The sequence below is a fragment of the Micromonospora sp. NPDC050686 genome, assembly GCF_040654475.1.
GTDB lineage: Bacteria > Actinomycetota > Actinomycetes > Mycobacteriales > Micromonosporaceae > Micromonospora.
Genome location: NZ_JBFAID010000058.1, coordinates 1 through 41850 on the forward strand (window position 1 = coordinate 1; position 41850 = coordinate 41850).

Consider the following 41850-nt stretch of genomic DNA (forward strand, 5'->3'; position numbering starts at 1 on the left):
CTCGCGAAGGACCGCGACAAGTAGGACGAAACTACCCCCGGGGGGGTCAATCCCAATCCGTCGCTAGGGGGTCAGTTCCAGTCCGCCGTTGACACACGGCGGCGTGTGGACGGAGACCTCTGTACGCCAGCCAGCTGGGATCGCCGCGACGACATCCACGAAGCCTTCCTCGGCCTCGCCACCTGCATCATCACGTACCGACACGTCCTACGACTTTGTTAGGAACTCTAAGGCACTGCTCGGGCCCAGCGGCCCTCCCAGCGCGGGCCTTCACCCCCGGCCTGAAGGCCGAAGCACTAGCCCGCATTCCGGTAGCTCCCGTCCAGGTTGAGGACCAACCAGCGCCGGTCGTGGCGCAGCCCCCGTGGCTCCACCGTCGCCCGGTCGGCGTCGACGCCGGCGAGGGACTTCACGGGATAGAGGTGCACGGCGGCCAGGCGCATGGCGTCGACCATGGGACACCGGCGCGTATCGGACAGCCCCGCCGAGCGTGCCGGGCTGTCGGTGCGGCGTGGCATAGTTCTGCCTGTCAGCGGGGGGCGGGCGCGGCGGCGACGCGGGATCGCCGCACGTGCCCGGCAGGAGGGAGCGACAGGTGGACGACGCCGGAACCGCACCGATCTCCGAAGCCCACCACACCACCAGCGGGCGGTTGCTGCTGCGCGCGCCCACGGCCGTGGACCTGGCGGACGTGTTCCGGATCCACGGCGATCCCCGGACCAACCAGTTCAACCCGGACGGCCCACACGCCGACGTCGAGGCCAGCAGGGAGCTGCTTGACGAATGGCTCGACCACTGGCGCACGTACGGGTTCGGTTACTGGGCGGTGCAGTCGACGACGAGCGGTGAGGTGGTCGGCTTCGCCGGTGTCCGTCGCGGCCAATGGCTCGGTCGTCCCATGCTGAATCTGTACTACCGCTTCGCCCCGCCACACTGGGGACACGGTTACGCCACCGAGGCGGCACGACACGCCGTCGAATGGGCCGCCGCGCACACGCCGGACCTGCCCGTGCTGGCCCGCACCACCGCCGACAACCTTCCGTCCATCCGGACGGCGCAGGCGGCGGGTCTGGTACGGCGGCCCGACCTCGACGCGGCCGACGACGGGGTGTGGATGGTGGTGCTGACCTCGCGCTGACGGTCACCTCCCGTTCGACGCTCGGTCCTCTGGTCGGCCTGGTGACACGGGCCGCAGCGCCGCTCAGCGGAGCACCCGGTCGACTCGACAGATCCGGATGCCGACGCAAGCCCGCTGCAACTACGGTGCGTTACGCGCCCCTACGGCGGCTGGCCGCCCGCCGAACCCGGCGTGCTCATCACTGAGCACCGGGCTCTCCACAAGCCGCGATGGGTCAGGTCGTCACTCAGCTTGCTGGGGTCCACGGCGTGGGGATCTTCGTGCCCCGGTAGCGGTAGCGGGTGGTCCGCACCTTGCCGGGATCGAAGAGCGTCATCTTGCCGTCAGCGGGCCACCATCCGCCGGCGCAGTAGCGTCGGCGGACCGGCGTGTCTTCCAGCGCCCGCAGGACCGGCTGGACACCGTGTTCGGCCTTCTGGGAGTCGACGAAGTCGAAGCGTGGAACGGCGGTGACGACGAGACCGCGATCTGCACGGCACGTTCGCCTTGGCGTACCCGCTACGCCACGATCACCATGTCGGGGTACCGGGGCGACGGCTGGTCCAGCAGGGTGCCACCGGCGCCGCGCAGGTGCCGGTCGAGGAAAGCGGTCACGTACGCCCGGACGGTCGCCACGCTGCGGCCCGCGTCGATGGGGCCGAGCGCGTACCGGACTTCCGCGGCGGTGAGCCCGAAGACACCGGCCAGGAACGGGATGGTGACCTGCAGGTCGCTGAGCCCGAGATGGGTGGAGCCGTCCAGGCGCAGCTCACGGTGCCAGCCGCGGGCGTTGGCCTGCATCGCCGCCCACGACGGGTCGGTGGTGCTGTCGTGGCCGGGGGTGCCGATCTGCAGGAACGGCCGGTCCAGCCCGTACCGCGCCACCCGGCCGAGTACCACCGGGTCGTCGTCGGCGAGCAGCTTGCCGTCGAGGTTGCAGCCGGCACGCACCCGTCGGTCGACGAGCATTGTCTCGGCGGTGGCGTATCCGCCAGCGGAGCAGCCGACCATCCCGATCCAGTCCAGGTCGAGGGCGCCCCGCAGCCCATGGGCGTACCGTCCGCCGTGGATCCGGGCGAGCGTGTCCAGCACGAACCTGGTGTCGTCGACGCGCACGAGGGCACTCGCCTCGCGGGTGGTGTCGGCCGGACGGCGGTCCACCGCCAGCCGGCCGTCGGGGAACTCCACCTCTGCCGAGTCGTACGTGTGGTCGACGGTGACCACGATGTACCCGTGGCTGGCCAACTGCTCCACTAGGACGGTGCCGGTCGTGCGGGCATTGCCGCCGCCGGGGCTGTAGAGCACGACGGGGTGGCCGCCGCGGCGCGGGAGCACCGGCGCCCCGACACCGGCGTGGGTGGGGGTGGCGGCGAAGTCGACGACGCCGGTCCTGTATCGCGGCAGTTGCAGGGCCAGTCCCTGGTCGTAGTGGGCACCCGCGGCCGGCTGCATGTACGGCGCGCGAGCGCGGCGGTTCGGCACCGCGGGGTACCAGACGCTGACCATGAGCTCCCGGACCGGGATCGACGGTACCCACGGGTCGCAGCGTGACGGATCCACCAGGTGCAGCGCGATGACGCCGATGCCGTGCGGCCCGGTAGGCGGCGGGAGCGGCACGTACCGGCGCGGGCAGGCCGGGTCGGCGGCGGCAGGTACGGCGGGCAGGGCCGCGACGAGGGTTCCGGCGGCGGCGCAGAACAAGCTGCGGCGGCTGAGTGAGATCATGAGTAACAGCCAACCGCCCGCCCCCGTCCGGAACCATCCGGCTAGCACGAACATCGATGGTAGTGCTGTCCCCCCGCGCCAGCCCGCAACAGACAGGGCCACCGGGCGGGCACGACATCAGCGGTGTGCCCGTTACCCCCCAGATGAACGGTGTTAGCGACCATCCTGAGCCGGGGACGGAACCGCACTGATCTGCCGCCGATCGCGCGCCTCCGACTTGAGGCCGCGCTACGAGACCAAGTCGCCGAGTTCGGCGACGAGACGTCGCATGTCCTCGCCAGCGTCAAGGGTCACCATGACGGATGCCTCCCACGCATTCGGGTCGTAGCCCCGAGGGCCCCGGATGACGAAACGGAGATCGACGTGACCTCGTCGATCATGCGTCGCGTCGATGCGGAGGTCGTGTTCCAGTGACTCCCAGGCCCGCACGCCGTCCCATCCCTCATACGACTCGGCGAGGTCGGCTGCCCACGATACGATCCCGTCGCCATTGAACGTCCGGACCCAGGTCACCGCACTGACGCCGTCATCGGCCAGCTCGCACCGCAGGTCGAGTACCTCGTCGTTCCACGGCCGCTCGGCGCAATGAAGACGGACGGACCCAAGCCCCGCCTCGGCGGTGATCTCGACGCCGTCGTCCAACTGCCTCAACATCGGGGAAGAGCATGCCACTGGTGCTTGCCGGTGTCGCGATGTTTGACGCCCACTCCCCGCGTCGCGGCGGCTCACTCTTCTGCCGCTGATCGCGCGTCTTGACCGGCGTCGAGGATTCGGCATGCCCAGCGATAGGCGGCACGCCAGTTACGCACCGTGACAGCCGAGCCCGGAGAGAGCCGGCCAACTGTCACCCGTCAAGTGAAGTCGATGTGTAATGGATCAAGTGGAGCCCGACATCGCCGGCAGCCGATTGTCCTGCGCCGGTTGATGGTTGACACTGCGGCCTCGGTTGATGCTTGACGCCGTGACCTGACGATGTATCGCCGGCTCGGCTGTATTGGCGGGGTAATTCCGATGGCGGCCTCTGGCCGGGGCAGCAAGGATGGCTCATGAGGGGGTGTGACCACGGATGGCGCTTATGGATGGAACGGATCAACAGCATCGACCCGTCGCCCTGGTGACCGGTGCCGGTCGCAGCGCCGGCATCGCTGCATCAGTGGTGCTGGCGCTGGCTCAGACCGGCTGGGATGTCGGCTTCACCTACTGGACCCCCTATGACGAGCGGATGCCCTGGGGTGCCGATCCTGAGGCCGTGACGCAGCTCAGCGACCAAGCTGTCAAGCACGGGGCGAAAACCGCCGCGGTCGAGGTGGACCTCAGTGATCCTCACGCGATGGCTGCGATCTTCGAGACCGTGGAGCGAGAGTTGGGCGCAGTCAGCGCGCTCGTCCTCGCCCACTGCGAGAGCGTCAACTCGGGCCTGCTCGACACCAGCATCGATAGCTTCGACCGTCACTTCGCGGTCAACACGCGGGCGAGTTGGCTCTTGATTCGCGAGTACGCCCAACGGTTCCAAGGGGCACACGGCACGGGACGCATCGTCAGCCTGACTAGTGACGCTACCGTCGGCAACCTTCCCTACGGAGCCAGTAAAGGCGCTCTCGATCGGATCACCCTGGCCGCTGCTCAAGAGCTGGCCCGCCTCGGCGTGACCGCCAACGCCATCGATCCGGGTCCAACCGACACCGGCTGGATGACCGCGGAGATCAAGGCTGCCGTCCTACGGTCCACGCCGCTCGGTCGTCTCGGGCGCCCACAGGACTGCGCAAACCTCGTCGCGTTCCTGTGCTCACCTGACGGGGGCTGGATCAACGGCCAACTCTTGCACAGCGACGGCGGCATCTCCTGACCAAGACGCTGCGCCTTGAAGACGCCAGGGCGTCAAGAGTCCTCCGAGGCCGTTTCGTCAAGCACCATGTGAGACCAGACATCACCGGCAGCCGGCTGTCCGGCCGGCTCTGCAAGCGTGTTGCCTGCTCAGGCGGCGTAGACGGCGGTGGCGTCGTCGCTGCGCTTGTCGCGTGCCCACTTCATGCAGGACGGGTCAGCGGCCTCGATGGCGCGTACCCGGCTGATCAGCTCGGTGGGGCCGTTCTGCTCTGGGGCGTGTGTCGAAGTCGGGGCCAGGGCTTGAGCTGACTTGAGGATCTTCGCGTGTCGGAGATCGCAAATGAGCGAGGCTTCCGGTAGATGGTTCAGCGACCAAGCGGAACCTGAAAACCGGAGACCTCGTGGACACCCTAGCGGTGACGAGGCGGTTCGACCTGACCGACGTGCAGTGGGCGAAGCTAGTCTTGTTTTTAGCCTTTGAAGTCCTGGCCTGCTTATTTGCGGTGTCGTGAGTGGACATGGAGACGGCCTTCGGTGATCATGTCCGTCTCGCCAAAGAAGAACATGACTCACCACCGAAGGCCGTGATGGACAGTGTGCCCGACCTTGATGATCGCGTCGAGTCGCTGGGGCGGCTCGCCAGGTTCCGGGAGGAGTTCTATGCGTGTCTGACCCGGCGGGCGGACGCGTTGTTCGAGCTGACCGAGGCGGTGTTGTGCGTCGACGGGCCGGTCGGCAGCCTGGTCGGGTTGAGCACGGCCGCCGAACATCGCCGAGGTCATGGGGCGCTCTACGACGCGGTCAATCACGGGCGGATCGAGCTCGGCCGGTTGCAGCGGGCGCTGAGCGGGCTCCCGATCCCGTCGGCCGCTGGCGGGCGGATCGTTCTGGCGGTGGACGTGTCCCCGTGGCTACGGCGCGAGGCCCACACCAGCCCACAACGGCTCTACTGCCACGTGACCGGGCAGACCCGAGCCCAGGACCAGCGGATACCCGGCTGGCCCTACTCGATCGTGGCCGCGCTGGAGACCGGTGCCACCTCCTGGACGGCGATCCTGGACGCGGTCCGGATCGGCCCGGCCGACGACGAGACCACGGTGACCTGCCGGCAGCTACGGCAGGTCGTCGACCGGCTGATCATCGCCGGTCACTGGCGCGAGGGTGACCCGTCGATCCTGATCGTGACCGACTCCGGCTACGACACCGCCCGCCTGACCTACGAGTTGCGTGATCTGCCGGTCGAGATCCTCGGCCGCCTACGCACCAGCAGGGTGATGCGCCTGCCCGCCCCGGCACGCACCCCGACCACGGTCGGCCGGCCCCGCCACCACGGCCCGGAACTACGGCTGTCCGACGAGACCACCTGGCCACAGCCGGCCCACCACACCCACACCGCCACCGCCCGCTACGGCACCGCCCAGGCCCTCGTCTTCAACCGGGTGCATCCCCGGCTGACCCGCCGCGCCGCCTGGATCAGCCACACCGGGCCCCTACCGATCCTGGAAGGCACCCTGCTACGGCTGACCGTCGACCGAGTCCCGTCCGGTCATCACCCGAAACCAATCTGGCTGTGGTGCTCCACACCCAACCTGAGCGCCGCCCAGGCCGATCTGCTCTGGCAGGCCTACCTGCGCCGCTTCGACCTCGAGCACACGTTCCGGCTACTCAAACAGACCCTCGGCTGGACCCGACCCCGCCTACGCGACCCGAACGCGGCAGACACCTGGACCTGGCTGATCCTCGCCGCGCACACTCAACTGCGGCTGGCCCGCGGCCTCACCGACGACCTACGCCGCCCCTGGGAACGACCCGCCGACCCCACCCGACCCGAACGCCTGAGCCCCGCCCGGGTCCGCCGCGGATTTCGCAACCTCCGGCCGAAGACCAGGAGGCTGTCGCACAGCTTTCGATCTTCAACTGTCAAGAGTTCTTGCTGTTAATCGCCCACAGTGGACGATCATGTCGTGCCGTGGGATACAACTTCATCTCCTGCAGCCCGGAGGACTCGGCGCCGATCAGGTATGACGTGCGTGGGTGGCTGCCGCCGCAGCATCTGTGCTGGCAGGTCCTGAAGGTCGTCGGTGAGCTCGACCTGTCCGGGTTCCTGCGGGGCTACCGTGCTGATGGCCAGGGCGCGGCGGCGTATCCGCCGCAGGTGCTACTGAGCTTGGTGCTGTACTGCTACTGCAAGGGCGTGCGCTCGACGCGCAAGATCGAGGCGGCCTGCCTCGACGATGTGGGCTGCCGGATCATCACAGGCAATCAGCAGGTTGACCATGCCACCGTCGCGCGGTTCCTGCGCCGTCACCGCGAGGGTCTGAAGGCGCTGTTCGTGCAGGTCCTGGCGCTATGCGTCGGGCGAGGGCTGGTGGACCTGTCCGCAGTGGCGGTGGACGGCTCACCGATGCACGCGGCCGCCGCACGCTCAGCCAACCGCAGCCTGGACGCCTTGGACACCGTCATCGCCGACGGCGAGGCGCAACTCGACCAGTTAGCGGAGGGCACGGACGAAGCGGCTGCCGACGGGCGCCGTCGGCGGCTCACGGCCGCAGGTAGCTGCCTGCGGCGGCTGTCGCAGCTCAGCGATCGCGTGACACGGGCCCGGGTCGCCCGGGACAAGGTGTTCGAGCGTTCGCTGCCCTCGGCGGGCGAGATCCGGATCAAGATGGATGCCGCGCAGCGGATGGTGGCCCGAGCCGAGGCACGCCTGGCCGAGGTCACGGCCGGCCAGCAGCAGCGGCTGGCCGACTACGCCCGCCGGACCCTGCAGGATCAGGCCGCGGGACGGCGGCGCGCTGTCGGGCGTCCGCCGGTCAGTATCGAGGCCAAGACCAAGGTCGTCCGGCAGCAGGCCCGCCTCGCCCGGGCGCAGGCCGCGTTGCACCGTGCCCGCTACCCGCGACCGATCCCGTCCACCGCGGCCAGGGCCTCGCTCACCGATCCGGCGTCGCGGCTCATGCTCGGCAAGCACGGCGGATACGTGCAGGGCTACAACGTGCAGATCGGCTGCGCACGCAACCAAGTCCCTCCTCGCGATCGAACTGCAGGACAACCCTTCCGACACCACCGCCCTCGTCCCGGTCATCAGACGTGTTCAGCAAAACTGCGTGGCCGCTGGGCTAACCGGCGACGTCGCGGCGTGGCTGGCCGACAGCGGCTATGCCAGCACCGCGAACTTCGCAGAGCTGGCCGACCTCCCGCTGCTCGTGTCGATCACCAAGGAGTACGAGCAGACCCGCGTGACCACGCCACCCGGGCACAACGTCCCCGGCGGCCACCGCGAGATGGCCGCCCGGCTGGCATCCGCCGAAGGCAGAAAGCTCTACGCCCGCCGCGGCGCCCTCGTCGAACCAGGCTTCGCCCAGATGTTCCAACGGTTCGGACGCCGCGTGCACCACCGCGGCACCGCCGCCGTCGACACCGAGATCAAACTCCTCGGCGCGGTGCACAACCTGAACAAGATCTTCCGCCACGATGCCAGGACGAGGACCTCTTGACAGTTGAAGATCGAAAGCTGTGCGACAGCCTCCCGCCTGCCCGGCCGGTGCACCCAAACCCTCGCGGAAAGGACCAGGACGAGCGCCCGGCCGCCGCAACAACCACCCCACCCCACGCTACGACGTCCACACCGCGACCACCACGAACGCCAAGACAGCAGCCGCAAAGAAGACGAAGTCCGTCAATCCCCGCCCGCGCCGCACAGGTTAAAGATCAAGCTAAGGCGGGGACTTGAACCCTGAACCCCTCCCGGGTGCTCCTGATCAACTTTAATCGGGCGGATCGGCCGCCTGACCTCGGCGAGCTCTTTCGCTGCCTTACAGCGGCTGACAGCCCTTGTTGGCGTCACTTGTGCCCGCGTTGCGCCCGTATTGCGCCCGTGTTTGTTGCGCCCGTGTTGCGCCCGTGTTGCGCCCGTGTTGCGCCCGATGATCTTGCAATCATCGCTGGCTCTTGCCGCAGCCAGATGCCGGCCTACCTTCAGGAATGTTGACGATCACCCGGGTGGCTTCCGTCTGGGTGTACCGCGTCCAACCCTCAATGAACCGGGGTTGGGTCAGGCGAGTATGAGCGATATGGGGCATCGGGAAGGCGGTGGGCCGGGTCAGGACCTGCTGCAACGTCGCGAGGACGTGCGGCAGGCCAACTTCCTGGAACTGTTCGTCGACCTGGTGCTGGTGTTCGCCCTGGCCGGAGTGGTCACCCGGGTCGCCCGGGACATCATCAGCGACGACATCGTCGTCCGCTGGCGCTCGATGACCTACCTGCTCGTGCTGGCGCTGCCACTGATCTGGTTGTGGATCACCACCGCGCACATCACCAGCTGGTTCAACCCCCGCCGCCGCAAGATCCAGTACATCGTGCTGGCCAGCGCCTTCGGGTTGCTCGTCATGTCGTCGTCGCTGCCGTCCGCGTTCATCGGTCGCGGGCTGGTCTTCGTACTGCCGTACGTCATCCTGCAGCTGGGCCGGCCCCTCATCCTGATGCCCGCGCTACGCGGACACCCCCTGCAACAGATCTACCGCCGGGCGCTGCCCTGGAACGTGGTCTCGGCGGGGATCTGGTTCGCCGGCGCCGCCGTCAGTGGCAGTGCCCGGGCCGCCCTGTGGGGAGCCGCTGTGACCGTGGACATCGTCTCCGCGCAGCTGCGCTGGCCGCTGCCGGGGACGGCCGAACCGCCGGTCAGCGCGTGGGCCACCGACAGCAAACACCACCTACCCGAGCGCTACCAGCAGTTCCTGATGATCGCCCTCGGGGAAACCGTGCTCGCCGTCGGCACCACCTTCACCAGCCAACGGATCACCCCAGCCACCTCCGCACTGCTGGTGGTGGCGTTCCTGTCGACGGTCCTGCTCTGGCGCATCTACTTCTACCGCTCCGGACAGATCCTCGCCGAAGCCCTCGCCACCGCGGCGGACCGCGACGCCGCCGGCCGCGCCACCGGCACCGCCCACGTCCTCATGGTGCTCGGCATCGTCGCCACCGCCGTCGGCTTCGAGGCCCTGCTGAGACACCCAGGCGGCCTACCCCAGCCCGCCTGGCTCGTGGCGACCCTCGGCGGCCCCGCACTCTTCCTCTACGGCCGCATCCGCCTGGAACGCATCGTGTTCAACCGGCTCTCACTCCGGCGGATCGCCGCCATCGTCGCCCTGGCGGTCGCCGCCGTCCCGCTGAACTTCGCTCCGCCGCTGGCCTCATCGGTCGTCGCCGGACTCATCCTGCTCGCCGTCGCCCTCGCCGATGCCCACCACGCCGCCGGCCGTCCCCCCGAGGCCCCCTCCCCGGCGCACTAGGTGTTGCCTGACCCCGCCTTGTACCCGTCATCAGTTCACCAACTACAGGTAAGGCGGCTTCGGGCCGGCCTGGTCATCGGGCCGACCACGCCTTGTCACCTGGGCAGACGTCGTCACCAATGGTCGTCGTTGTCGGCTCCGCCTGCTGACGCTCGACCACGCCAAGGCGCTTCTGACCGCTGCCGAGAGCAGCCCATTGCACGCCTACATCGTGGTCTCACTGCTGACCGGGGCTCACACCGAGGAACTGCGAGCCCTCACCTGGGCACACGTCGACCTCACCGGCAAACCGGACAATGAACTTCCGGTGCCGCCGTCCATCCAGGTATGGCGCTCGGTCCGAGTCGACGGGGACACCAAGACCAAGAAGTCGCGCCGCACCCTGGCCCTGCCGGCCCGGTACGTCACCGCGCTCACCACCCACCACGAGCGCCACGGTCAGCCTGCCGCCGACCGCCTCGTCTTCCCCTCCACCGCCGGCACCGCCCTCGACCGGCACAACCTGCTATGGGCCTTCCGCCCGGTCGTCGCCAAATCGGGCTTTGACCCGCGCGACTGGACCCCTCGCGAGCTGCGGCACAGCTTCGTGTCCCTGCTGCCCGACAGCGGCATGAGCATCGAACAGATTGCCGGCCTCTGCGGCCACGCCGGCACGACCGTCACCGAGAGCGTCTACCGGCACCAACTCCGGCCGGTGCTCCTGAGCGGTGCGGTCGCCATGGGCCGGATCTTCGGCGCTGAGGCGTAGTCACTCAGTTAGACACCCAGATACGACAAGAGGGCACGTCCATCAATTGGATGTGCCCTCTGAACAGTGTCGGGACGGCCGGATTCGAACCGACGACCCCTTGATGACCCCCAGGACGACTCGCCACACGTCCACGCACGTCAACGCCCGCTATCCCCAAGATCAGGCCGTGTAGTCGACGGCATGCCGGCCACTATCGCGCACACCGTGTGGTCCCCGACTGGTCCCCGGGCGCTGACGCGCTCGGGGCGACCGCAGCACGCGGTTTAGGAAGTGTGGGCATGGGCGGAAGTCGTTCGGCGGTGACGTGTCTTGACCTGCATCGCCGTGCCGGCAGCCACGCCAGCTCCGCTGGGCAGGCTCAGCCGCCATGACACGGGTTGTTGCCGCGGACGTCTTCCGCAACGGCTTGAGCCACAACTGCGGGGACGGCGAGCCGTTCGGTCACAGCGGTGACGGGTCGTCGCGCAGCCGGCTGTAGAGCCACCCGTCGCGCCAGGCGCCGGCCCGGAACTCGCAGGCCCGCACGACCCCCTCCAGCTGGAAACCGGCCTTTTCCAGCGACCGCTGCTCGGCGGCGTTCTCGGCGTGGGTGCTGGCCTGGATGCGCTGCGCCGGGGTGTGGCTGAACAGGTAGTCGCAGAGCAGCGCCTGGGCCCGCCAGCCGATGCCCTGGCCGCGCCACTCGGGCAGCAGCACGATGCCGATCTCCCAGTAAGGCGCCCGCCCACCGTACTGGCCCTGGAGATAGCTGAGGAAGCCCGCCCGGGCCTCCGCCGCCGGCTCGACCTGCACGATCAGGCCGCCGGTCCGTTCGCCGAGATAGCCGTCCTCGGCCAAGCGGCGGGCCGGCGCGGCGGCATCCCGGAAGCCGGCCCAGTCGAGCCCGATCAGCCCGGGTTCGACCGCGAACCGGCGCAACATCGCCAGGTCGTCCTCGGCCACTGGGCGCAGCCGTACGGTCGAGCCGGGCGCCTGGTGCACGATGCCGGCCACCGGCGGGTGGGAGCTGTCCATCCTCCGTACCGTAGTGACGGGCCGGGCCGCCCGCTGCCCCGCGCCGACGGCCGTCAGGCATGGCACAGCGTTCCCTGCAGGGTTGCCAGGCCGGGCCCGGTGAGGTCGTTGCAGTACGCGGCGCGGCCATCGCCATGGTCAGCGCCAGCGTGCTGCCGCTGACCAGCGGGCCGGTCCCGGCGGCGATGGCCCCGTCGGCCGCCGCCACCCGCAGCCCTCGGTGGCGCGGTGAGCACCCAACCCATATGGCCTGCCCAGCGGTCAAGATCGGCCGGACAGCCCTAGAAGCTGACCGCTGTTGACCCGCGGCATCCGCACCATCAGGGGGCACGCAACGGGCACGGGCGACCGAGGGATTGTGAGATCAAGTTGCGAACCAAGGGATTACCTGCATGCGCCCGCGTCTAGCTGCGGAAACGGCTCTCGACATCTCACACCGCACCCTGGCGCCGAAGAGCGACCGTGTCCCGTCGGAGCAAACCCCCGGCGACCACGATTCCGGTGCCGGTTCCGAAAAAGGCAAGTACGGCGATCACCGAGAACGGACGTGCCCGGTTCCGGACAACGTCACTCGGATCGCTGGTCGAGTACTCAACCTCCATCCGGTCACCTTCGTCAGGGCATGAGGTGCCACAGTAGATCCACCCCTGATGACGGTCCCCGGCGGCGAAATACTCGACCTCGGCTTCACCGGTTCGCCCTGGAATCACCTTCAAAACGCGGGCGTCAACGACCCCGCCGTCCTTGAACGTCCCGTCGCGAAACCAGAACGTGCCCAGGACTGACGATCCCGCCACCAGGAAGAGCATCCCCAATATGGCAATCGCAGCGACGAGCACTCTTGCCCGACGGTCACTGACGTCACCCGCCACTCTTGACTCCTCGTTCACCGCCCGAGCGGGCCGCCGGCTGTCACGTCCAGCGACGCCCTGACCACCGCCACGCTACTACTGGCTTAACAGGTGCAATAGACGTGGGCCCGCTTCAACCTGCGGGCACCGAAGTGCGCTGGCTGGGATCAAGGATCTCCTCGTCGGCATCTATTAGGAGGGTCGGGTTCGGGGGCGAAGCGCCGAGGTCTTCAAGATCTTGTGGCTCCTGAGCGTGACCGCCGGCCCGGCCGATGCCGGCCGGAGGTCGCCAGCAGGCCCGGGCCGGGCCGGCGCCTTGATACAGCAAGAGAAGAATTCGGCAATCAATTGCACTGGCCGCTTGCACTGGCCGCTGAAGCTTGACCAGCGGTCAAGGAGCGCTACCGGACGGCGCACTTGACCCGACGTGGTCCCCAGAAAGCCGAAAAGGCCGGCCCGACGTCTCGGACCAGCCCTCTGACCTGCTATTTCACGTTGTCGGGACGGCCGGATTCGAACCGACGACCCCTTGACCCCCAGTCAAGTGCGCTACCAAGCTGCGCCACGTCCCGATGCTCCCGCACGATCTCCCCTGCGGGGGCCGGTACAGCTTAGCGCAGCACTTCCCCAGGCGCGCACACCCCCTACCCGCGCCGCAGCAACCCCAGCAGTCACAACCGCTAGAGGGTCCTAGGAGGGCGGGTGGGACGGACGCCGGGCGGGGAAGGGCCGCCCGGCGTACCGAAAAGGAGAGCTCAGCCGTGGGCCTTGCCGCGACCGCCCGGGCCGACCTTCTTGCGGGGCCGGACCGAGATGTCGATCGGGCTGCCCTCGAAGCCGAACTCCTCGCGCAGCTTGCGCTCGACGAAGCGCTGGTAGCCGGCGTCGATCGGGCCGGTGGTGAAGAGCACGAACCGCGGCGGCGCGACCCCGGCCTGGGTGGCGAAGAGGATCTTCGGCGCCCGGCCGCCGCGCACCGGGTGCGGGGTGGCCTGCACCAGGGCGGTCAGCCACTGGTTGAGCTGCGCGGTGGGGACCCGCGTCTCCCAGCTGGCCAGGGCCCGGCGCAGCGCGGGGGCGAGCTTGTCCACCGCCCGGCCGGTCATGGCGGAGAGGTTGAGCCGGATCGCCCAGGGGATGCGGCGCAGCTCCCGCTCGATCTCCTTGTCCAGGTAGTACCGGCGGTCGCCGTCGACCAGGTCCCACTTGTTGAAGGCGATCACCAGCGCCCGGCCGGCCTCCACGACCATGGACAGGATCCGCTGGTCCTGCTCGCTGATCACCTCGCTGGAGTCCAGCAGCACCACGGCCACCTCGGCCGCCTCGATCGCCGAGGCGGTCCGCAGGCTGGCGTAGTACTCGGTGCCGCTGGCCTTGCCGACCCGCTTGCGCAGGCCGGCGGTGTCCACCAGCTGCCAGGTCTCCCCGCCGATCTCCACCAGGCTGTCCACCGGGTCGACGGTGGTGCCGGCGACCGAGTCGACCACCGCCCGCTCCTCACCGGAAAAGCGGTTCAGCAGGCTGGACTTGCCCACGTTGGGGCGGCCGACCAGGGCGACGCGGCGCGGGCCCCGGGGCCGGTTCTCCACGATCTTCGGCGCCTCGGGCAGCGCGTCCAGGATGGCGTCCAGCAGCTCGCCTGAGCCCCGGCCGTGCAGCGCTGACACCACTTGCGGCTCACCGAGACCCAGCGACCACAGCGAGGTCGCCTCCATCTCGATGGCGGTGTTGTCGGCCTTGTTCGCCACCAGGATCACCGGCTTGGCGCTGCGGCGCAGCATCTTCACCGCGGCCTCGTCCACGTCGGTCGACCCGACCATCGCGTCGACCACGAACAGCACCACGTCGGCGGTGACCACCGCGATCTCCGCCTGCGCGGCGATCGCCGCCGCCCGGTCCTTCGCGTCCGGTTCCCACCCGCCGGTGTCCACGACGGTGAACGCCCGGCCGTTCCACTGCGCGTCGTACGGCACCCGGTCCCGGGTCACCCCGGGAACGTCCTCGACGACCGCCTGCCGGCGGCCGATGATCCGGTTGACCAGCGTGGACTTTCCGACGTTGGGGCGGCCGACCACGGCCACCACCGGCTGCGGCCCGGACGGCTCCTCGACCTCAAGGTCCGGCTCGCGCAGCTCCACCCAGCCGCCGAAATCCTCGCTCACGCCGAGCCACCCTTCGTTCTCACCTGCGGGGCTCGCAAAACCAGCCCACTCCTCGCGCTCACAACGAGCCACCCTTCGTTCGCACCTGCGGGGCTCGCAAAACCAGCTCACTCCTCGCGCTCACGCGACACCCCGCTCGGTGAGCAGGGCGCGCAGCCGGGCGACGACCTCGTCGATGCCCAGCTCGGTGGTGTCCAGCACGACCGCGTCCGGGGCCTGCTGCAGCGGGTTGGTCGTGCGGGTCGAATCCAGCTTGTCCCGGCGGGCCAGGTCGGCGGCGGTGGCCGCCACGTCCGCCGCGTCCTCGGCGCTGCGCCGCTGCGCGCGGGCCGTCGCGGAGGCGGTCAGATAGACCTTCAGGTCGGCCTCGGGCGCCACCACCGAACCGATGTCGCGCCCTTCGACCACGATCCGGCCCGCGTTGTCGATCATCTGCTGCTGCCGCCGCACGAGCAGGGCGCGCACGGCCGGCACCGCGGAGACGGCGGAGACCGCCCCGGTCACCTCCGGGCCGCGGATCTCCCGGTCCACGACGGTGCCGTCGACGGTCACGCCGTACCCCTGGGGGTCGGTGCCGATGCGCAGCTCGACCTCGCCGGCGACCTTGGCCACCGACTCGGCGTCGGCGGGGTCGACCCCGGAGCGCAGCACCGCCCAGGTGATCGCCCGGTACATCGCGCCGGTGTCCAGGTAGCGGGCGTCCAGGCCGACGGCCAGCCGCCGGGAGACGGTGGACTTGCCCGAACCGGATGGCCCGTCGACGGCGACCACACACCGCCCGGTTCGTATGTTCTGTCCCACCGTGTTCCTCCTCGGCCCGTGTCTCGCGGGCACCGGCTGTGCCGTTGAGCGGAAGTGTTCCTCATCCATGATGCCCGCGGCCCCGTCCGGGCCCGCACGCGACGCCGCCGGGGGCGACCCACGCCACCGCGGCCCGCCCGGCCGGCTCCGGCCCGGCACGGCCGTCGGCCGCGACGAAGCCTACCGGCAGCGGTACCCGTAACGACGGCGGTCAGTCACCGACGGTCTTGAACAGGGCGGCGACCTCCGCGTTGGTCAACCGCCGGATCCGCCCGGTACGCAGGTCGCCGAGCTTGATCGGCCCGATCGAGGTACGCACCAGGCGGGACACCGGGTGCCCGACCTCGGCCAGCAGGCGCCGGACGATGTGCTTGCGCCCCTCGTGCAGGCTCAGCTCCACCTGGGCGGTCTTGCCCAGGGTGTCCACCACCTTGAACGAGTCGACCTTCACCGGCCCGTCCTCCAGCTCGACGCCGGCCATCAGCCGCTTGCCCAGGTTGCGCGGGATCGGCCCGGCCACCTCGGCCAGGTAGGTCTTGAGCACCTCGTACGACGGATGCATGAGCTTGTGGGTGAGGGCCCCGTCATTGGTGAGCAGCAGCAGGCCCTCGCTGTCCGCGTCGAGCCGCCCGACGTGGTAGACCCGCTGCTCGACCCGGTTGCCGATGAACTCGGCGAGCTCGTTGCGTCCCTTCTCGTCCGCCATGGTGGTAACCACCCCGCGCGGCTTGTTCATCGCCACGTAGACCAGGCGGATGTCGGCCTGCAACCGCTCCCCGTCGACGACGATGACGTCGCGGGTCGGGTCGGCCTTGTCGCCGAGCTGCGCCACCCGCCCGTTGACGGTCACCCGGCGCCGGAAGATCAGGTCCTCACAGGCACGCCGGGAGCCGACGCCGGCGGCGGCGAGCACCTTCTGCAGGCGCTCGGCGCCTTCGTACACGGGGGCGTCGGGCTTCGGGGCACGGTCGTCACGTCGCATCGGCAAGCTCTTCCACGTCGTCAGGCAGGAACGGGGCCAGGGGCGGCAGATCGGCCACCGAGTCCAGTCCCAGCTTCTCCAGGAACATCGTGGTGGTCCGGTACAGGAACGCCCCGCTGTCCGCCTCGGTGCCGCACTCCTCGACCAGGCCGCGGGAGACCAGGGTACGGATAACCCCGTCGCAGTTCACACCCCGGATGGCCGAGATCCGCGACCGGGTCACCGGCTGCTTGTAGGCGATCACCGCGAGCGTCTCCAGCGCGGCCTGGGTCAACCGTACCGACTGCCCGTCCAGCACGAACCGCTCGACGTAGCTGGCGTATTCCGGCCGGGTGTACAACCGCCAGCCGCCGGCCGCCCGGCGCAGCTCGAAGCCGTGGCCGGCGGCGGTGTAGCCGGCGGCGATGTCGTCGAGCACCGGGCCGATCCGCTCCGGGGCCTGCTCCAGCACCTGGGCCAGGGTCAGCTCGCTGACCGGCTCGTCCACCACCAGCAGGATGGCCTCCAGGGCGCCGCGCAGTTCCGCGTCGTCCAGCACCGGCGCCGGTTCCGGCGGCGGCGCCGCGCGCCGCCGCCCCGCCGGCTGCCTCTTCGGTACGCCCGCAGCCCCGTCGTCCCCCGCCGCCCGGTTCGGCGGGGCGCTGTCGGCGCCCGTCCCGTCGTCCCCCGCCGCCCCCTGCGGCGGGGGCGCGTCGCGCCCCTGCGGGTCTTGGACGTCTTCTGTTCCTGACGAACGGGAACTGTCCAAGATCGCGGGTTGGTCGGCGGTGGGGGGTGCGGGGCGTTCCCATGGGGGGACCCAGGCGGCGGCCTGTTCGGCCAGGGAGTCCCGGCGCTGCTCCTCGCTCATTCCGCTCGCTCCTCCGTCGTCCCGTCCCCGTCACCGTCCGCCGCCGACAGCCCGACCGGGCCCGGCCCCACCCCGTCCGACGGGGGTGCCTCGCCGGCCGATGGTTCGGTGGGGGTGCCGGCGTACTCGTCGACGTGCAGTTCGGTGTCGCCGTCGGCCGGGCCGGTCCACCGCACGGTCAGCTCCTCCAGGGCCTGGTCCTGCACGAAGGCGACCAGTCCCTGCCGGTACAGCTCCAGCAGCGCCAGGAACCGGGCCACCACCTCCAGGGTGATGTCGCAGTCCGCGCAGAGCGCCGAGAAGGTGGCCGTGCCGGCCCGGCGCAGCCGGCCGGAGATGATCTCCGCGTGCTCCCGGACGCTGACCCGGACCAGGTGCACGTGCGCGATGGAGACCTCGGGCACCGGTTTCGGCGTCATCGCCCGCAGCGCCAGCTTCAGCAGCCGCTGCGGCCCGATGCCGAGCACCAGGTCGGGCAGCGCCTCGGCGTACCGGGGTTCCAGGGTGACCGCCCGCGGGTAGCGCCGGCCACCGACCGCCTCCAGCTCGGCGATGTGCGCCGCCGCCTCCTTGTACGCCTTGTACTGCAACAGCCGGGCGAAGAGCAGGTCCCGGGCCTCCAGCAGGGCCAGGTCCTCCTCGTCCTCCACCTCTGCGGCGGGCAGCAGCCGGGCCGCCTTCAGGTCCAGCAGGGTGGCCGCGATGAGCAAAAACTCGCTGGTCTCGTCGAGGTCCCACTGGTCGCCCATGGCCCGGATGTAGGCGATGAACTCGTCGGTGACCCGGTGCAGCGCCACCTCGGTCACGTCGAGCTTGTGCTTGCTGATCAGTTGCAGCAGCAGGTCGAACGGGCCGGTGAAGTTCGCCAGCCGGACCGTGAAGCCGCTGTTCTCCCCCGCCGCCGGCACGCCGGCCGCGTCGGTGGGCACCGCCGCGGCGGCCTCGGCCGCCGCCACGGGCGGCTGGTCCGGGCCCGCCGGTGGGTCGAGCAGGGGCGCGGTCACCGGAAAACCGTAGTCCACGTCAGCACGGACCGGACCTGCGGCTACCGCTCCGCCTGGGCGGCGATCACCTCACGGGCGAGCTGGCGGTAGTTGCGGGCGCCGGAGGACGCCGGGTCGAGGGAGGTGATCGGGGCACCGGCCACCGTGGACTCGGGGAACTTCACCGTCTTGGTGATCACCGTCTGGTAGACCTTGTCGCCGAACGCCTCCACCACCCGCTGGAGCACCTGCCGGCAGTGGGTGGTGCGGCTGTCGTACATGGTGGCGAGGATGCCTTCCAGCTCCAGGTCGAAGTTGAGCCGCTCGCGGACCTTGTCGATGGTGTCCAGCAGCAGCGCCACGCCCCGCAGGCTGAAGAACTCGCACTCCAGTGGAATGAGCACACCGTGCGCCACGGTCAGCGCGTTGATCGCCAGCAGGCCCAGCGAGGGCTGGCAGTCGATCAGGATGAAGTCGTACTCCTTGCGGACGGTCCGCAGCACCCGGGCCAGGGCCATCTCCCGGGCGACCTCGTTGACCAGCTGGATCTCGGCGGCGGAGAGGTCGATGTTGGCGGGCAGCAGGTGCAGGCCGGCCACGTCGGTCTTGATCAGGACGTCCTCGGCGATGACGTCGTCCTGCATGAGCAGGTTGTAGACCGACAGGTCGAGGTTGTGCGGGTTGACCCCGAGGCCCACCGAGAGCGCGCCCTGCGGGTCGAAGTCGACCAGCAGCACCTTGCGGCCGTACTCGGCCAGCGCGGCGCCCAGGTTGATGGTGGTGGTGGTCTTGCCCACGCCACCCTTCTGGTTGGCCATCGCGATGATCCGCGCCGGGCCGTGCCGGTCGGTGGGCATCGGCTCCGGGATCGGCTTGCGCATCGTGTACGCGGCCGGGTCGGCCGGCCCGAGGTCCGCGCCGAGCGACGCCTGCTGCTCGCGGAGCTCCGACGTCCAGGCGTCGGCACGATCCTCGTTGCCAGCCATGTCCTCGTTGCCCCCTCCCGACGACCACCCGGCGTCGGAGCCGTCCGACGTCCCTCGCGGCGCCGCTGCGTACCCCGGTCGCTGTCGCCCAGGAGGTCCGCGCCGATGCCGACTGTACGCCACCGGCGAGCAGGGCGTTCGGTACCGGTACGGCGTGTCGGCCACCGGACCGGCGACCGCGGCCCGGCCCGACTCAGCCCCGGGCGCGGGGATGGGCGGTGGCGTACACCTCGCGCAGCCGTTCCACGGTGACCAACGTGTACACCTGGGTGGTGGTGACCGAGGCGTGGCCGAGCAGTTCCTGCACCACCCGCACGTCCGCGCCGCCGTCGAGCAGGTGGGTGGCGAAGGAGTGGCGCAGGGTGTGCGGGGAGACCGCGTCCGGCCCGTCCACCGGCAGGCCGGCGCGGTCGGCGGCGCGGCGCAGGATGGTCCAGGCGCCCTGGCGGGACAGCCGGCCACCCCGGGCGTTGACGAACAGCGCCGGGGTGCCCCGGCCGGCGGCGACCAGCCCGGGGCGCGCGCGCACCAGCCAGGCGCGCACCGCCTCGACGGCGTACCCGCCGATCGGGACCAGGCGACTGCGGCCACCCTTGCCGCGCAGCAGCACCGAGCCGGCCTCGGCGTCCAGGTCGTCCACGGCCAGGCCGACCGCCTCGGAGATCCGCGCCCCGGTGCCGTACAGGAACTCCAGCAGCGCCCGGTCGCGCAGCGCGAGGGCCGCCCCGTCGCCGGTGGCGGTGGTCGGGCCGGCGGTCTCCAACAGCCGGACCACGTCGGCGACCGGCAGAGCCCGGGGCAGCCGGCGGGGCGGGGTGGGCGGGTGGACGTCGCGGCTCGGGTCGGCGGCGGTCAGCCCTTCGCGCAGCGCGAACCGGTGCAGGCCGCGCACCGCGCTGGCCGCCCGGGCCGCCGACGAGACGGCGAGCGGCGGGTGGTCGTCGTCGCCGGCCCGCAGCCGAGCCAGGTGCGCCTCGACGGTGCCGGCGCCGACCGACGCGAGGTCGGCCACCCCGGCCGCGGCGAGGGTGTCCAGGTAGCGGTCCAGGTCCCGGCGGTACGACGCGAGCGTGTTCGCGGACAGGCCCCGCTCGACGGTGAGGTGGTCGAGGTAGCCCCGGACCGCGCGGCGCAGGGCCGGCGCGGCCTCCGCGCCGGCCCGCGCCACCGCGGGTTCGGTCAGCTCAACACCTCGGCCAGCGGCAGCGCGTCCAGGCCGTGCGCCTCGGCCACCGGGCCGTAGACGACCCGGCCGGCGTGGGTGTTCAGGCCCAGCGCCAGCGCCGGGTCGTTGCGCAGCGCCTGCCGCCAGCCCTGGTTGGCCAGCTCCAGGGCGTACGGAAGGGTGACGTTGGTCAGCGCGTGGGTGCTGGTGTTCGGCACCGCGCCCGGCATGTTCGCCACGCAGTAGAAGATCGACTCGTGCACCTTGTAGACCGGGTCGGCGTGCGTGGTGGGCCGCGAGTCCTCAAAGCAGCCACCCTGGTCGATGGCGATGTCGACGAGCACGCTGCCCGGCTTCATCCGCGACACCAGCTCGTTGGAGATCAGCTTCGGGGCCTTCGCCCCGGGCACCAGCACCGCCCCGATGACCAGATCGGCGTCCACCACCGCCCGCTCGATCTCGTACGCGTTGGAGGCGACCGTCTGCAGGTGGCCCCGGTAGATGGCGTCGGCCTGGCGCAGCCGGGCGACGTTCTTGTCCAGCAGCAGCACCTCGGACTGCAGGCCCAGCGCGATGGCGGCGGCGTTCATGCCGGACACGCCCGCGCCGATGACCACGGTCTTGGCCGCGTACACGCCGGAGACGCCGCCGGGCAGCACGCCCCGGCCGCCCCCGGTACGCATCATGTAGAAGGCGCCCACCTGCGGGGCGAGCCGGCCAGCCACCTCGGACATCGGGGCGAGCAGCGGCAGCGAACGGTCGGGCAGCTCGACGGTCTCGTACGCGATGCCGGTGACCTTCCGGTCGACCAGCGCGTCGGTGCAGTCCTTCGAGGCGGCCAGGTGCAGGTAGGTGAAGAGCACCTGCCCCTCGCGCATCCGGTGGTACTCCTCGGCGATCGGCTCCTTGACCTTGAGCACCAGCTCGGCGGATTCCCAGACCTCGTCGGCGGTGGCCAGGATCTTCGCGCCGGAGGCGGCGAACTCGTCGTCGGTGATGCTGGAACCGACGCCGGCGCCGGACTCGACGAAGACCTCATGGCCGTGGCGGGTGAACTCGTTGACGCCCGCGGGCGTGATCGCCACGCGGTACTCGTGGTTCTTGACCTCGCGGGGGATTCCGACCTTCACGATGCAGACACCTTCCTTCGGGGCTGCTCATCCCCGACAGCGCGGCGCCGCGGCGGCCCCATTGCCGACGCGGTCCACCGGTCCTGCCGGCGGCAGTCTAGGGCCGCACCCAGCCCTGGGAAGCCAGCACACTGACACCCGGTGACGGGTTCGCCTGACGATGTGTCAGGAATGGCCCTCCCTGCCGCCCGTGGACCCACCCCCATCGTCGCACCGCGTGACCGTCCCCGCCGCCCGCCGGGGCGGCCTGAGGGCACCTGAGCGTGAAACCCCGGAGTTTGGCACGTCCCTCCGGGTATCAGCTCACCACACGTCACCGGCGGCGTACCCGATCAGCGGGGCAGCGGGGCGTCGGCGCGGCGCAGCACCGACCAGCCGGCGTCCCGGGCACGCGCCGCGGCGAGCAGCCCGGCCACGCACGGAGCGTTGGTGATCTCACCGGCCAGCACCATCCCGACGGCCTCGTCCAGGTCGAGCCGGACCACCTGGAGGTCGGCCTCCTCGTCGGTGCGCCGGTGCCGGCGCTCGGCCGGCACCTCGCCCAGGTCGCGGGCGAGGAAGACCCGAACCAGCTCGTTGGAGAAGCCCGGCGAGGTGTGCAGGTCGACCAGCAGGTCGACCCGGCCGGCGGTGAGGTCGGCCTCCTCGGCCAGTTCCCGGGCCGCCGCGGCCGGCAGCTGCTCACCCTCGACGTCCATCAGCCCGGCCGGCAGCTCCCACAGGTGCCGGCCGACGGCGTGCCGGTACTGCCGCAGCAGCACCACCTGGCCGGCGTCGTCCAGCGCCACCACGGCCACCGCGCCGACGTGCCGGACGTGGTCCCGGGTCGCCGTGCCGCCGCCCGGCATGGTGACCTGGTCGCTGAACACGGTGAAGACCGGGCCGGCGTAGCGCTCCCGCCGGCCGGTCACCTCGTAGCGGTGCTCGACCGCGCTCATGAACGCGCGGCCGCCTCGGCCACCGGCGTACCGCCGTTGCGGCCGGCCTTCTTCGCCGCCGGACCGTCCAGGTCCACCGGGAGCCGGTCGGCCTCCGAGTACGCGATGGCGGCCTCGACGAAACCGGCGAACAGCGGGTGCGGGCGGGTCGGGCGGCTCTTCAGCTCGGGGTGCGCCTGGGTGGCCACGAAGAACGGGTGCAGCGCGCGGTCCAGCTCGACGAACTCGACCAGCCGGCCGTCCGGCGAGGTGCCGGAGATGTGCAGCCCGGCCTTGGTGAGCTGGTCCCGGTAGGCGTTGTTCACCTCGTAGCGGTGCCGGTGCCGCTCGCTGACCTCGGTGCTGCCGTACGCCTCGGCGACCAGCGAGCCGTCGGTCAGCTTCGCCGGGTACGCGCCGAGCCGCATGGTGCCGCCCAGGTCACCCTTGCCGGCGACGATGTCCTCCTGGTCGGCCATGGTGGCGATGACCGGGTGCTTCGCCTGCTCGTCGAACTCCAGCGAGTTCGCCCCGTCCAGGCCGGCCAGGTGGCGGGCCACCTCGATGGTCATGCACTGCAGGCCGAGGCAGAGGCCGAGCAGCGGGATGCCGTTCTCCCGGGCGTACCGGGCGGTGCCGATCTTGCCCTCGATGCCGCGTACGCCGAAGCCGCCGGGGATGACGATGCCGTCCACCCCGGCCAACGCGGCGGCGGCCCCGGCCGGGGTGACGCAGTCGTCGCTGGGCACCCACCGCAGCTGCACCCGGGCCCGGTGGCCGAAGCCGGCGGCCCGGATGGCCTCGCTGACCGACAGGTACGCGTCGGGCAGGTCGACGTACTTGCCGACCAGCGCGACGGTGACCGTGTGGTGCGGCTGGTGCACCCGGTCCAGCAGGTCGTCCCAGCTGGCCCAGTCCACGTCGCGGAAGGACAGGCCGAGCCGGCGCACCACGTACGCGTCGAGGCCCTCGCGGTGCAGCACCTTCGGGATGTCGTAGATGCTGGGCGCGTCCGGGGCGGCGGTGACGGCCTCCCGGTCCACGTCGCAGTAGAGCGACAGCTTCTGCTTGACCTTGTCCGGGATCTCCCGGTCGCAGCGCAGCACCAACGCGTCCGGCTGGATGCCGATGCTGCGCAGCTGCGCCACCGAGTGCTGGGTGGGCTTGGTCTTCAGCTCGCCGGACGGCGCCAGGTACGGCACCAGCGACACGTGCAGGTAGAAGCAGTTGTCCCGGCCCAGGTCGTGGCGGACCTGGCGGATCGCCTCCAGGAACGGCAGCGACTCGATGTCGCCGACGGTGCCGCCCACCTCGGTGATCACCACGTCGGGCACCTGGCCGTCGGCGTCCGGGGCGGCCATGCCGAGGATCCGCGACTTGATCTCGTTGGTGATGTGCGGGATGACCTGGACGGTGTCGCCCAGGTACTCGCCGCGCCGCTCCTTGGCGATCACGTCCGAGTAGATCTGGCCGGTGGTGACGTTCGCCTTGCCGGACAGCGCCCGGTCGAGGAACCGCTCGTAGTGGCCGACGTCCAGGTCGGTCTCGGCGCCGTCCTCGGTGACGAAGACCTCGCCGTGCTGGAACGGGTTCATCGTCCCGGGATCGACGTTGAGGTACGGGTCGAGCTTCTGCATCACCACGCGCAGCCCGCGGGCGGTGAGCAGGTTGCCGAGGCTGGAGGCGGTGAGGCCCTTACCGAGCGAGGAGGCGACGCCCCCGGTGACGAAGATGTGCCGGGTCGTCTGTGCTGAAGGGGCCAAGGCCTGCTCCCGTGTCGTCCGTAGCGGTCGTGCGAACCGCCGTGCCGATCACCTGGGTGATCACGCGATCCACGGGATTCCACGGTAACACCTCCCCGCCCGGGGGCCGGGGTCGCACCCGTCGGTACGCCCGATCCGGGCCGGACCTCCTCAGCCGGCCGTGACCTCGGTCGATGCCCGCCGGGCCTGGTGCGGCACCGGTCCGTCGGCAGGGTCGGCGCCCTCGCCGGGGCCGGCCGGCGCGCCACCCGACACGCCGGGACCGCCGCCGTCCGCGGCCGGCCCAGCGGTGCCGCACTCGTCCGGAACCGGCCCGCCGCCGGGCCGCTGTCCCCCGGGCCGGCCGTCGGGGCCACCCGGCGCGCCGTCCGGGCCACCACCGGGCACGTCGTTCCAGGGCCGGCCGGTGCCAGGCAGGGTGCGGTCGGTGGAGTGGTCGAGCACCCGCAGCGCCGCCAGCGCCGCCATCGGCACCACCAGCGCGGCGGCCGCGCCGGCCACGTCCAACGCCACCCCGCCCAGCACGCCGCCGATGCCGGCGGCCACGCCGGTGCCGGCCATCGCCGCCCGGATCGCCGGGTAGATGCCGAACAGCCGCAGCAGGCCGCCCCACGGCTGGAGCAGGGCCAGCCAGACCAGCGCCGCGCCGGCCAGCGCGATCACGGTCAGCGGGCTGTTCACCAGGGTCTCGAAGTTGGCGCTGCTGGACCGGTTCACCGTCATCCCGCCGGTGCCGTCGCCCAGGGCGGCCAGGAAACGACCCAGGCTGCCCCGCTCGTACTCCGGCCGGCGCAGGTCCACCGTGGCGAAGCCGATGGTCACCGCCAGCCCGGCCATGGTGGCCCAGACGAACCGGCTCACCGTCAGCCAGCCGCCGGCGCTGATCGCGGCGGCGACGCTCACCCCGGCGGTGAGCGCGATCGCCCCGATCGAGTCGGAGCCCAGGTACGGGCTGCCCACGACCACCACCGCCAGGCCACCCACCAGCACCATCACCGCCGGCCGCCAGCCACGCCGGAACCGCTGCGCCAGCCAGCCGGCGCACAGCAGCGCGCCGGCGAGGAACACGCCCAGTCCCACCGTGCCCAGCCCGGCGTACCGGCCGCCCTGCAACGCCGAGTAGCCCACCACCCCGTTGAGCTGCAACCGGGCGCCGGTGAGCACGTCCGCGCCGATCGCCAGGGTGGCCAGGCCGGCCACCGCGCCGAGCGGCCCCAGCGTCCCGGCGTACCCCGGCGCGATCCGCACCAGAGCGGTCCCGCCGCCGATCAGCAGCACCGTCACCAGCGCGAAGTACCCGCCCGCGTGCGCGCCCCGCCACCACGGCACCGCGTCGGCCAGCAGGGCCGCCGGCACGGCCAGCGCGGCGGCGATCAGCAGCAGCTCCACCGCGCCCACCACCCGCCGCGACACCGGCTCCGGGCCGTACGGGCCGGCGTGCCGGCGGGCGCGGCGCAGCAGCGGCAGCACCGTGATCGCGAGCCCGACCTGCGCCACCGCGAGCAGCGCGAAGAACCACCCGGCCACCCGGCGCTGGGCGCCCGCCTCCCGGTCGGCGTCCGCCGTCCGCTCGATGTCGGCGGCCAGGTCACCCGGGCGCTCACCCACCGACTGGGCGGGACGGCCCAGGAAGATCCGCTGCGGCAACGGGCGGCCCAGCGCCGTGAGCGCGGTGGGCGCCAGGTCGGCCAGTTGCAGGTAGCCCTCCCGGCCGGTGCTCGCCGAGGTCAGCCAGCCGTGTTCCCAGCCCGGCCCGTCGGCGACCGCCACGTGCAACCGGGACGTCTGGTCGGTGTCGGAGATCCCGGCGAGCAGCACCAGCGAGCGGGGCGGACGCGCGGCCAGCACCCGGGCCAGCTCCTGATCCGCCCGGCGCGCCGCCTCGGCCCGCCCGGCCGGGTCCGTGCCGCTGACCGTGCCGAGGTCCACGATGCTGAGCACGCACGAGCCGAGCAGCTTGGCGGGGTCCTTCGGCAGCGCCGACGCGTATCGGTCGACCCGACCGAACGGCCGGGCCGCGGCCACCGCCGCGCCGGGACCGACCGCCACCGAGCAGCGCACCGACTCCGCCAGCGAGCCCGGCACCGCGCCCCAGGGCCGCCGATCCTGGTTGTAGGTGACCACGCCCTCCTGCTGGGGCAGGTTCGCGCCGATGCCGTCCGGCTGCTCCACGGTGACCGAACTGGCCGGGCAGCCGCCGGCCGTGCGGGACCCGTTCCAGGCGGCGAAGTTCCCGGCGCCCAGGGTCAGCCAGCCGTCCACCGGGCAGGTGGGCCGGTGCGCGGAACGCACCGACAGCGACCCGATGGAGCCCTGCTCGGCCATCCGCCACAGCGTCGGGGTGGTCTGCGGGTCGACGTCCTCCCAACGCAGCCCCGCCACCCCGGCCAGCACGACGAAGTCGGCCGACGGGCGCGGGGCGGCCCGGTCCGGCCGGGCGGCCAGGGCGGTGATGCCCAGCGCCACCACGACCAGGGTGAGCAGCACCGGGGTCAGCCTGCGCAGCATCAGCGCTGCCCCGTCGACGGGGCGCCGGCGTCGGGCCGGGCCGGGCCGGCGCCCGGCGGGCTCAGCTCGGCGTAGAGCGCGGCCAGCGCGGCGACCGTGTCGGCCTCGGTGGGCCAGCCCGCGGCCCGCTCCGCGCCCCGCCGGGCCAGGTCGGCCCGGCGGGCCTCGTCGTCCAGCAGCCCGCGGACCGCCGCGTCGACCGCGTCGACGTCGCCGGGCGGGACCAGCACGGCGGCGTCGCCGACCAGCTCCGGCAGGCCGCCCACGTCGGTGGCCACCAGTGGCACGCCGGCCCGCAGCGCCTCCTGCGCGAACAGCTGGCGGGCCTCCCAGTCGCTGGTGACCAGGGCCAGGTCGGCGCCGGCCAGCAGGTCCGCGACGTCGGTGCGGTGCCCGAGCAGGGTCACCGGCGCGCGGGCCGCCGAGATCCGGGCGGCCAGCGGCAGGTAGGCGGGGCCGCTGCCGGCGATCACCACCACCGGGACGGGTCGGCGGGTACGCCACCGGGCGGCGGCGTCGACCAGCACGTCGTAGCGTTTCTGCGGGTGCAGCCGGCCGACCGACAGGATCAGCGGCTGCCCGGCGGCGACGCCGAACTCGGCGCGGACGGCGGCCCGCCGCCGGCGCGGTGCCGGCAGCGCGGGCGCGGCCACCGGCGCGAGCCGGGCGTCGGTCGCGCCCAGCGCGGCGGCCCGGGCCACCAGGTCGGCGGAGGCCCCCAGGGCGACCGTGGCCGACCGGGCCACCACCCGCTCGGCCAGCCGGGACAGCCGACCCCGCAGGCCGCCGGCCAGCACCGCGTTGTGCCAGGTGACCACCAGCGGGACGGCGGGCCGGGCCAGTACGGCCACCAGCCCGGCGCGCAGCCCGTGCGCGTGCACCACGTCCACCGGCGCGTCGGCGAGGGCCCGGCGCAGCGCGGCGACGGCCCGGGCGTCGGCCGGGGTCGGGCTGGCCGGGATCTCCACCGGGACGAACCGGGCGCCGGCCCCGGTGAAGTCGAACTGTTCCTGGGTCGCGGCCGGCCCGCAGACCAGCACGGACGCGCCGGCCGCGGCGAGGCCCCGGGCCACCGACCGGACGTGCTGGCCGACCCCGCCGGTGCTGGAGGCGAGGACCAGGGCCACCGAGCCGGGCCACCGCGCTGCCGACGTCGTCCCGGTCATCCGTCCTCCCCTTCCGTCAGCGACTGCTCGTGCCGCGCGCCCGCGGGCGGTCCGGCGGCCGGGCGGGCCCGGCGACGGCTCAGCCGGCGGCCGACCGCGGCGAGCAGCGGCGCCACGTCCCGCCGGTCGGCCAGCCACGCGACGGCGAGATACACCGCGCCGACCACGGCTCCGGACAGCATGCCCTGCACGAGCGCCCCGGCGAGCGTCGGGGTGCCGGCGGCCGCCGCCACCACCCGGGACGTGGCGATGCCCGCCGGCGCGGCCAGCACCGCGGCGAGCAGGCCGGCGGCGCCGGCCCGGCCGAGCCCGGCCAGCGCGGCCGGGCCCGCCGTGCGGCGTACCGCGGCCACCAGCAGCGCGCCCAGCACGAGCATCCCGCCGGAGGTGCCGAGCGTCACCGCGAGCACCCGCTGGCCCGGCGGCAGGAGCTGCCCGAGCAGCACCGCCAGCACCGGTACGGTCAGCCAGCCTCCGGCGGTGGCGGCGGTGGCCGCCCGCGTCTCGCCCCGGGCGTAGAGGGCCCGGGTGAGGATCGCGAAGAGCCCGTAGCCGAGCAGCCCCGGCGCGAACCCGGCGATGGCCGCCGCGGCCGGCCCGGCGGCCGGCTTCCCCGGAAAGAAGAACTCCCCGACCGGTGCGGCGGTGCCGACCAGCGCGGCGGCTCCCAGCAGGCTGAACAGGACCACGCCGCGGACGGCCGGGGCGAGGGTCTCCCGGTAGGTCCGCTCGTCCCCGGTGGCCCGGGCGGCGGCCAGCGTCGGGTACGCGGCCACCGCCAGTGGCACCGCGAGCACCGCCCAGGGCAGGAAGTAGACCGACTGGGCCAGGTTGTAGACGCCGGGGTTGAACGTCGGGCCGAAGGTGACCTGGTTCAGGCTGACCATGAGGGCGACCTGCTGCGCGCCGACCGTCACCAGCCCGGCCAGCGCCAGCCCGCCGACCCGGGCGCGTGCCTCGGCGGGGAACCGGTAGCCCGGCCGCAGCCGCAGGCCCAGCGCGCGCAGCGGGATCAGCAGCGACAGCGACAGCACCACCACGCCGAGCGTGGTGCCCCCGGCCAGCAGCAGCTGCCCCGCCCGGCTCACCCCGCCGACCGTGGCCAGCAGCCCCTCGGCCATGGCGAAGGCGAGGTAAACCCCGATGACCGTCACGCTGGACAGCAGCGGGGCGATCACCGGCCAGGCGAACCTGCGGTGCGCCTGGAGCACGCCGGTGAGCACGATGCCGACCCCGTACAGCGGCAGTTGCGGCGCGAACAGCCACAGCATCCGTACCCCGGCCGCGTGCTGGGCCTCGGTCAGGCCGGGGCCGAGCACCGACATCAGCGGCCCGGCGAGCAGCGCCACCAGCAGCGCCAGCGGGACGAGCAGGCTGAGCGTCCAGCTGAGCAGCGCGCCGGTGGTGGCGGCGACCGCCCGCCGGTCACCGGCCTGCACCGCGCCGGCCAGCAGCGGTACGACGAGACTCGCCAGCGCCCCGCCGGCCACGATCTCGAAGATGAAGTTCGGCAGGTTGTTCGCCACCAGATAGGCGCCGCCGAGGTCCGACGGTCCCAGCGTCCAGGTGAACACCACCGTACGGCCGAAGCCGGCGAGCCGGCTGAGCACGGTGAGGACGGCGATGAGCGCGGCTGCGCCGGCGACCCGGCCGGCGCCGGTGAGGGGTTTGATCACGTCAGTCGTGGTGACGGCCCAGCTCGTCGAGCTCGCGGAGAATCGGCGTCCGCTGGATCACCTGGGTGAAGCTGACCCTCTCGCTGGCCGCGGTGAGGCCGGCCAGCGCCGCCAGCACGCCGGCCCGGCCCAGCGGCCCGGTCCGGGCGGCCAGCGACACACCGAGCAGGGCGCCCAGCGCGTTGGCGCCGCTGTCGCCGAGCATCACCGTCTCGTCGAGGTCGTCGCGGAGCAGGCCGGCGGCGGCGCTCGCCGCCCCGACGGCGATCCCGCCGTGCGGGCCACGGGCCAGCGGCGCGCCGAGCAGCAGGCCGGCTTTCAGCGCCCGGCCGGGGCGCAGATCGAGCAGGTTGACCAGGTTCGCGGTGCCGGCCACCACGCCGGCGCCGAGCAGCACGTCCACGGCACGCCCGAGGCCGCCGTGGCGCTGCCGGCGCGGGTGGGCGACGACCCGGGGGTCGGCGGCGAGCAGGGCGGCCGCACCGAGCCCCGCCGCGCCCACCCCGACGATCTTGACCAGTCCGGCGGTGACCCGGCCCTCGCGCAGCGCGGCCAGGTGCCCGGCGAAGCCCTTCGCGGCCTTCTGCTCCGGCCGGGCGCCCACCACGTCGTCGTAGAGCCCGACCGCGCCGGCGCCCAGCCCGGCCACGAGCGCGGCCGCCCCGGCCGGCCCGCTGCCCGCGCCCAACGCGCCCGCCCCGGCGGCGCCCACCGCCAGCGCCGGCCCGGCGGCGAGGGTGACGGTGCGGCCGCGGAAGTTCGTCCGCTCCAGCGCGGGCGCCACCGGCGCGGTGCGCACCTCCCGCAGGACGTACCGGGCGGCGACCGCCCCGGCCCCGGCAGCCAGCAACCGACCCCACCTGCTCACGCGAGCCCTCCGATCCGGACCCGGGGCGCGCGGGGGCGCGAACCGGGCGTCCGCCGTTGATTCACTGGGGCAGTTTAGGCAGGATCGCCGCCGCGCTGTCGCCCACGCCGTAGTGGCCGGCCTTCTTCTCGGTCAGCTGCTGCACCAGGGCCAGGGAGGTGACCAGCTGGCCCTGGACGGTGTTGGCGTTGTCGACGGTGGAGATGGCCTGGGCCAGCACCTGGTCGCCGCGGACCACGGCCACCACGTTGCCGCCGGCGGAGCCGTTGCCGCCGACCACGATCGACCCGGTCCGGTCGAACTGCTCGGCCACCTTGACCACCGACTCGTCCTTCTTGACCGAGTCCTTGTCCACGTACGGCTGCCCGCTGACCAGCACGACCGCCTCGGCGGACCGGGACACCCGGTCGTCGGTGGTGAGGTAGCCGGCGGTGGAGTAGGAGCCGAGCACCGACCGCCGGTCGGGGTCGCTGACCGGGGCCGCGCCGGCCGCCCGGTCCAGCAGCACGCTGGCCAGCAGGGCGCTGGAGGTCTCCACCCCGTGCCCGTTGCCGGGCAGGCCGGAGGCCGGCGCGGTGGGCCGGGCCGCGGTGACCGCCAGCTCCATCAGGTTGCTGTTGTTGTCCGGGTTGATGAACTTGTCCTGCAGGTCGACCCGGGTGACGTCGGCGCCGGCCAGTTCCAGCATCTTGAGCACGCCGTCGGTGTGCTGCCGCCCGCTCGGCAGGCTCAGCACCAGCACCCGCTTGCCGGTGAGCTTGCCGGGCAGGACCACCTGGGCGATCTCGGCCGCGAAGTCCTCTTCCGAGTCCAGTTCCTTCTGCAGGTTGTTGACCGACTGACGCATCTGCTGGTTGTCCTTGCGCAGCAGGTTGACGTTCTCCCGCAGCGAGTCGGCCACCGGGCCGTTGAGCGCCGCCGTGCCGACCACCAACCCGATGGCCAGCGCGAGGAAGACCGCGGTCAGGGACACCACGTGGTACCGAAAGTTGATCACGCTTGCAGCCTCTTGGTCGTCGGGGAGCTAGAAGAGCTGGCCGAGCCGGAACACCAAATTGTCCCACCACTCCGAAACCACGCCCAGGTACGCCTTGCCGACGGTGGAGACGGCCACCGCGGAGGCCATCGCGGCGACCGCGGACAGGACCAGCAACAGCAGCGAGGAGCCGGAGATGCTCTGCCGGTAGAGCCGGCTGACGCCCTTGGCGTCGACGAGCTTGCCGCCGACCTTGAGCCGGGTGAGGAACGTCGACGCCATGCCGCCGCGCCCCTTGTCCAGAAACTCGACAAGGGTGGCGTGCGTGCCGACCGCCACCAGCAGCGACGCGCCCTTCTCGTCGGCCAGCAGCATGGCCAGGTCCTCGCTGGTCGCCGCCGCCGGAAAGGTGATCGCCGGCACGCCGAGCCCGTTCACCCGGGCCAGGCCCGGGGCCCGACCGTCCGGGTACGCGTGCACGATCACCTCGGCGCCGCAGCGCAGCACGTCGTCGGTGACCGAGTCCATGTCACCGATGATCATGTCAGGGGTGTAGCCGGCCTCCACCAGCGCGTCCGCGCCACCGTCCACGCCGATCAGCACCGGCTTGAACTCCCGGATGTAGGGCCGCAACACGTCCAGGTCGGCCTTGTAGTCATAGCCCCGGACCACGATCAGGCAGTGCCGGCCCCGGATCTCGGTCTCGATCTCCGGTACACCGACCCCGTCCAACAGCAGGTCACGCTCCTGCCGGAGGTAGTCCATGGTGTTGGCGGCGAACGCCTCCAACTGCACGGACAGGCCCTCCCGGGCGTCGGCCATCGCCTTGGCCACGGTCTCGGCGTCCTGCAACGCGCCATGGGCCACCGGCTCCTCGCCGACGAAGACCGTGTTGCCCTCGATCCGCACCAGATCGCCCTCGCGGACCTGCTCGAAGACGCTCTCCCCGAGGTCGTCCAGCAGCGGAATGCCCGCCTTGACGAGCACCTCCGGACCGAGGTTGGGATAGCGGCCGGAGACCGACGGCTTGGCGTTGAGAACCGCGGCGACGCCGACGGCGACCAGCGAATCGGCCGCCACCCGGTCCAGGTCGACATGGTCGATGATCGCGATGTCCCCGGGTCTCAGCCGCCCGACCAGGCGCTTCGTCCGACGATCGAGGCGAGCGGTGCCGGCAACTGTGCCCGGTTCCGCGTTCCGGGTCCGGCGCAACGTGGGTAGACGCATCGTGACCATCCTGGCATGTTGAGGCAGGCATTTCTGTCGCGACATGCCTGAGCAGGGCCGCCTACCCAGGGAAGCACACTCCGAGCACAAGCCGGTGTGCTTGCGCTCACAAAGCCGGCCTCACGAACGCCTTTCCTTCGCCGCGACGGCCAGCAGTTCCTCCGCATGCGCGATACCCAGATCCGAGTCCGGCAAACCCGCCAGCATGCGCGCCAGCTCCCGGGCCCGCTCGGTGTCCTCCACCACCCGCACCCCACTGGTGGTCACCGCTCCCCCGGTGTCCTTGGCGACCACCAGGTGCCGGTCGGCGAACGCCGCCACCTGCGGCAGATGAGTGACCACGAGCACCTGGTGACTGCGGGCCAACCGAGCCAGCCGGCGCCCGATCTCCACCGCCGCCCGGCCACCGACCCCGGCGTCCACCTCGTCGAAGACCAACGTCGGCGGCCCACCGGACCCGGCGAAGACCACCTCGATGGCCAGCATCACCCGGGACAGCTCCCCACCGGAGGCGCCCCGCTGCAACGGCAGCGACGGCGCACCCGGGTGGGCCAGCAGCCGCAACTCCACCTCGTCGGCGCCGTCCGGCCCCACCCCGACCTCGGCGCCGTTGACCCGCAGGGTCGGCTCCGCCCGGCCCGCCGCCCGAGGCAGCACCGCCACCTCGATCCGGGCGTGCGGCATGGCCAACCCGGCCAGCTCCACCGTCACCTGCTCGGCGAAGCGCAGCGCCGCCTCCTGCCGGGAGGCCGACACCCGGCCGGCCAGCTCGGCCACCTCACCGGCCAGCCGCTGACCCTCCCGGTCCAGCTCCTCCAGCAGGTCGTCCGAGGTGTCCAGATCGGACAGCCGGGTCCGAGCCCGCTCCGCCCAGGCGATCACCCCGTCCACGTCGTCGGCGTACTTGCGGGTCAACGCCCGCAACGCGGCCCGCCGTTCGTAGATCACCTGCAACCGGGCCGGGTCCGCGTCCAACCCCGCCAGGTATCCCGACAGCTCGGCCGACACGTCCGCGACCAGGGTGGCCGCCTCCTCCAACCGGACCGCCAACTCGCCCAGCGCCGGATCCGTGCCGGCCTGGGCCTCCAGCGTGCGCCGGGCGGTGCCCAGCAGCGCCGTGGCGTCCGGCGTGTCGTCGGTCGCCTCCACCCCGCCGGCCACGCACTGGTGGGCCAACTGCGCCGCCGTACGCAGCCCCTCGGCGTGCTCCAGCCGCTGCGCCTCCGCCTTGAGCTCGTCGTCCTCACCGGGCTGCGGATCGACCCGGGTGATCTCGTCCAGACCCAACCGCAGCAGGTCGGCCTCCTGGTGACGCTCCCGGGCGTTGCGCCGCCGGTCGGCCAGGTCGTCCACCACGGCCCGCCACCGGGAGTACGCCTCCCGCAGCGCCTCCAGCAGCTTCTCGTGCTCCGCGCCGGCGAACCGGTCCAGCGACGCCCGCTGCTCGGCCGGCCGCAGCAGCCGCAACTGGTCGGACTGGCCGTGCACCGCCACCACCTGCTCGCCGACCTCGCCGAGCATCGACACCGGCATCGACCGGCCACCCAGGTGCGCCCGCGACCGACCCTCCACCGTGACCGTACGGCTCAGCAGCACCGAGCCGTCCTCGTCCGGCTCGCCACCGGCGTCGGTGATCCGGGCGTGCACGGTGTCGCCGATCCGGCCGCGCAACCGCAGCCGCCCCTCCACGACCGCCCGCCCCGGCTCCGCCCGGACCCGGCCGGCGTCGGCACGACCACCGAAGAGCAGGCCCAGACCGGTGACCACCATGGTCTTGCCCGCGCCCGTCTCGCCGGTGATGACGTTCATCCCGCCGGTCAGCGGGAGCGTGGTGTCCTCGATGACGCCCAGTCCGGTGATGCGCAGCTCTTCCAGCACAGCAACCGACACTAGACGCGCCGTGCGACAGTTGACCAGCCGGCACGACGCCACCGACCCACCCGACAGGGCGACCGGAGGGCCGGCAGCACCCCGCTCACCTGCGGTTGCCGCGCCAGCCCTGCACCGGCAGGTCGAACTTGGCGACCAACCGGTCGGTGAACGGCCGGGGCCGCAGCCGCACGATCCGCACCGGCAACGCGCCCCGCCGCACCGTCACCTTCGCCCCCGGCGGCACGTCGTACACCCGCCGGCCGTCACAGCTGAGCACCGCCAGCGTGGTGAACGGGTCCACGGTGATGACGAAGGTGGACGTCGGCGCGGTCACCAACGGCCGGCTGAACAGCGCGTGCGCGCTGATCGGCACCAGCAGCAACGCCTCCACCTCGGGCCAGACCACCGGCCCCCCGCCGGAGAACGCGTACGCCGTCGAGCCGGTGGGGGTGGCACACACCACGCCGTCGCAGCCGTACCGGGACAGCGGCCGGCCGTCCACGTCGACGAGCAGCTCCAGCATCTGGGCCCGCTCGCCCTTCTCGACGCTGATCTCGTTCAACGCCCACGACTCGATCGTCGGCCCACCCTCGAACTCGGCGGTCACGTCCAGCGTGAGCCGCTCGTCCACGGTGTAGCTGCGGGCCACCACGTCCCGCACCGCCGAGTCCAGGTCGTCGATCTCGGCCTCGGCGAGGAAACCCACCTTGCCCAGGTTGATGCCGAGCAGCGGCACCTTCGCCGGCCGGGCCAGCTCCGCCGCGCGCAGGAACGTGCCGTCCCCACCGAGCGCGAAGACGATCTCCGCACCCTCGGCCGCCGCCGGACCGGTCACCGGCACCGCGCCCGGCAGGTCCAGGTCCTCGGCCTCCTCCGCCACCACCCGCACCTCGAAGCCGGCGGCGGTCAGATCCGCCGCCACCGCCCGCGCGTGCTCGGTGCTGCGCCGACGGCCGGTGTGGGTGACCAGCAGAGCGGTCCGCTCCACGCTCAACGGGATCCCTTCGTTCGCGACTGCGTGGCCCGCAAACCCGGCTCACTCCTCGCGCTCACCGAGCCCACCTCCTCCGTGTCCGTCGGGCCCGACTCGGCGCCGGACGTGCCCCGGCCGTCGGGACCGGCCGCCACCACCGCCCGCACCCGCTGCGGGTCGGCCGGCGGGGCGCCCCGGCGTAACCATACGAAGAACTCGACGTTGCCGCTCGGCCCCGGCAGCGGGCTGGCCGTCACGTCGGCCAGGCCCAGGCCGAGCGCCCCGGCGGCGGCGGCCACGTCCAGCACCGCCTCCGCGCGCAATCCCGGATCGCGCACCACCCCGCCCGCACCGACCCGCTCCCGGCCCACCTCGAACTGCGGCTTGACCATCAGGGCCAGGTCGCCGTCGGCGCGCGTGCAGGCCGCCAGGGCCGGCAGCACCAGACGCAGCGAGATGAACGACAGGTCGGCCACCGTCAGGTCGACCTCGCCGCCGATCACCTCCGGGGTGAGGGTACGCACGTTGGTGCGCTCGAAGACCCGAACCCGCTCGTCGGTGCGCAGCGGCCAGGCGAGCTGGCCGTAGCCGACGTCCACCGCCACCACCTCGGCCGCGTCCGCGCGCAGCAGCACGTCGGTGAAGCCCCCGGTGGAGGCTCCCGCGTCCAGGCAGCGGCGGCCGGCGACGGCGAGCCCGCCCGGGGCGAAGGCGGCCAGCGCGCCGGCCAGCTTGTGGCCGCCCCGGGAGACGTACTCCGTGGCGGGGTCCTCACCGGTGACCAGCAGCGGGTCGGCGGGGTCGACCATCGCGGCGGCCTTGCGGGCCGGCACCCCGCGCAGCTGCACCCGGCCGGCCTCGACCAGCGCGACGGCCTGCTCCCGGGAGCGCGCCAGACCGCGACGGACGAGTTCGGCGTCGAGCCGGTTGCGACGTGCCATGAGTGGTGGTTCTCCGGTCGGTCAGGCCTGGTCGATGCCGGCCAGGGTCTCGCGCAGCGTCTCGTACGCCGCCTCGTACTGGGCGATCTGGTCCGCCGGGGACAGCGCCTCGGCGTTCGCCATCGCCTGCACCACGGCGTCCACCGCCGGATGCCGGACGTCCTCGACCTCCGTCGGCGCCGGCGCGGGCCGGGCGGCGACCGGCGGGCCGGGACGCGCCGCCGCCGGTGGCCCCGGCACCGGCCGGCCGCCGGGCGGCGGGCCGGGACGGTACGGGCCGCTCACCGGCGACCTCGCCGGCTCGTCGAGCCGGTCACCGGGCGTCCCCGGGCAGCCGTCGGGCGGCCCTGGCCTTCGTCACCGGCGCCGCCGGCTCGGCGGCGCCCGCCGCCGGACCCGCGGCGCGGGTCACCACGCCGGGCGACTTCTTCGCCACGGCCTTCTTGGCCACCTTCTTCGCCACGGCCTTGCCCGGGGCGGGGGGCTTCGCCACGGCCTTGCCCGGGGCGGGGGGCTTCGCCACGGCCTTGCCCGGGGCGGGCGGCGAGGTCGGGACCGCCGACGGGGGCCCGGTCACCGACGCCTCCGGCCCGCCCTTGGCGTCGCGGAGCTGACGCTCCAGCTCGTGCACCCGGCGGGTCAGCTCGGCAACCTCGTCCGCGGTGGCCAGCCCCACCGCGCCGAGCGCCCGATCGACCTCGAACCGGACCAGCTTGGTCAGCGCCTCCCGGTTGGCCAGCCCGGTGGAGACCAGTTCCTCGCCGAGCGCCTGCAGCTGCGCGGCGGTGGCACCGCCCGAACCGACCATCCGGCGGACGACGTCCTGGGCCCTCTTGCGGGGTGCCTCGGTCAGGCCCATGGCCAGCTCGAGGTAGGCGCGCCACGCGTCCTGCATGCCTGAGTCCTTCCGCGGGGGTGGGGTGTGCTGGTGTCACGCTACCGGGCCGGGGTGACGGTCCCGTGCGGTACGGTGCCGGGAAACGGCGTGGCGCGTGGTGAGGAGACGATGTGGCCAGCGTGGACGAGTGCCGGCAGGCGTTGCGGGAGCTGGCCGCCCGGCTGGACCGGCACGCCGACGTGCAGGACCGGATCGACCTCGACCGGACGCTGGCCTGCCGGGTCACCGACCTGGACACCGCCTTCCACGGCCGGCTCGCCGGCGGCCGGCTGGTCGACCTCACCGACGGGGACGACCCGAAAGCCAAAATCGTGCTCAGCGCCGCCAGCGACGACCTGGTCGCCCTGGTCCACGGTCAGCTCGACGTCACCAAGGCGGTGGCCTCCCGGCGCGTCTCGATCAAGGCAAACCCGTTCGACCTGATGAAGCTCCGCAAGCTGCTCTGAGCCCGTTCGCCCGGCCGCGGCTCAGACCGACAGGCCGAGGGCCGCGAGGGTCTCCTCCGCAGCCGGGGACGCCGGTCGCACCAGCGGCGGCTCCCCCGCCGCCGACCAGGCCGCCGCGCAGAGCGCGGCGAGGGCGTCCAGCGGGCGGCCCGCGCCGGCGAGGTCCAGCCCGCCGCCGGTCCCGACGACCGACCAGCCCGGGACCGACCCGGTCGGCACCCGGACCACCGCCGCCGGGTCGAACAGCCCGGCGAGGTCCAGCGCGACGTACGTCGGGCGGCGCTCCTCCGGGGCGGCCAGCAGCTCGGGTACGTCGCTGACGCCGGTGAGCACCAGCAGGCTGTCGAGCCCGGCCCGGCGGGCACCCTCGATGTCGGTGTCCAGCCGGTCCCCGACCACCAGGGCCCGCCCTGATCCGGCGCGGCGTGCCGCGGTGGCGAACAGCGCCGGCTCCGGCTTGCCCACCACCACGTCGGGTTCCCGCCGCAGGGCGGTGACCAGCGCGGCCACGAGCGACCCGTTGCCGGGCAGCGGGCCACGGTCACTGGGCAGGGTCCGATCGGTGTTCGTCGCGATCCACGACGCGCCGGCCCGGATCGCCACCGCCGCCTCGGCCAGCTCCGTCCAGCCGACCCGCGGGCCGTACCCCTGCACCACGGCGGCCGGGGCGTCGTCGGCCAGGCTGACCGGGGTCAGTCCGGCGGCGCGGAGCTCCGCCCGCAGCGCCTCCGCGCCGACCACCAGCACCGGGGCGCCGGCGGGCAGCCGGTCCCGCAGCAGCTCGGCGGCGGCCGCGGCCGAGGTCAGCACCTCCTCCGCCCGGGCCGGCACACCCATGCCGGTGAGCAGCTCGGCGACCTCGCTGGAGCGCCGGGACGCGTTGTTGGTCGCGTACGCGACGCCCCGACCCTCAGCGTGCAGCCGGCGCACCGCCTCGACCGCGCCGGGGATCGGCCGGTCGATCAGGTAGATCACCCCGTCCAGGTCGAAGACGACCAGGGCGTACCCGTCGACCAGCCGTTCCCCTGCGTTCCCGGTCATCGCTGCGGCGAGTCCGTCCCGCGCTCGTCCGCGACCCGCTCGGTCACGCCGTCCGCGTCGCCCGTCGTCTCGCTCGCGTCGCCGGTCTGCTCCGTCGCGCCGGCCGGCGCAGCGGTCCCGTCCGCCACGGCGGACGCCGCCTCGTCGGTCAGCTCGTCGTCGGTCAGGCCGTCCGCGTCCCGGTCGTCCTCTCGGACGAGGCCGCCCACCGCCACCGGCTCCCGGCCCGCGTCGGCGTCCTGGTCGTCCTCGTCCTCGGCGGCGTCGTCCTCGTCCTGGTCGTCCTGGTCGTCCTCGTCCTCGTCGTCCTCGGAGTCGGCGTCCTCGGCGGCGAGGTCTCCCGCGGCCGCGGCGACGTCGGTGTCCGGCCGGGCCGGCACCGCGCCCGGCGTACCCGGGCCGGCCAGCTCCTCGACCGGCTCGTCGTCCTCGTCGTCGCCCTCGATCACCACACCGTCGAGTTCGAGCAGCCGCTCCGCCGCGTCGGTCTCGCCGTCGGCGTCCACGTCCGCCGCCCGGGAGAACCACTCCCGGGCCTCCTCGCGCCGGCCGACCGCGAGCAGCGCGTCCGCGTACGCGTAGCGCAGCCGTGCCGTCCACGGCTCGGCCGTCTCGGCGGTCAACTCGCGGACCTGGAGCATCGCCACGGCGGCGTCCTTCTGGCCCAGGTCGCCCCGGGCGCCGGCCGCCACGATCAGCAGCTCGATGGCCACGGCCTGGTCGAGCTTCTCCCGGTCGGCGCCACGGAACAGGTCGATCGCCCGCTCGGGACGGCCCAGCGCGCGCTCGCAGTCCGCGAGCACCGCGAGGTGGCTCTGCAACCCGGACATCCGGTGGTACGTGCGCAGCTCGGCGATGGCCGTCTGCCACTCACCGGCGTGGTACGCGGCCAGCCCGACCGCCTCCCGCACGGCAGAGATCCGCGAGGCGAGCCGCCGGGCGGCCATCGCGTGTGCCAGCGCCTCCGCCGGGTCCTCGTCGATCAGCTGGCCGGTCGCCACCAGATGCCGGGCGACGGTCTCCGCCACCGGCTTGTTCAGGGAGAGCAGCTCGGCACGGACCGCGGTGTCGAGGTCGCTCGCCACGATCTCGTCGGGCAGCACGGGCGCGGCGGCCGGGCCGCCCTCGGCACCCTCGCCCCGCTCGTCTCGCTGCGGACCGGCACCGTAACCGCCGTCACGGCGACGATCGTCGAAACCCCGGCGGTCGGAGCCGCCACGCTCGCCGTCGCGTTCGGTACGCGGCCGGTCCTGCCCGCCCCGGAAGCCGCCCTCACGGCGCTCGCCGTCCCGGCGGTAGCCGCCCTCACGGGGTCCCGACCGGAAGCCACCGTCCCGATCGCCCCCGCGGAACCCGCCGTCGCGGCGCTCGCCGCCCCGGAAGCCCTCGCGACGGTCGCCGCCCCGGGAGCCACCCTCGCGCGGCGCGTCGCCGTCCCGCCGGAAGCCGCCTTCACGGCGGTCGCCGCCCCGGGAGCCACCCTCGCGCGGCGCGTCGCCGTCCCGCCGGAAGCCGCCGTCACGACGGTCGCCGCCCTGGAAGCCACCCTCCCGGCGCTCTCCACCCCGGAACCCGCCCTCGCGACGGTCACCGCCCCGGAAGCCACCGCCCTCACGGTCACCCCGGAAGCCGCCCTCCCGGCGCTCTCCACCGCGGAAGCCGCCCTCGCGACGGTCGCCGCCCTGAAAGCCAGCCTCGCGACGGTCGTCACGACGGGCACCGCCCTCGCGGTCACCGCGGAAGCCACCCTCCCGGCGCTCTCCACCCCGGAAGCCACCCTCGCGCGGCGCGTCGCCATCCCGGCGGAAGCCGCCCTGACGCGGCGCGTCGCCATCCCGGCGGAAGCCCCCCTCGCGGGGGCCCGAGCGGAAGCCGCCCTCACGACGCTCGCCGCCACGGAAACCGCCCTCGCGGCTGTCGTCCCGGCGGAAACCGCCCTCGCGGCTGTCGTCCCGGCGGAAGCCGTCCTCACGGCGCTCTCCAGCACGGAAGCCGCCGTCACGACGGTCACCGCCACGGAAACCACCCTCGCGACGGTCGCCGCCACGGAAGCCACTGCCCTCACGGTCACCCCGGAAGCCACCCTCCCGGCGCTCTCCGCCACGGAAGCCACCCTCGCGCGGCGCGTCGCCGTCCCGCCGGAAGCCGCCCTCACTGCGGTCGTCACGACGGGCGCCGCCCTCGCGGTCGCCACGGAAGCCACCGTCGCGGCGCTCCCCACCCCGGAGCCCGCCGTCGCGGCCAGCACCATCGCGGAAACCGCCCTCACGGCGCTCGCCGCCCCGGAACCCGCCCTCGCGGCGGTCACCGCCCCGGAAGCCACCGCCCTCACGGTCACCCCGGAAGCCGCCCTCCCGGCGTTCTCCACCGCGGAAGCCGCCCTCACGGCGGTCACCGCCCCGGAAACCACCCTCGCGCGGCGCGTCGCCGTCCCGGCGGAAGCCGCCCTCACGCGGACCCGAGCGGAAGCCACCCTCGCGGCGGTCACCGCCCCGGAAGCCGCCCTCGCGGCTGTCGTCCCGGCGGAAGCCGCCCTCACGGGGGCCCGAGCGGGTGCCGCCGTCCCGGCGGTCGCCGCCCTCTCGGGAACTCGAGCGGAAGCCGCCGTCCCGGCGGTCGCCGCCGGCGCCGCCGCGCTGGGCGCCGGAACGGTCGTCACGGCTCCCGCGATACGGCGGACGGTCGTCGCGTCGGGCGTCACCACGCCCCTGCTGACGGTCGCCACGGTCCTCGTAACGACGGGGGCGGTCGCCGCCCTGCGGTCCAGAACTCACCGGTACATCCTTCCTCATTGCGTCGCCAGGACGCTAACGCAGTCAAGGGCCGCCCCTGACGGGCGGCCCTTGACTGGAATGTTTGTCCGGCGGTGTCCTACTCTCCCACACCCTCCCGAGTGCAGTACCATCGGCGCTGGAGGGCTTAGCTTCCGGGTTCGGAATGTAA

The 41850-nt window shown here is 72.9% G+C and carries 35 protein-coding genes, 1 tRNA gene and 3 pseudogenes; 9 read left to right on the plus strand and 30 right to left on the minus strand.

What is annotated here, in order from left to right; genetic code table 11:
- Positions 1–296: 296 nt before the first annotated feature.
- Positions 297–443 carry an MOSC N-terminal beta barrel domain-containing protein gene (locus AB0H57_RS27415; protein WP_357511299.1) on the minus strand — a complete coding sequence of 49 codons (147 nt, stop codon included), beginning with the start codon at positions 441–443 and terminating at the stop codon, positions 297–299.
- Positions 444–595: 152 nt separating this feature from the next.
- Here AB0H57_RS27415 and AB0H57_RS27420 point away from each other — a divergent pair, with 152 nt between their 5' ends.
- Positions 596–1138: a GNAT family N-acetyltransferase gene (locus AB0H57_RS27420; RefSeq protein ID WP_357511301.1), complete on the plus strand. Its 543-nt coding sequence runs from the start codon at positions 596–598 to the stop codon at positions 1136–1138.
- Between the two features lie 498 nt (positions 1139–1636).
- On the opposite strand, the gene AB0H57_RS27425 is transcribed toward AB0H57_RS27420, so the two are convergent.
- Both AB0H57_RS27425 and AB0H57_RS27430 read right to left on the minus strand, forming a co-directional pair.
- Entirely contained in the window at positions 1637–2842 is a 1206-nt protein-coding gene (locus AB0H57_RS27425) for a hypothetical protein (RefSeq protein WP_357511303.1), read from the minus strand.
- A 228-nt stretch (positions 2843–3070) separates the two neighbouring features.
- Complete coding sequence (locus AB0H57_RS27430) at positions 3071–3496, minus strand: DUF6228 family protein (RefSeq protein ID WP_357511305.1); 426 nt, start codon at positions 3494–3496, stop codon at positions 3071–3073.
- 421 nt (positions 3497–3917) lie between these two features.
- On the opposite strand from AB0H57_RS27430, the gene AB0H57_RS27435 reads away from it, so the two are divergent.
- The 3 genes and pseudogenes from AB0H57_RS27435 to AB0H57_RS27445 all read left to right on the plus strand — a co-directional run.
- The gene (locus AB0H57_RS27435; protein ID WP_357511306.1) at positions 3918–4688 is read left to right on the plus strand and encodes an SDR family oxidoreductase; all 771 of its coding nucleotides are present in this window, start codon (positions 3918–3920) and stop codon (positions 4686–4688) included.
- 568 nt (positions 4689–5256) lie between these two features.
- Positions 5257–6555 (plus strand): annotated as a pseudogene (locus AB0H57_RS27440) (NF041680 family putative transposase); the annotation flags it as partial.
- 140 nt (positions 6556–6695) lie between these two features.
- A pseudogene (locus AB0H57_RS27445) lies at positions 6696–6998 on the plus strand (transposase); the annotation flags it as partial.
- 162 nt (positions 6999–7160) lie between these two features.
- On the opposite strand, the gene AB0H57_RS27450 reads toward AB0H57_RS27445, so the two are convergent.
- Positions 7161–7553, minus strand: coding sequence for a hypothetical protein (locus AB0H57_RS27450; RefSeq protein ID WP_357511308.1), 393 nt, complete (start codon positions 7551–7553; stop codon positions 7161–7163).
- Position 7554: 1 nt separating this feature from the next.
- On the opposite strand from AB0H57_RS27450, the gene AB0H57_RS27455 reads away from it, so the two are divergent.
- The 3 genes and pseudogenes from AB0H57_RS27455 to AB0H57_RS27465 form a co-directional block, all read left to right on the plus strand.
- Positions 7555–8166, plus strand: coding sequence for a transposase (locus tag AB0H57_RS27455; protein ID WP_357511310.1), 612 nt, complete (start codon positions 7555–7557; stop codon positions 8164–8166).
- 576 nt (positions 8167–8742) lie between these two features.
- Positions 8743–9960: a low temperature requirement protein A gene (locus AB0H57_RS27460; protein ID WP_357511312.1), complete on the plus strand. Its 1218-nt coding sequence runs from the start codon at positions 8743–8745 to the stop codon at positions 9958–9960.
- 139 nt (positions 9961–10099) lie between these two features.
- Positions 10100–10708 (plus strand): annotated as a pseudogene (locus tag AB0H57_RS27465) (site-specific integrase); the annotation flags it as partial.
- A 444-nt stretch (positions 10709–11152) separates the two neighbouring features.
- Here the strand turns inward: AB0H57_RS27465 and AB0H57_RS27470 are convergent.
- The 24 genes from AB0H57_RS27470 to AB0H57_RS27585 form a co-directional block, all read right to left on the minus strand.
- Positions 11153–11725 carry a GNAT family protein gene (locus tag AB0H57_RS27470; protein WP_357511314.1) on the minus strand — a complete coding sequence of 191 codons (573 nt, stop codon included), beginning with the start codon at positions 11723–11725 and terminating at the stop codon, positions 11153–11155.
- A 431-nt stretch (positions 11726–12156) separates the two neighbouring features.
- Positions 12157–12597 (minus strand): DUF3592 domain-containing protein, encoded by a 441-nt coding sequence (locus AB0H57_RS27475; RefSeq protein ID WP_357511316.1) that lies wholly within the window; start codon positions 12595–12597, stop codon positions 12157–12159.
- 477 nt (positions 12598–13074) lie between these two features.
- A tRNA-Pro gene (locus AB0H57_RS27480) sits at positions 13075–13148 on the minus strand.
- Between the two features lie 183 nt (positions 13149–13331).
- Positions 13332–14714 (minus strand): ribosome biogenesis GTPase Der, encoded by a 1383-nt coding sequence (der, locus tag AB0H57_RS27485; protein WP_357511363.1) that lies wholly within the window; start codon positions 14712–14714, stop codon positions 13332–13334.
- Between the two features lie 144 nt (positions 14715–14858).
- Complete coding sequence (cmk, locus tag AB0H57_RS27490) at positions 14859–15539, minus strand: (d)CMP kinase (protein ID WP_357511318.1); 681 nt, start codon at positions 15537–15539, stop codon at positions 14859–14861.
- A gap of 211 nt (positions 15540–15750) precedes the next feature.
- The gene (locus AB0H57_RS27495; protein ID WP_357511320.1) at positions 15751–16521 is read right to left on the minus strand and encodes a pseudouridine synthase; all 771 of its coding nucleotides are present in this window, start codon (positions 16519–16521) and stop codon (positions 15751–15753) included.
- Positions 16511–17371, minus strand: a complete 861-nt coding sequence (gene scpB / locus AB0H57_RS27500; protein ID WP_357511322.1) for an SMC-Scp complex subunit ScpB — start codon at positions 17369–17371, stop codon at positions 16511–16513. The genes AB0H57_RS27495 and scpB overlap by 11 nt, the downstream gene beginning before the upstream one ends.
- The gene (locus AB0H57_RS27505) at positions 17368–18375 is read right to left on the minus strand and encodes a ScpA family protein (protein WP_357511324.1); all 1008 of its coding nucleotides are present in this window, start codon (positions 18373–18375) and stop codon (positions 17368–17370) included. The genes scpB and AB0H57_RS27505 overlap by 4 nt, the downstream gene beginning before the upstream one ends.
- A 41-nt stretch (positions 18376–18416) precedes the next feature.
- Positions 18417–19340: an AAA family ATPase gene (locus tag AB0H57_RS27510; RefSeq protein WP_357511326.1), complete on the minus strand. Its 924-nt coding sequence runs from the start codon at positions 19338–19340 to the stop codon at positions 18417–18419.
- 193 nt (positions 19341–19533) lie between these two features.
- A complete protein-coding gene (locus tag AB0H57_RS27515) occupies positions 19534–20508 on the minus strand; it encodes a site-specific tyrosine recombinase XerD (RefSeq protein WP_357511328.1) in 975 nt (324 codons plus the stop codon).
- A gap of 11 nt (positions 20509–20519) precedes the next feature.
- A complete protein-coding gene (gene ald / locus AB0H57_RS27520) occupies positions 20520–21635 on the minus strand; it encodes an alanine dehydrogenase (RefSeq protein WP_357511330.1) in 1116 nt (371 codons plus the stop codon).
- 332 nt (positions 21636–21967) lie between these two features.
- Positions 21968–22573 (minus strand): NUDIX hydrolase, encoded by a 606-nt coding sequence (locus tag AB0H57_RS27525; protein ID WP_357511332.1) that lies wholly within the window; start codon positions 22571–22573, stop codon positions 21968–21970.
- On the minus strand, positions 22570–24315 hold the full coding sequence (locus AB0H57_RS27530) for a CTP synthase (protein WP_357511334.1): 1746 nt from the start codon (positions 24313–24315) through the stop codon (positions 22570–22572). The genes AB0H57_RS27525 and AB0H57_RS27530 overlap by 4 nt, the downstream gene beginning before the upstream one ends.
- Before the next feature lie 150 nt (positions 24316–24465).
- Positions 24466–26823 carry a hypothetical protein gene (locus AB0H57_RS27535; RefSeq protein WP_357511336.1) on the minus strand — a complete coding sequence of 786 codons (2358 nt, stop codon included), beginning with the start codon at positions 26821–26823 and terminating at the stop codon, positions 24466–24468.
- The gene (locus AB0H57_RS27540; RefSeq protein ID WP_357511338.1) at positions 26823–27989 is read right to left on the minus strand and encodes a glycosyltransferase family 4 protein; all 1167 of its coding nucleotides are present in this window, start codon (positions 27987–27989) and stop codon (positions 26823–26825) included. Before AB0H57_RS27540 ends, AB0H57_RS27535 begins: the two co-directional genes overlap by 1 nt.
- Positions 27986–29665, minus strand: a complete 1680-nt coding sequence (locus AB0H57_RS27545; RefSeq protein ID WP_357511340.1) for a lipid II flippase MurJ — start codon at positions 29663–29665, stop codon at positions 27986–27988. The genes AB0H57_RS27540 and AB0H57_RS27545 overlap by 4 nt, the downstream gene beginning before the upstream one ends.
- 1 nt (position 29666) lies before the next feature.
- On the minus strand, positions 29667–30533 hold the full coding sequence (locus AB0H57_RS27550) for a hypothetical protein (protein WP_357511342.1): 867 nt from the start codon (positions 30531–30533) through the stop codon (positions 29667–29669).
- Between the two features lie 61 nt (positions 30534–30594).
- Positions 30595–31530: a copper transporter gene (locus tag AB0H57_RS27555; protein ID WP_357511344.1), complete on the minus strand. Its 936-nt coding sequence runs from the start codon at positions 31528–31530 to the stop codon at positions 30595–30597.
- A 27-nt stretch (positions 31531–31557) separates the two neighbouring features.
- Complete coding sequence (gene steA / locus AB0H57_RS27560) at positions 31558–32736, minus strand: putative cytokinetic ring protein SteA (RefSeq protein ID WP_357511345.1); 1179 nt, start codon at positions 32734–32736, stop codon at positions 31558–31560.
- A 120-nt stretch (positions 32737–32856) separates the two neighbouring features.
- Positions 32857–34614: a DNA repair protein RecN gene (gene recN, locus AB0H57_RS27565; RefSeq protein WP_357511347.1), complete on the minus strand. Its 1758-nt coding sequence runs from the start codon at positions 34612–34614 to the stop codon at positions 32857–32859.
- Between the two features lie 97 nt (positions 34615–34711).
- Positions 34712–35596: an NAD kinase gene (locus AB0H57_RS27570; protein ID WP_357511349.1), complete on the minus strand. Its 885-nt coding sequence runs from the start codon at positions 35594–35596 to the stop codon at positions 34712–34714.
- A gap of 2 nt (positions 35597–35598) precedes the next feature.
- Positions 35599–36522 (minus strand): TlyA family RNA methyltransferase, encoded by a 924-nt coding sequence (locus AB0H57_RS27575; RefSeq protein WP_357511351.1) that lies wholly within the window; start codon positions 36520–36522, stop codon positions 35599–35601.
- Positions 36523–36543: 21 nt separating this feature from the next.
- Positions 36544–36807, minus strand: a complete 264-nt coding sequence (locus tag AB0H57_RS27580; RefSeq protein WP_357511353.1) for a hypothetical protein — start codon at positions 36805–36807, stop codon at positions 36544–36546.
- 28 nt (positions 36808–36835) lie between these two features.
- A complete protein-coding gene (locus AB0H57_RS27585) occupies positions 36836–37417 on the minus strand; it encodes a hypothetical protein (protein WP_357511355.1) in 582 nt (193 codons plus the stop codon).
- Between the two features lie 113 nt (positions 37418–37530).
- On the opposite strand from AB0H57_RS27585, the gene AB0H57_RS27590 reads away from it, so the two are divergent.
- Entirely contained in the window at positions 37531–37866 is a 336-nt protein-coding gene (locus AB0H57_RS27590) for an SCP2 sterol-binding domain-containing protein (RefSeq protein ID WP_357511357.1), read from the plus strand.
- Between the two features lie 21 nt (positions 37867–37887).
- Here the strand turns inward: AB0H57_RS27590 and AB0H57_RS27595 are convergent, their stop codons facing one another.
- Positions 37888–38907: an HAD-IIA family hydrolase gene (locus AB0H57_RS27595; RefSeq protein WP_357511359.1), complete on the minus strand. Its 1020-nt coding sequence runs from the start codon at positions 38905–38907 to the stop codon at positions 37888–37890.
- Complete coding sequence (locus tag AB0H57_RS27600) at positions 38904–39908, minus strand: Replicase polyprotein 1ab (RefSeq protein WP_357511365.1); 1005 nt, start codon at positions 39906–39908, stop codon at positions 38904–38906. The genes AB0H57_RS27595 and AB0H57_RS27600 overlap by 4 nt, the downstream gene beginning before the upstream one ends.
- Positions 39909–39911: 3 nt before the next feature.
- Between AB0H57_RS27600 and AB0H57_RS27605 the strand changes: the two genes are divergently transcribed.
- Positions 39912–41850 (plus strand): hypothetical protein (locus AB0H57_RS27605; protein ID WP_357511361.1); only part of this gene is annotated, 1939 nt, incomplete at its 3' end.

What these genes read in the sequence shown, in the direction of transcription:
- AB0H57_RS27540 (WP_357511338.1), bottom strand. Translation starts at nt 27,989, where the DNA reads ATGACCGGGACGACGTCGGCAGCGCGGTGGCCCGGCTCGGTGGCCCTG.
- AB0H57_RS27495 (WP_357511320.1), bottom strand. Translation starts at nt 16,521, where the DNA reads ATGCGACGTGACGACCGTGCCCCGAAGCCCGACGCCCCCGTGTACGAA.
- AB0H57_RS27535 (WP_357511336.1), bottom strand. Translation starts at nt 26,823, where the DNA reads ATGCTGCGCAGGCTGACCCCGGTGCTGCTCACCCTGGTCGTGGTGGCG.
- AB0H57_RS27415 (WP_357511299.1), bottom strand. Translation starts at nt 443, where the DNA reads ATGCGCCTGGCCGCCGTGCACCTCTATCCCGTGAAGTCCCTCGCCGGC.
- AB0H57_RS27510 (WP_357511326.1), bottom strand. Translation starts at nt 19,340, where the DNA reads ATGGCTGGCAACGAGGATCGTGCCGACGCCTGGACGTCGGAGCTCCGC.
- AB0H57_RS27595 (WP_357511359.1), bottom strand. Translation starts at nt 38,907, where the DNA reads ATGACCGGGAACGCAGGGGAACGGCTGGTCGACGGGTACGCCCTGGTC.
- scpB (WP_357511322.1), bottom strand. Translation starts at nt 17,371, where the DNA reads ATGAGCGAGGAGCAGCGCCGGGACTCCCTGGCCGAACAGGCCGCCGCC.
- steA (WP_357511345.1), bottom strand. Translation starts at nt 32,736, where the DNA reads ATGCGTCTACCCACGTTGCGCCGGACCCGGAACGCGGAACCGGGCACA.
- AB0H57_RS27430 (WP_357511305.1), bottom strand. Translation starts at nt 3,496, where the DNA reads ATGTTGAGGCAGTTGGACGACGGCGTCGAGATCACCGCCGAGGCGGGG.
- AB0H57_RS27575 (WP_357511351.1), bottom strand. Translation starts at nt 36,522, where the DNA reads ATGGCACGTCGCAACCGGCTCGACGCCGAACTCGTCCGTCGCGGTCTG.
- AB0H57_RS27425 (WP_357511303.1), bottom strand. Translation starts at nt 2,842, where the DNA reads ATGATCTCACTCAGCCGCCGCAGCTTGTTCTGCGCCGCCGCCGGAACC.
- AB0H57_RS27435 (WP_357511306.1), top strand. Translation starts at nt 3,918, where the DNA reads ATGGATGGAACGGATCAACAGCATCGACCCGTCGCCCTGGTGACCGGT.
- AB0H57_RS27470 (WP_357511314.1), bottom strand. Translation starts at nt 11,725, where the DNA reads ATGGACAGCTCCCACCCGCCGGTGGCCGGCATCGTGCACCAGGCGCCC.
- AB0H57_RS27460 (WP_357511312.1), top strand. Translation starts at nt 8,743, where the DNA reads ATGGGGCATCGGGAAGGCGGTGGGCCGGGTCAGGACCTGCTGCAACGT.
- AB0H57_RS27585 (WP_357511355.1), bottom strand. Translation starts at nt 37,417, where the DNA reads ATGCAGGACGCGTGGCGCGCCTACCTCGAGCTGGCCATGGGCCTGACC.
- AB0H57_RS27525 (WP_357511332.1), bottom strand. Translation starts at nt 22,573, where the DNA reads ATGAGCGCGGTCGAGCACCGCTACGAGGTGACCGGCCGGCGGGAGCGC.